A 54,606-nucleotide genomic window follows, 5' to 3' on the forward strand; every position below is an offset into this window, starting at 1 on the left:
ATCACCCCCTTATTAATGGTAGGCGGGGCGTTCCTCTGTTTTGAAGGTGTAGAAAAAGTTCTCCATACCCTGGAAGCGCGTAAGCACAAAGAGACCTCAGAAGAGCGTCAGCAGCGTCTGACATCTTTGGCAGCGCAGGATCCACTCACCTTTGAGAAAGATAAAATCAAAGGGGCGATACGAACCGACTTTATTTTATCTGCTGAGATTGTCGCGATTACGCTGGGGATTGTAGCGGATGCGCCATTGTTGAATCAGGTGTTGGTGTTATCTGGCATCGCGTTAGTGGTGACTGTGGGAGTCTACGGCCTGGTCGGGATTATCGTTAAGCTCGATGATATCGGATACTGGTTGGCTGAAAAGCGCAGTACGCTGGCCCAGTCGCTGGGTAAAGGATTGCTGGTCGTTGCTCCCTGGCTTATGAAAACACTTTCCGTGGTCGGCACGCTGGCGATGTTTTTGGTTGGCGGCGGAATTGTGGTGCACGGAATAACACCGCTGCATCATGCGATTGAACATTTTGCCCAACAGCAAAGTGCATTGATTGCGCTGATGCTTCCGACCCTGCTGAATCTGGTGCTCGGATTTATCATTGGCGCAATAGTGGTGCTGCTGGTGAAAACCGTCGCCAGAGTGCGCGGAGTTTCGCACTAATTGTCGCAGGGTTGATTACGCAAAACCCTTCTTTGTCGTCTAAGGTGTAAAGGTTTCTCTTGATACAGGAGGCAGGTATGGTCTTTTCTGTCAGTGAGGAAGTCACCTCCAAAGAGGGTGGCCCACGCATGATCGTTACCGGGTATGCCAGCGGAATGGTGGAGTGTCGCTGGTACGACGGCTTTGGCGTCAAACGGGAAGCATTCCGTGAAGATGAACTGGTGCCGGGCGAGCGAAGAAAGCTCTGCCAGGATGCCTGAACACCTAGGGTGCGCGTAACCGGGTGATCTTTCAATCATTAGTTATATTTATCATTTTAGTGAGAATTATTTACTTGTCAGGCAAAAAAATTGCAGATAAGGTTTGTTTCACATCAGATTTCCTGGTGTAACGAATTTTCAAGTGCTTCTTGCATAAGCAAGCTTGATCCCGACCCGATAAGGGCCGGGATTTTTTTCGCCCTCAGTCAGCGATTGATCTCCGACACGCTAAAATCATGGATATCAAGCTCGAACGCGTCGGCCAGTTCATGCCACGTGTGGTAATCACGTCCGTCGACGCTGACGCGTTCAGGGTCATCCTGACTGCGATGAATTTCACTCTCGCAGATTTCGTTGATTGCCTTCAGTAGCGCGTCCACATCGACGCTGACTTCACGTTTGGCCGTATCGCTGTACTCTTTCGCGGTTTTCATCCTCATACCTCTCAACCGTTAAGGATACCGGGGGAGCGCATCCAAACATCAGATACGCACAACTTAAGTATAGACCGTCGATAAAACCCGCAATCGCGCGAGCCGGGCGCTGCCAGAAAAAGGAAATTGTTCTACACTGGCACAAAGCCACAGGAGGAAAACTATGAAGGTGAATGATCGGGTCACAGTCAAAACGGACGGCGGTCCTCGTCGACCGGGCGTGGTACTGGCTATCGAAGAGTTTAGTGAAGGCACCATGTACCTGGTTTCGCTGGAAGACTACCCGCTCGGTATCTGGTTCTTTAATGAGTCAGGTCATCAGGATGGTATCTTCGTGGAAAAAGTAGAATAAGGTGAGTTTTGCTGCATAATCCTGACTGGTGGATTCGCCACCAGTCAGAACGTGTTAGCGCGTATTCACAAAGATACCATTGGTAACGTTATCGGTGAGTCTCACAACGTGATAGATAACTTGCTTATTATGCGTCTTTATCTTTCGTTTTATATTCCCCTTATGGGATGACACGGTCTTGGCTTTGATATTCATTTGGTCGGATATCTGTATTGTGCCCTGACCCTCCATCCACATGCGTAGCATGCTGGACTCGGTACGGCTCAATGATAATGTCGGCAGATTCACATCAATGACAAAATCTACTTCTTTTTTCAGAATATCGCCAAGGAGTTCATCCAGTGAATCTGGTTTAATCGACTTAGAACTAATCAATAAATTTTTTCTGACTAATAGATACTCATCAAAATGCACGTTGGCAATTGCCATAAACACAATAAATAATGTGCCAGGATGCTGATTAATGATTTGCTTTATTTGCTGGCTATTAGCAGGATCGTGGATAAAGCAGTCCTCATTAATAAACACCACAGCGGGCTGTTGAGAGACACAGGCGAGACTGAGCTCCTCAACGTTGGAAATGTTGTTGATTTCCCTTTTCTTCACCCCCCGACTTACCAGATATCCGGTCAACCCTAGCCGGGTGTAACTGCACAAATCCATAATAATCGTTGACATGGCATACCCTCACTCAATGCGTAACGATAATTCCCCTTACCTGATTATTTTCATCACAACTAAACGGAATAATAACGACCCAAGATGACGCTTTCGCTGTTTTTCAGGCGAAATTACTATCCCGTAAAGTTGCGTATAATTTGCCAGGAAACATCTTAAAGTAAAGTAAATGTTGCGTTATGTGAGTGAGTCAATAATAAATAAACCGCGACAGAGATATCCTGGTGGATGTTGTCGCTTTTTAAATTTAGGACAATCCTTAGTAAAACAGGATAAAAATTAAGGGTTATTATTTTCCGGGCATTTCGCTGACAATATCAGCCAACAAATTAAAAATTTCGCTGAATAATCGCTCGCAGAATGGCGCAATTAATGGCATCAGGGCCGCCATTAATGAAATACCCACGGCAAGGGTGAGTGGAAAACCGATAACGAAAATCGACAGTTGAGGAGCCATGCGATTCAACAGACCGAGTGCGAGGTTTAGGGTGAGTAGCAGCGTCATTATCGGCAGGGCCAACATTAGCCCGTTGAGGAAAATCAGGCTACCCGCCCGCGCCAGCGCGAGAAACGCATTGCTGTTCACCGGATTGCCGCCGATTGGCAAGGTATGAAATGTATCCACCAACAGCGAAATAAGCCACAAATGGCCGTTAAAAGTCAGGAATAACAGCATGGCGAGCATGTCGATCAGTCTCGCCAGTACCGGCATATTCAGACGGCTGCCGGGATCAAAGAAGGTTGCGAAGGAGAGACCCATTTGCAGACCAATTAATTCCCCGGCGGTACGTACTGCCGCGAAGGCAAACTGCATAGTGAAGCCCAGAGCGATGCCGATCAGGATTTGTTGCATTGCCTGCCATAGCGCCCCGATAGAAAAGATAGGGACGTCTACCGGGGGAATCGACGGAGCGATAACGACGGTTATCATTAACCCCAGCCCCAGTTTTACTCGTTTGGGGATCGCGCGCTCGCTGAGAATTGGAGCCGTTGAGATGAGCGCCAGGATGCGCAGCAAAGGCCAGAAGTAAAGATTCAGCCAGTGAAGCCACTCAACGCTGGTCACCTGCAGCATAATGTCATCTATCCGATGATGTAGGGGATATTGCTGAACAGCGTACGCACGTAGTCGAGCAGCAGGTTAAGCATCCACGGGCCGGCAACAATGATGGCAATAAAAACCGCGACAATTTTGGGAATGAAGGACAGCGTCATTTCGTTTATCTGGGTCGCCGCCTGCAAAATACTGATGATAAGACCTGTGACGAGGGCGACCAACAGCAAAGGCGCGGCAAGGGCCAGGGCGACTTTCATCGCCTCTGTGCCCATCATCATGACCGATTCAGGTGTCATTTCGCGCCTCTAACTGTAAAAGCTTTGAGCTAGCGAGCCGACAAGCAACTGCCAACCGTCTACCAACACAAACAGCATCAGCTTGAACGGTAGCGCGATCGTGGCCGGGGGGACCATCATCATCCCGAGCGCCATCAGCACGCTGGCGATGACCAGGTCGATAATCAGAAACGGAATAAAAATGGTAAACCCTATCTGGAATGCCGTTTTCAGCTCGCTGGTGACATAGGCTGGAAGCAAAATCCGCATCGGTACGGCTTCTGGTCCCTGTAGGGGACCGCTGTTTGCTAAGCGCGCGAAGAGTGCCAGATCGGCTTCACGGGTCTGGCGCAGCATAAACTCGCGCAGCGGCTGTGCGCCTTTCTCCATGGCTTCCTGCATAGAGATTTTCTCTTCGCTGAACGGCTGATATGCGTCAACGTAGATTTTGTCGATTACCGGCGACATGATGAAAAAGGTCAAAAATAGCGCCAGGCCCAGTAGCACCTGGTTCGGGGGGGCCGAAGGGGTTCCCAGCGCATTTCGTAACAGACCGAAAACGATGATGATGCGGGTGAAGCTGGTCATCATCAATAAAATGGCGGGCAGGAACGTCAGCGAGGTGATAAACACCAGCGTTTGCACGGGCAAAGACCAGCTTTGTCCGCCGCCAGGCAGCGGCTGGCTAACCAGACCCGGGAGCTGGGCGAGGGCTACTGGGCTGAAAAGCCATAAGCCTGCCAGCGTGATGGATAACAAACGGCGCATCAGGATCTCCCGGGACGCTTAAGCAAACTCTTCATCATGGCCTGGAAATCCGCGGGGGAGGCCGGTTTTTCTTCTGCATCAGCAGGCACCGGGGGCAGGGTGTGCAGCACGTTAATTTGCGAGGCCGTGACGCCCAGTACCAGGCGCGCATCTTCAACCTCAACAATCACCACGCGCTCACGTGGACCCAGAGAGGTACTTGCCGCAACTTTCAGTCCGCGCGTACCGGCGCTTTTTGGGGCAAACCCCATACGCTTAATCACCCAGGCTGCAGCCAGGATCAATACGATGATCCCAAGCAGCGCGCCGCTTACCTGAACCAGCGGTGAGCCGGGTACGGCGGCTGGCTGAGAAACTGTAGCCTGGGTATTCATGATTAACGGCTCAGACGGCGCATGCGTTCAGATGGGGTAATAATGTCGGTGATACGTACGCCGTATTTGTCTGCGACAACCACCACTTCACCCTGGGCAATCAGGTAACCGTTGATCAGGATATCCAGCGGCTCGCCCGCCAGACCATCCAACGCGACGACCGAACCCTGCGTCAGACGCAGCAGCTCTTTGATGGTCATGCGGGTTCGGCCCAATTCGACGGTCAGTTTGACCGGAATGTCCATGATCAGGTCGATGTCTTGCAAGGCACCGCTGACGTCGCCGCCACCTAACTGCTGGAATACCGCATCGGCCGCACTTTTGGTGGGCGTGGTTTTTTGCTCGTTTAACGCGTCAGCCCACAGATCGTCCAATGCACCAGTGTTCTCATCGGACGGATTATTCATATCACTCATTTGGGCTGTTCCTCATTCAGCGAATTCAAAATCGGGTTTATCAGATGTTCTACGCGTAACGCATACTGACCGTTCACCGTGCCATACTGGCTGGTCAGTACAGGCACGCCGTCCACATGAGCAATAATGCGGTCGGGTTTTTCAATCGGCAGTACATCGCCGGGTTTCAGTTTTAAAATCTGGGATAGCCGCAGCGGAATGTCAGCAAAGTTTGCCACCAGCTCCAGCTCAGAATGCTGAACCTGACGCACCAGATTATTGCGCCAGTTCTGATCTTCATTACGTGAGTTTTCCAGCGGCGGGTTCACCAGCAGCTCACGCAACGGTTCAATCATGCTGAATGGCAGACAGATGTTAAATTCACCGGTCAGGTTGCCAATTTCAACGTGGAATGGGGTATTGACCACGATGTCGTTAGGAGACGTGGTGATATTGGTAAATTTCACCTGCATCTCAGAACGAACGTATTCCACTTCCAGTGGATTGATGGCCTTCCACGCGTCGCTGTAGCTTTCCAGCGCCAGCTTCAGCATGCGGTTGATAACGCGCTGTTCGGTATGGGTAAATTCACGGCCTTCCACTTTCGTCGGGAAGCGGCCATCACCGCCGAACAGGTTATCGACGGCGATAAATACCAGACTCGGTGAGAACACCACCAGACCCGTACCGCGCAGCGGCTTCAGGTGGATTAAGTTCAGGTTGGTGGGAACCGGTAAGTTGCGCGCAAACTCGTGGTATGGCTGGATACGGATCGCACCCACGGTAATATCCGGGCTACGGCGCAACAGGTTAAATAACCCCATACGGAACTGGCGCGCGAAGCGTTCGTTAATGATCTCCAGCGCCTGTAAACGCTCACGTACCACGCGGCGCTGGGTGTTGGGATCGTAAGGACGAATATCGCTTTCTTTTGCGATACCGGAAATGGGTTCGTCTTTAGTTTCGCTATCGCCATTAAGCAATGCGTCGATTTCAGCCTGAGAAAGAATACTGTCGCCCATGTCTTTACCGCAGAATAAAAGCTGTATAAAGAACGTCGGTGACAACCTGTTTGGGTTGTCCAACAACGAGCGGAGTCGCGAGCGTCTCTTTGATGGCGGCAATGAGCTGTTGCTTACCTTCTTCGGTGGCGAGCGTAGCCGCGTTCTGACGAGAGAACAGCAGCAGCAAGCGGCTGCGCACTTCCGGCAGATATTCGTTAAGACGTGAACGCGTTGCCTCGTCTTTCATGCGCAGCGTGATACCGATATACAGTACACGGTCCGCATCACCCAGATTGACGGTAAAGGTATCCAGCGCAAAGAATACCGGGGCTGGCGGTGGAGCCGGTTCCGCTTTGACGCTGGCGGACGGCTGCTGCTGCATGCGCCAGTAGCTATAACCCGCAGTTGCGCAGGCGGCGAGGGTAATCAATACCAGCAGAGGGATCCAAATAGCGCGTTTACTTTTTTTGTTAATCGCGGAGTCAGTCATCAGATACGGGCTTCCTGTTTCGGTACAGCTTATGGGCTGATTATCCCGTGTCCTGTCCACGACAAAGCGTGGAAAAGACGCGGATAATCATGCTACCTCTGGCGTTAGGCGAAGATGTCTACTGCTCCATCACCGCGTGCTGCGGCTTGCAGTGAGGCTGGGGCTGCCAGTACGGCGTCATCTTCAGCGGCAAAAATGTCTTGTCCCTGAGCGCGACCCGCCTGCTGTTGCTGCCCGGAAGACTGCTGATTACCGGCAAAGCTTTCACTACTGATACTGCTTTGTCCAAGCTGGATACCGCTTTCAGCCAACTGCGTACGCAGCATCGGTAATGCAGCTTCCAGCGCTGCGCGCACGTGACTGTGTGGCGATACCATTTGCAACTGCGCGAGGTTGTCATCCAGCTTGAGGGAAATGTGCACCTGGCCCAGATCCTGTGGATGCAGACGCAGTTCTGCGCTTTGCTGGCCCTGGCGAGTAAACAGGGTGACGTGCTGGCTCAGTGATTGCTGCCATTCCTGGCTACCCAATGGCGCGCTTAACACAGGTGCGGCGGTCGGTAACGGCTGAGCGTGGGACTGCGGGCCACTTAACGGCGCCGTCGTCATGCCAATGCTGGTCGGCGAAGGGGAGCTTTCAATTTTCGCTCTGGTCGTCGCCGCTGCCGTCAACGGGGTTAATGTCGGATTGTTTGTCTGATCTACGCTGCTGGCAGGCGTTGCAATATCCGCTTTGCCTTTTTTGGCATCACCTGGCAGCAATTCGCCAGCATTATCGGCGATAGCGCTGTGTACCGAGCCTCGTGACAACGCCGAAAGCGTTGCATCAACGGGGGCTGGCGCGCTGTCGACGGCAGGCGTGGTCTGCGGTTGTCCTGGCAGCATGGCGAACAACGCGCTCAGGTTGGCGAGATCCTCATCGCTCATTGCGGTGTTTTTTTCATCCTGCTGAGCGACTTTGCCCAGAGTCGTCAGGGCATTAACTTTCAGTGAGGGCGTGAGGGCAGACAAAAGTTGCTGAGCGTCTGTCATGTCGACAAGAGAAGCATCAGTGTGCATCTCTTTTTGCGCCAGTAGTTCGGTCAACTTGAGCGACGGTGCTGAATCGCCATTTTTTTGCAATAACCCTTTTTGCAGTTTGCTACCGGCCGCCTGTAAGTCGGCAAACGACAGCGGGGCGTCTTTACCCTGCGCGTTGTCCGCACCTAATGCACCCGCCAGCAGCGCTAAAAAATCCTCGGGTGAATCAACCGCTTTGCCTGACTGAAGACCTGCGGCTACGTCGGTGTCGGTGGTAATCAGTTGGGGTAAAGTAATCATTCGGGTTTCCTCATAGCTGCGCGCTGAGCAAATTCATCCATTTTTTTCTGATCCAGGCGGTTTTCGGCCAGTAACGCCGCCGAGGTTTGTCTGTCCTGCAGAGTCTGCCACGCCTGTAAACGTTGTTTTTTGTCGCGCCAACTGTTCAATGCCTGGTCTACTTTCTGCGTCCACTGATTGAGCTGTTGGCGGTGTTGCTCAATCGCTTTTTCCAGCGTCTGAATAAATTGTTGGTAATTGATCCAGCGATTACTGGTAATACCCTGACCCATGTCACTGTTCAGATTGTTGCGGTACTCATGCTGATAATCGATCAGCATTTTCAACTGCTCTTCCGCCTGCTGACAGCCACGACGCATCTCTCCCAATAAGACAGCGGCGTCATCTACCTCTTTTTCAGCCAGGTCTTTCAGTGTGGCTAATGCACCATGTTGTGCCATGACCTATGCTCTCCTGCTTACTCACACACCAGGGAAAATCAGTTCTAACGCGTGCAGAGAATCTTCCCAGTCCGCTCGTTCAAAAATGCCTTGCTGTAAGAATGCTTCCAGTTGTGGCCATAGGGCGATGGCTTTATCCAGCATGGGATCGCTGCCTTTGGCATACGCCCCCACGCTGACCAGATCGCGGTTGCGCTGGAAGCTGGATAGCAGCTGTTTAAAGTTACGTACCCGCGCATAGTGTTGTTCACTAATGAGCGCGGTCATGGCGCGGCTGATCGAAGCTTCAATATCGATGGCCGGATAGTGACCCGCTTCGGCCAGATGACGGGACAGCACAATGTGGCCGTCCAGAATCGCGCGCGCGGAATCCGCAATGGGGTCCTGCTGGTCGTCACCTTCGGTCAGTACCGTGTAAAACGCGGTAACGGAACCGCCGCCGTGAATACCGTTCCCGGCACGTTCGACCAGCGCCGGTAATTTGGCGAATACTGAGGGGGGATAACCTTTCGTTGCCGGCGGCTCTCCGATCGCCAGCGCGATCTCACGTTGTGCCATCGCGTAGCGGGTGAGGGAATCCATAATCAGCAATACGTGCTGTCCACGATCGCGAAAATCTTCGGCGATACGCGTGGCATAGGCCGCGCCTTGCATACGTAACAGCGGCGAGACATCTGCGGGAGCAGCAATCACCACCGAGCGTGCACGACCGTCGGTACCGAGGATATTTTCAATAAAATCTTTAACTTCGCGGCCACGTTCGCCAATCAGACCTACGACGATAACATCGGCCTGGGTATAGCGCGCCATCATGCCGAGCAGAACGCTTTTACCGACACCGGAGCCAGCGAAAAGTCCCATACGCTGACCGCGACCGACGGTTAACAACGCGTTGATGGGGCGTACGCCGGTATCCAGGACGTGTTCAATCGCGGTGCGTTGTAGCGGGTTAAACGGCGGCGTAATCAGCGCCCCGGTTTCGGTGGTATCCGGGGCGGGCAGACCGTCGAGCGGTTTTCCGCTACCGTCAAGCACACGACCCAGCAATGCAGGGCCAAGCGGTAATTGCTTCCCGCTTTGCAGACCTTCTCCGGCAATGTTTTTTGCGTACACGCGTGCGCCGGGCAGAACGCCTTCAACCTCTTCGAGGGGCATCAGAAACAGACGCTGACCGTTAAAGCCCACGACTTCACTTTCGACCTCCTGGGTTTCGTTGCCGTCCTGGCGTTCAATAACGCAGGTGGCGCCCAGCGGCAACTGTAATCCCGTGGCCTCCAACACCAGCCCAGTGGCGCGGGTCAGGCGACCGTAACGGCGCACCGCAGGCAGCAGCGACATTTTCTCTTCGAAGCTGTCCAGCGTGTTGAGCCAGCGAGTCAGGCGAGTGGTCATTACACGACTCCCGGCGCTGCCAGACGGCAGAGTTCTTGCCAGCGCGTGGCGACGCTGGCATCCAGATCGCCTTCATCGGCAGAGACTTTACAGCCGCCGTGATGCAGCGTCGGATCGCCGCGCAGCCGCCAGCCGTGCAGGCTGAGGGTCGCACCGAGCATCTCCTCTACACGCTGGAGATCGTCCGGATGTACGCGTAGCTGCGGTTTACCGCTAAACAGCGGTTCTTGCTGTAACAGCTGTTGGATTTGTTTAATCAGCGCAGCGTTATCCACAATAGGCGTCTGGCCAATAACCTGACGCGCAGCTTCCAGCGCCATTTGCATCAGACGCGAGGCAATGACGCTGTCCAGCGCGTCCAGCGTATTCTGAAACTCGCTCACCAGTTGCTGCATGCGGGCATGGATCGGCGCATGCTGAGCGCGCGCCTGGTTCTGGCCTTGCTCCAGCCCCTGACTCAGGCCTTCCTGATAACCTTGTTCGTGGCCTTTTTGTCGACCTTCCGCCAGACCCGCGTTATAACCTTGCTCATGGGCCTGCAGTTGCAGCTGTGCGAGTTGCTGTTCAAGCTGTTGCTCTGCGGAAAGCTCTGGTTCTTCTGTTTCTTCTGACAGCGGGGTTTCGCTGTGGTCAGCCAGGACGAACTCCGCCATCGGTGGGGCGAGGTCGTCCGGGGTCCAGACTTTCCACGGCAGTTCGTTAGACATAGGTATCCTCGCCGCTGCCTATCACCATCTCGCCGGTTTCCGCCAGACGACGCACAATAAGCAGAATGGCTTTCTGTTCGTTTTCCACCTGCGACAAACGCACCGGACCGCGGTTGGCGAGGTCGTCGCGCAGAATATCGGCAGCACGTTGCGACATGTTGCGCAGGAACTTCTCGCGCAGCGGCTGTTCGGCACCTTTCAAGGCAATCAGCAACGATTCGGAATCCACTTCCTGCAGCAGGCGCTGGATACTGCGATCGTCGACATCCACCAGGTTCTCGAACAGGAACATCTCGTCGATAATTTTCTGCGCCAGCTCGCCGTCGAATTCGCGTACGGCGGTAATAACCGCTTCTTCCTGCTGGGTTTTCATCAGGTTGATAATTTCTGCCGCCGTTCTCACGCCGCCCATTTTGCTGCGCTTGAGGTTCTGGCCATCGAGCAGGCCGTTGAGAACCTCGGTCAGTTCTGCCAGCGCGGCAGGCTGTACGCCGCCAAAAGTGGCGATACGCAGCATCACGTCGTGACGTAAACGCTCGTCGAACAGTGCCAGAATATCGGCAGCCTGGCCCCGCTTGAGGTGCACCAGAATGGTGGCGATAATCTGCGGATGCTCGTCGCGGATAAGGTCGGCGGCGCTTTGCGGCTCCATAAAGTTAAGCGTTTCAATGCCGCTGGTGGTATCGCGGGTTTCCAGAATATCTTCCAGCAGACTGGAGGCACGTTCTTCGCCCAGCGCTTTCACCAGCACGGAGCGCAGATATTCGTTGGCGTTGATATTCAGCGCGGCAAACTGTTCGGCTTCTTGTTCAAATTCCGCCAGCACTTCCGTCAACTGCTTGTTGGAAATCTGGCGTACATTCGCCATCGCCGTACTGAGCGCCTGAACTTCGCGCGTGGAAAGGTGCTTAAACACCTCCGCCGCGCGATCTTCGCCAATGGTCATCAGCAGGATGACGCTTTTATCGGTACCGGTAAGATTACTCATGATCGTTGCTCATCCACTGGCGAATGACCAGCGCCACGACGCGCGGATCGTTATCTGACATTTCACGAATACGCTGACTCATGACTTCTGCTCCCAGACGCTGATTAGTACGACGCTGCTGGGTTTGTTCGTCTTTGCTGAGGCGAACTTCTACCGCTTCTTCGGTTTCCTGACGGACACGCGTTTGTTCTTGTACGGCTTTCGCTTCTTCGCTGCGACGGACCAACTGCGGACGAACGGCTTTCCGCCACAGGATCCACGCCACCAACAGAACCAGCAACCAACGACCTGCGGACATTAACTGATCAATAAAGAACGGCTGTTTCCAGAACGGTAGCTCGCCTATGGAATCGTCGGTCGCCGTGAAGGGAGAGTTCACCACGTTCAGGGTATCGCCACGCTTGTCGGAGAATCCCATCGCTTCGCGGGTTAGATCCTCAATCTGTTTCATCTGCTCGGTGGTTAACGGCAACGGTTTGCCGTCTGGTAACGTTTTGTAGTTGACCACGACAGCCACCGAGAGACGCTGCACATCGCCAACGTTCATTTTGGTATGGCGAATGGTGCGGTCAACTTCATAGTTGCTGGTTTCATTGCGCTGAGTATTGCGCGGGCCGGCATTATTACTGTTATTCGCCGTCTGTGCGTTTTGCGTATTTTGCGCGTTTTGCTGATTAGCGGGTGGGTTGGCGATTGGCGCAGTATTTGCCGGAGCGGGCTGATTTGACAACGCGCCCGGGACGCCGCCTGGTGCTCCGCTACCGACCTGCTCACTGACGTTCAACTGACGAGAACGCAGCACGGCCTGGGACTCATCACCGTTTGGACGGTACTGTTCTTCGGTTTGCTCTTTGTTGGCAAAATCCAGCTGCGCGGTGACCTGCGCATGTACGTTACCGTTGCCGACAATCGGCGACAGAATTGATTCGATACGGCGCTGAACGCGGCCTTCGACGTCGCTGGCGTATTTCAGCTGCGCATCGTTAAGATCGCGGCTACTGGTATTCGACTGGGTTAACAGATGACCCGCCTGGTCGACCAGCGTAACGTTGCCCGGCGGCAAGCCTGCAACAGCGCTGGAAACCAGATGCGTGACCGCACTGATCTGACCTTCATCCAGCGCGCGACCCGGTTCCAGGTTGACGGTGACGGAGGCTGAAGGCGCTTTTTGCTCACGCACAAACAGCGACGGTTTCGGCATAGCCAGATGCACGCGGGCGCGTTTTACCGGTCCCAACGTTTCAATCGTACGGGCTAATTCACCTTCCAGCGCGCGCTGGTAGTTGACCTGCTCGCTAAACTGGCTGATACCAAACTTTTCCTGATCCAGCAGTTCAAAACCCACCGCGCCGCCTTTGGGCAGACCTTGCTGCGCCAGGCGTAAACGCAGTTCGTGGACTTTATCGGCAGGAACTTCAATGGCGCCGCTTCCCTCAGTAAAACGGTAGGGAACGTTCATCTGCGTCAGTTGGGTGACGATCGCGCCACCATCCTGATCGGAAAGATTGCTGAACAGCGTGCGGTAGTCAGGTGCTTTGGCCCACAGGACCATCGCCACGATGATCGCGACGGCAGCAGCTCCCGCCACAATCAGAGGAATTCTGGGATTCGCGCGCAGGCGGTTTAACCACTCGAGAGGTTTAAGCTGGGTTGCAGTCGATGCTGTCGCACTCATCTCGCACCTCGTAGCTTATCGTGGACGGCGTTTTTTGCAAAGTGGAACAAGACTCACTCCCGGGTCAGCAAACTCGAAAAATTGACGGTCTCATTATTTGCGGTTTCGAATTTTTCTATGCGTTAAAAACCGTGGTTTTTTATCGTTATTTAACGCCTTTATCTTATTGACTAACTGGTAATCTCAACTACGTAAAAAATTATCCAGGGGATCAGAATGTCGGCAATACAGGGGATTGAAGGGGTCATCAGCCAGCTACAGACCACGGCGATGTCAGCAAAAATGCAGGATATGCAGCCACAACCGACCGTGAGCTTTGCCGGTCAACTGCATGCGGCGTTAGACAGGATCAGCGATGTACAAACCGCGTCCCGTGTGCAGGCTGAGAAATTTACCCTCGGTGAACCGGGTATTGCGCTGAACGATGTGATGACCGATATGCAAAAAGCGTCGGTATCGATGCAGATGGGGATCCAGGTGCGCAACAAACTGGTGTCGGCGTATCAGGAAGTGATGTCGATGCAGGTGTAGCAAGCCGAACATTCTCCCGCTGCGTCGGGCAACGGGAGAATCGCATTACTTCTGAATTAAATAACGAATCGTTGGACCATCCTGCTGAATATCCAGCACCGTATAGCCGTGATTACGCGCATCCAGTGGAATATTGTTGATTGACTGCGGGCAATCGCTCACCACTTCCAGAATCTCACCTTTCTTCAATTGCGGCATCGCTTCCAGTGTGGCGACAGCCGGATACGGACACGGCTCGCCGACCATATCGAGGCGATAATCAGGCACGATATTTTTCATACAGACTCCTTGGCAGGCGTCAGCCCAGCGCGACGGAAGAAGCGTTTTTCCCAGCCGATGATGAGCATCAGCGCGGTAAATAACAGCAGATAGGTTACCAGCAGGCCACCGAGCGGGCCGAAGGTGTTGAGCAGATTCACTTTGTCCCAATTGGTGGCAAGCGCGGGAGCAAAATCATCCCAGTAGTAGGCCAGAATGGTCGAGCCAATAACGTTGCCCAGACCCACCCACCAGTAATGCACCTGGCCTTCAACGGCGCGGTACATCCAGCCCGTTTCACACCCGCCCGCCAGAACAATGCCGAAGCCGAACAGCAAGCCGCCGATCACCGCATTCGGACCTGCCCACATGATTTTAGGCTCGACGCCCAGTTGTACGTAGCTAAAGATACCGATGGCGCTGACCGCCATCCCGAAGATGATCGCTTTCGCCATATGGGTGCGACCGGAAATCCACAGGTCGCGGAAGGCGGAGGTGAAGCAGATTTGCGCCCGTTCAATCAGCAGCCCGAACCCAACGCCGAACAGCATGGCCAAACCAAGTTTGGGCTTATCCATCGCAGTGAGTAGCGCCCAGCCGATCATGGCGATAAACACCAGCATGCCGAGGCGGAAACGGCGACGGGCCTGATCTGGCTTTTGCGTTAACGGAGAAGCGGCGGAGACTTTCTGCATTTTAACCGGAATACGAAACATCGGCAGCAGGGTAAAGCGTGCGCCAAACCATGAGCCAATAGCCGTTGCCAGGGCGAAAAACCAGGCGTGTAGCGAGAACTGTGGAATACCGGTGAAGAATGCGGCCAGGTTACAGCCCATTGCCAGCCGGGCGCCGAATCCGGCAATCATCCCGCCGACAATCGCCTGCATAATGCGCACCCGACTGCGCGGCATGCGTAATTTGACGTTGTTTGCCCACAATGCGGCAGCAAAACAGCCCCCGAACATACCGAGGATCATCATGCCGTCAATGCGGGTCAGGGGTGAGCCTTCGAGATGGATCAGCTTGTAGTATCCCCATTCTTCGGCGTGAACGCCAAACAGTTGCAGGATTTGACCACCCCAGCGAGTGAATTCGCCGGTAACGGCCCAGAAGGTTCCCGTAATGCCGAAATAGTAGGTAGAGAGAATACCCGCTGCGATGACCGCAGGGGCGGGGGCCCAAAATTTAATTAACCAGGCCTGTTTGAAGTGTTGCCATGACATGCGTTGTGCCTCTGAACTCAGAAGGTATGTAACAAGAAGTGTGGATACTACACCGATCAGAATTTTTGACTATGAGTAATAAGAGGTAACACCGTCTGGATCAATCTTTCTCAACCCTGCCGAAAGGCTGGCGACATCAGGCCTTTAATGCCACAATCCCATTTTCTTCGCATGCAGGATGAATGATGAAAAAATTAGCAATCGTTGCTGTATTTCTGGCGCTTACCGGATGCGCCGAAGTAGAAAATTATAACGACGTGGTGAAAACGCCAGCGCCAGCCGGTCTGGAAGGATACTGGCAGTCAAAAGGTCCGCAACGCAGTCTGGTGAGCCCGGAAGCGATTGCCAGCCTGGTGGTAACAAAAGAGGGCGACACGCTGGATTGTCGCCAGTGGCAGCGAGTGATCGCGCTGCCGGGGAAACTGACGATGATCTCTGGCGATCTCACCAACGTGACGGTGAAACGCGAGCTGTATGAGATTGAGCGTGAAGGCAATACGCTGGAATATGACGGTATGACGCTGCAGCGGGTCGACCGCCCGACGCAGGAATGTGCTGACGCGTTAAAGAAAACGCCGCTGGCCACGCCACTGCCATAAGCTATACGCCCCGGTAGCCAACGGCCACCGGGGTTGAATTTTATAACACGTCTTCAATCACCCACACGCTGACGCTACCGCCGTTACAATAAAACGTCGCTTCACCGTTTTCATCGGTGACTACGCTTTCTTCGCGATTTCCCAGATAGTCGCGCCAGGTTTTATTCCCGTAATTCGCACCGAGATTGATGGTCTTTTCCCCGTCATCGCCGTTAGACAAAACAACCACACAGCCGGGATCCTCGTCCGTTCCGCTGCGGCTAAAAGCGATACAGTTAGGGTGATCGAAAAAGAGCGTCTGTACCCCGTGCGCGAAGCGCTGGCGCGCGAGGATCAGTTCATCAAGCTGTTCAATGATCGGCATGTCGATAGGATAGGTTTCGCCATCTCCCCCGGTGTCTTCGTAATGCGCCCCGTAGAGGTCAGGATAAAACACTGACGGCACGCCGTTTTCGCGCAACAGGATCAGCGCATAGGCCAGCGGCTTAAACCACGGCTCGACAGGGGCTTCCAGCGCCTGCAAGGGCTGAGTGTCGTGATTGGCGACCAGCGTGACGGCATGAAACGGATCGGCTTCCACCAGGGTGTCGGTGAAAATCTGACTCATGTCGTAATCGCGTCCCTGACGAGAGGCCTCGTGGAATTTCATCTGCAAAGGGGCGTCGAATAGCATGGTTTTCCCCTCCACCTGATTAATGTAGGTTTGCAGCTTGTCGACTTCATGCGACCAGTATTCCGCGACGATAAACAGCGGCTTGGGGGCGACTTCCTGCACATGCTCAATCCACTCTTTATAAAACCATGCCGGAATATGTTTCACGGCATCTAACCGAAAGCCGTCACACTGGGTTTGCTCCATCACCCAACGCGCCCAGTATTTGATCTCTTCGGTGACCGCGTGATTGCGAAAATCGATGTTTTCGCCCATCAGATAATCAAAATTACCCAACTCATCATCAACCTGATCGTTCCAGCCTTCGCCGGTGTAGTCGTTCACGATTTTAAAAATGCCGTCTTCGGTTGGATTTTCGATATGGTCAATACCGCTGAAGCATTTAAAATCCCAAATGAATTGCGAGTACTGGCCTGCGCGGGCAGGGAAGGTGTAGCGCGTCCAGCCTTCGCATTCGACGATCTCATCGTCTATTTGCGTGCGATCCTCGGCGTTAACCCGCTGGACACGAATATTCTCTTTCTCATCTGCGCCCATTTTGTGGTTAACCACCACGTCGAGCAGTACGGCAATATCATTGTGTTTTAGCGCGTCTATCGCCGCCAGCAGCTGGTTTTTATCGCCATATTTGGTAGCGATGGTTCCCTTTTGGTCGAATTCGCCCAGATCAAACAGATCGTAGGAGTCGTAGCCAACGGAATAGCCGCCGGATGCGCCTTTATAAGCGGGAGGTAACCACACCATATTGATGCCGATGTCATTGAGTCCACCTGCGCGTTCGGCAAGTTCGGGCCAGAGTTGACCGCCCTCGGGGTAATACCAGTGAAAATACTGCAATAACGTGGGATTTTTCATCTTCCGTGCTCCAGAAGTCGTTTGGCCGACCTCTGGAGTATGGAAGATTATTCAGACGAGACGGGAAATTATTGTGGGGCAGTGGGGGCGTCGGGAACTAACAGCATGCCGGAAAGACGGCCATAAGCGTTATTTAGCGTCTTTTGGCGCGTCGACTGACCGATGAGATTGCTGAGTTCATCCAGACGCTGCTGCAACAATGTTTTGAGCAGTTGTTCGTTGTCCAGCGTCTGTTTAATGTACCCAGCCACTAAATCCTGAATACTTCGCGTAATGCCTGGTGGAGTTTGCTCTTCCATGACCACTTCAATACTTTGCAGATAGGTAACTTCCTGTTCCAGTAAAAGGTCCCATTCACCGCGCTGCGCCAGTTCCAGCAGCGAGTGACTGAGTAGCGCGATGCGCTGCCAACGGTTGATAAACTCCACGGCTGAGGTCATTAACGAGACTCCTGGGACGACGCGTTCGGTGAGATCTGTTTCCAGGCATCCGCAATGTTGCCGAGTAACCCTTCGACTTCTTCAATGGCTTGACAATCATTATTCAGATTAGCGTGCAGTAAGCGGCGAACCATATAGTCATACAATGAAGAGAGATGGGTGGCGAGTTCTCCCCCTTTTTCGTGGTCCAGGCCGGCTTTCAGGCCATTATCAATAATATTGATGGCTTTACTTAACGCTTCACCTTTGGCGACGATATCACCCTGCTGCATAAACAGGCGAGCGCGCACCAGGGCGCTGTTCGCACCATCAAACAACATTTCAATCAGCTGATGTGGATTGGCGCTCATTACGGCGCTTTCCACGCTGACCTGTGCATAGGCTTTGGTACCGCTCGCGGTATACATGCTTACCTCGTGTTATCAGGAATTATTCATCGCTGAAAATTGTTGACCCAAATACGTACTGGTGCTGTTCAGCTTACTCATCATGGAATCCAGTTGGGTAAACTGGGCTTTATAACGAGCAACGACTTCATCAATACTGTTGCTGACGGTCAGATACTGTTTAGTCAGCAGCTTTAGGTTGGCGTTAATATTGTCTTGCGCATTATCGATAATGCCGTCATCGGCCAGATAGCTTTTTACTTCGGTGGCAATCTTAGTGGTAATACCGGTCTCTTTGCCATCGCCAACCAGCAGTTCGCGAGTGGCAGCGGTATTATCTTTCAGTGCCTTAGCCAGCTTTTCTTCATCGATTTTTAACTTGCCGGTACCACCGTCCTGTGTAATGCCAATCTCAGACATGGTTTTAAACGGGGATTCGCTGCCGCTGTTAGCAAATGGCGCACGAATGCCGTTTTGAATGGTACGGAGAACGCTATCGCCCAGCAACGCGCCGTTATCGGCGCTGGCCGCTTCACCCGGTTCAACTTCTTTATATTTCGTCAGCGTGCCAAAGGTATCCACCAGTGAGTTATAGGCTTCTACCCAGGCCTTGATCGCCGTAGTGGCCTTTTCATCACTTTTTGTTACCGTGATAGACGCATCTTTTACTTCTTTGGTCAGCTGGAGCGTGATGCCCTGTGGAGCGTCAGTTACGGTATTGCTTTGACGTTCAATATCAATGCCGTTGACCGTCAATTGCGCATTTTGCGCCCCGACCAGCTGTTTCATTTTCCCGCTGCCGGCTTTGCTGTCATAGGACAGTAAATCGCTCAGTTTTGCGTCGTTGGACACCGAGATGGTCATTTCACTTTCAGTGCCGCTTTCTGCGGTTAACACCAACTGGTAGTCGTCTTCTTTAACCTTCACCAGACTTGCGGAAATACCGCTGTCGGCATCATTTATGGCATCGCGAATATCTTCCAGTGAGGTTTCGCCTTTGCCTAATTTGATTTCCAGTGGCTCTTTACGGCCCGGTTGCGAAATCGTAATCGTACGTTCATCGACGCTGGTATCGCCCAACTGCTCTTTAGTCGAGGTAATTTTCGCCGTAGTCGATAATGACTGTGCCTGCGCCAGTTGAGTGACGCTGACGGTGTATTTCCCTGGAGCAGCGCCCGCGGTGGTGCTGACTTTTAAATCTTCTGTGCTGCTGGTGGCAGTGGTGCTTTTAAACAGATCGGCATTGTTCAGTGCGGTATTCGCAGTCTGAAATTTTTCTAATGCACTTTTTAGCGTGCCATACGCGGTCAGACGCGAGGTGTTAGCGCTCTGCTGCTGAGTAATCGGCGTTAAACGCTTTTTCTCAGCAGTGGTTAAGTTTGTCAGCAATGTATCCAGCGGTAAGTTCGAACCAACGCCCAGTGATGTAAATGAAGGCATGCCTAATTCCTTGTGATTGCAAACAGTAGTTAACCGCTTTATCGGCAATCTGCGCGCAAAGTTTAATAATAGTTTTGCAAAAATAATGCGCGGAATAGTGGTGCATATCGAGGGTATTTCAGCGGCTAAGAAAAAAAACGACGGAAAGTAAAAATTTTCTAAAGTTCGAAATTAAGGTGCCGATACAAGGGTTACGGTGAGAAACCGTGGGCAACAGCCCAATAACATCAAGTTGTAATTGATAAGGAAAAGATCATGGCACAAGTCATCAATACTAACAGCCTGTCGCTGTTGACCCAGAATAACCTGAACAAATCTCAGTCTTCCCTGAGCTCCGCTATCGAGCGTCTGTCCTCTGGTCTGCGTATCAATAGCGCGAAAGATGATGCTGCTGGTCAGGCGATTGCTAACCGCTTCACTTCTAACATCAAGGGTCTGACTCAGGCGTCCCGTAACGCCAACGATGGTATCTCCATCGCGCAGACCACTGAAGGTTCTCTGTCTGAAATCAACAACAACCTGCAGCGTGTTCGTGAGCTGGCGGTTCAGTCCTCTACTGGTACCAACTCCCAGTCTGACCTAGACTCTATCCAGGCTGAAATCACTCAGCGTCTGAACGAAATCGACCGCGTATCCGGTCAGACCCAGTTCAACGGCGTGAAAGTACTGGCGAAAGACAACACCCTGACCATCCAGGTCGGTGCGAACGATGGTGAAACCATCGATATCAACCTGAAAGAAATCAACTCCAAAACGCTGGGTCTGGATAGCCTGAGCGTGCAGGATGCCTATACCACTAAACCAACTGCAGTTGGTACTGCTGCTACATATAAAGATGGTACAGATACCTTTGCTGCGATCTCTGGTGCTGATATTGACACCGCTACTGGTGGTACCGGTGCAACGGGTACAGCAACTGTCCAGTTTAATGAAAAAGATGGCAGTTATTACGTTAACGTAACCGGTTCATCTGCTGGTAACGGGATGTATAAAGCTACTGTTGCTGGTACTGCCGTTACTATTGGTGTTAAAGAAAATACAGTAACCCTGGCTGATACTAAAACAGTGACTAAGAACCAGGTTGTGGATGTCGCTGCTACTAAACCAGACACTACTGCAGCAGCAACAGCTTTAGTTGGTGCTGGCGTTGCAGGTGCTACCGCGGGTAATACCACGCTGGTTAAAATGTCTTTTGAAGACAAAAACGGCAAAGCAATTGATGGCGGTTATGCACTGGAAAACAACGGCAAATACTACGCTGCTGATTACGATGCTAAAACTGGTACTATCACCGCTAAAACAGTTGATTATACGGATGCTGCTGGTGTTTCTCAGAAGGCAGCGGTGCAGTTTGGTGGTGTGAACGGCAAAACTGAAGTTGCAACTGTTGCTGGTAAACAGTACCTGGCCTCCAGCGTTAAAGGTCACGACTTCAAATCTGGTGCAGCGCTGAACGAAGTGGCAGCAGCAAAAACCGATAGCCCGCTGGCGAAAATCGACGCGGCGCTGGCTCAGGTTGCTGACCTGCGTTCCGACTTGGGTGCGGTACAGAACCGTTTCAACTCTACCATCACCAACCTGGGTAACACCGTAAACAACCTGTCTGAAGCTCGTAGCCGTATCGAAGATGCTGACTACGCGACCGAAGTGTCCAACATGTCTCGTGCAAACATTCTGCAACAGGCGGGTACTTCTGTTCTGGCACAGGCTAACCAGACCACGCAGAACGTTCTGTCTCTGCTGCGTTAATTTACGCTTACTGCGCAAACCCCGCTCCGGCGGGGTTTTTTACATTCAGCTTTACCCGTAACCCCCAAATAACCCCTCATTTCACCCACTATTCACCCGATTAAAACCCCTGCAGAAACGGATAATCATGCCGATAACTCATTTAACGCAGGGCTGTTTATCGTGAATTCACTGTATACCGCTGAAGGTGTAATGGATAAACACTCGCTGTGGCAGCGTTATGTACCGTTGGTGCGTCACGAAGCATTGCGCCTTCAGGTGCGTTTGCCGGCGAGCGTAGAACTGGATGACCTGCTACAAGCGGGCGGCATCGGGTTATTGAATGCAGTCGACCGATATGACGCTTTGCAAGGAACGGCATTTACCACTTACGCAGTGCAGCGTATTCGTGGAGCGATGCTGGACGAACTACGTAGCCGGGATTGGGTGCCGCGTAGCGTTCGGCGCAATGCTCGCGAAGTGGCACAGGCGATGGGGCAACTGGAGCAGGAATTAGGGCGTAACGCGACGGAAACCGAAGTGGCGGAGCGTCTGGCTATTCCTGTGCAAGAGTATCGTCAGATGTTGCTTGATACCAATAATAGCCAACTCTTCTCCTACGACGAGTGGCGGGAAGAGCATGGCGATAGTATTGAGCTGGTGACGGAAGAGCATCAGCAGGAAAACCCGTTACAGCAGCTACTTGAGGGTAACCTCCGCCAGCGCGTGATGGACGCGATCGAAGCGTTGCCGGAACGCGAAAAGCTGGTGTTAACGCTGTACTACCAGGAAGAGCTGAATCTGAAAGAGATTGGCGCGGTACTGGAAGTGGGGGAGTCACGGGTTAGCCAGTTGCACAGTCAGGCCATCAAACGTCTACGCACCAAGCTGGGTAAGCTATAGGGGTACATTATTACCCCTGAACAATGCCGCATTACGAATTGACTACCAGGAGTTCTCATGACGGTGCAGCAATCAAAAAGACGGCCTCTAAGCCGCTACCTCAAAGATTTCAAACACAGCCAGACGCATTGCGCCCATTGCTTTAAGTTGCTCGACAGGATCACGCTGGTTCGCCGCGGGCAAATTGTGAATAAAATCGCCATCGCCCGACTGGACACGTTGCTGAATGAAGCAGAGTGGGAACAGGAGAAAAAAGAGTGGGTGGCGCTGTGTCGTTTTTGTGGTGATTTGCACTGCAAAGAGCAGAGCGACTTTTTTGACATTATCGGCTTCAAGCAATTTTTATTCGAGCAGACCGAAATGAGTCACGGCACGGTTCGCGAATACGTTGTGCGCTTGCGTCGCCTCGGGAATCATCTGACCGAACAAAATATCTCTCACGATCTGCTGCAGGAAGGGTTTCTCGACGAAAACCTTGCCCCGTGGCTGCCGGAAACCAGCACCAACAATTACCGCATCGCCTTGCGTAAGTATGAGCAGTTTAAAGCCCATACGCATATGGGACATATGCAGAAATCCTCCTGGACAGCCAGTTCTGATATATATTAAAAACGAATAAGGTGTAACAGAGTCGTGTTTGTGGATCACGGCAAACGCTTTACACTGTAGTCATAAATGATAGTCACTAATGACAATATTCGGGGTAACTATGAAATTAGCACTTCTGGGACGTCAGGCTCTGATGGGTGTAATGGCTGTTGCACTTGTCGCCGGAATGAGCGTGAAGACTTATGCAGATGAAGGTCTGTTAAATAAAGTTAAAGAGCGCGGCACGCTGCTGGTGGGCCTGGAAGGGACCTATCCCCCGTTTAGTTTTCAGGGCGATGACGGCAAGCTGACCGGTTTCGAAGTGGAGTTTGCCGAGGAGCTGGCCAAGCATCTCGGAGTGAAAGCCACGCTGAAGCCGACCAAATGGGACGGTATGCTGGCTTCTCTTGATTCCAAACGCATTGACGTGGTCATCAACCAGGTGACTATCTCTGATGATCGTAAGAAAAAATACGATTTCTCTACCCCGTATACGGTCTCTGGTATCCAGGCGCTGGTGAAGAAAGGCAATGAAGGCGTTATTAAGACTGCTGCCGATCTGAAAGGTAAAAAAGTCGGCGTGGGTCTGGGAACCAACTATGAAGAGTGGCTGCGCCAGAACGTGCAGGGCGTGGATATTCGTACCTATGATGATGACCCGACCAAATATCAGGATCTGCGTGTAGGTCGTATCGACGCCATCCTGGTTGACCGTCTGGCCGCGCTGGATCTGGTGAAAAAAACCAAGGATACGCTGGCCGTTACCGGTGAAGCATTCTCCCGCCAGGAGTCCGGCGTGGCGCTGCGTAAAGGCAATGAAGATCTGCTGAAAGCGGTGGATGCAGCCATTGCTGAAATGCAAAAAGACGGTTCACTGAAAGCTCTGTCTGAAAAATGGTTTGGAGCAGATGTGACGAAATAATCGTCATCTGATGAAAAAAGGCGCCTTTAACAGCGCCTTTTTTTATTTCATTGCGCCTGAACGTGCATAATAAAAGAACATCACAACAACGAATACCGGAGGCTGTATGCCGCTGCATAATTTAACGCGCTTTCCACGTCTGGAATTTATTGGCGCGCCAACGCCACTCGAATATCTTCCGCGCCTCTCAGATTACCTCGGGCGCGATATTTTCATTAAACGCGATGACGTCACGCCGATGGCTATGGGCGGCAATAAGCTGCGTAAGCTGGAGTTTCTGGCCGCAGACGCGCTGCGTGAAGGCGCGGATACGCTGATAACCGCGGGTGCGATTCAGTCTAACCATGTTCGCCAGACGGCGGCGGTCGCCGCTAAGCTTGGCTTGCACTGCGTGGCGCTGTTGGAAAATCCGATAGGCACCACTGCCGAAAACTATCTCACCAATGGCAACCGTCTGCTGTTGGACCTGTTTAATACGCAGATTGAAATGTGCGATGCGCTTACCGACCCTAATGCACAGCTGCAGGATCTGGCGACGCGGATTGAAGCGCAAGGGTTCCGCCCGTATGTGATCCCGGTTGGGGGTTCCAATGCACTGGGTGCGCTGGGCTATGTGGAAAGTGCGCTGGAAATTGCCCAACAGTGTGAAGGGGCCGTTTCGCTCTCTTCCGTAGTGGTGGCCTCGGGCAGTGCGGGAACCCATGCCGGACTGGCCGTGGGCCTGGAGCAATTGATGCCAGACGTCGAACTCATCGGCGTGACCGTCTCACGCAGCGTGGCGGATCAAAAGCCCAAAGTTGTTGCACTGCAGCAGGATATTGCCCGGGAGCTGGAACTGACGGCCTCAGCGGAAATCCTGTTATGGGACGATTATTATGCGCCGGGCTACGGTACGCCAAACGAAGAGGGCATGGAGGCGGTAAAACTGCTGGCGCGCCTGGAAGGCATTTTGTTGGATCCGGTGTATACCGGCAAGGCGATGGCGGGTCTGATTGATGGCATCAGCCAGAAGCGCTTCAAAGATGAAGGGCCAATTCTCTTTATTCATACTGGTGGGGCACCTGCGCTGTTTGCCTACCATCCTCACGTGTAACGACCAGGTAGAAAAACGCTAATGCATGAAAGTATCCAACTGGTGATTGATTCTCTGCCGTATCTGCTCAAGGGCGCAGTGTTTACGCTGCAACTGAGTATCGGTGGGATGTTCTTTGGCCTCGTGCTGGGGTTTATCCTGGCGCTGATGCGTCTGTCGCCGCTGCTGCCTGTGCGCTGGCTGGCGCGCTTTTATATCTCTATCTTTCGCGGAACGCCGTTGATTGCCCAGCTGTTCATGATCTATTACGGTCTGCCGCAGTTTGGTATTGAGCTTGATCCGATTCCGGCGGCGATGATTGGCTTGTCGCTTAATACGGCGGCCTACGCTGCGGAAACGCTGCGTGCGGCAATCTCCTCCATCGACAAAGGGCAGTGGGAAGCGGGTGCCAGTATTGGTATGACGCGGTGGCAAACCATGCGCCGGGCAATCCTGCCGCAGGCTGCGCGGGTTGCGCTCCCGCCGCTGAGTAACAGCTTTATCAGCCTGGTGAAAGACACCTCTCTGGCCGCGACTATTCAGGTACCGGAACTGTTCCGTCAGGCGCAGTTGATTACCTCGCGTACGCTGGAGGTATTCACGATGTATCTGGCAGCCTCGTTGATTTATTGGGTGATGGCGACGGTGCTTTCTGCACTGCAAAACTATTTTGAAGAGCAACTGAATCGCCAGGAGAGAGAGCCGAAATGAGTGCTATCGAAGTCAGAAACCTGGTCAAAAAATTCCATGGGCAAACGGTGCTGCATGGGATCGATCTTGACGTCAAACCCGGTGAAGTTGTGGCGATTATCGGGCCGAGCGGCTCGGGCAAAACTACGCTGCTGCGCAGCATTAATTTGCTGGAGCAACCGGAGGCGGGCACCATTAAGGTGGGTGAGATTACCATTGATACCGCGCGTTCGTTAACTCAGCAGAAAGGTCTGATTCGTCAGTTGCGCCAGCACGTGGGCTTTGTGTTCCAGAACTTTAATTTGTTCCCGCATCGCACGGTGCTGGAAAACATTATTGAAGGTCCGGTGATTGTTAAAGGCGAACCGAAAGCCGAAGCGACAGCCCGAGCGCGCGAACTGCTGGCGAAAGTCGGGTTAGCTGGTAAAGAAACCAGCTATCCGCGGCGTTTGTCCGGCGGGCAGCAGCAGCGCGTAGCGATTGCCCGGGCGTTGGCGATGCGCCCCGAGGTGATTCTGTTTGATGAGCCTACCTCCGCGCTTGATCCTGAACTGGTTGGTGAGGTACTTAATACCATCCGCCAACTGGCGCAGGAAAAACGCACCATGGTGATTGTGACGCATGAAATGAGCTTTGCGCGCGACGTTGCCGATCGGGCGATATTTATGGATCAAGGAAGGATAGTGGAGCAGGGGCCAGCTAAATCCTTATTCACGCATCCGCAGCAACCGCGAACCCGTCAGTTTCTTGAAAAGTTTCTGATGCAATAAATAGTGCATGCAGCACTCGTCGAAATTGTTTTTTGACGAGTGTTGTTCGCATAACTATTTATAATTATTGCTTTATTATTAACTCCCAATACTGTTACTTCCTGCCGTCGTTGAGTAATGCTCAAGTAATTGACCATTTGTCCGATAATTTGCATATATAAAATACATTTATGTGTTAGCTTGTTTCATATGTTTGGATGATTATCAATCTCAGGGGTATTACCACTTAGTATGCAGGGTCATGATTTCTTCACCTGGCGACGGAGCATGCTGTTACGCTTTCAGGAAATGGCGACGGCAGAGGATGTCTATAATGAATTACAACAACAGACGCAGCATTTAGAGTTCGATTTTTACGCGCTCTGTGTTCGTCATCCCGTACCTTTTACCCGACCTAAAACGTCGCTTCACACGACCTATCCCAAAGCATGGGTGGCGCATTATCAGTCCGAGAATTATTTCGCTATTGATCCGGTGCTGAAGCCTGAAAACTTCAGTCAGGGGCATTTACCCTGGAACGATACCTTATTTCGCGATGCACAGCCCCTGTGGGATGCCGCGCGCAATCACGGTTTACGTAAAGGGATGACGCAATGCTTAATGTTGCCTAATCGGGCGTTGGGTTTTTTATCGGTATCGCGTGCAAGTGTCCGTAATAGTCGCTTTGCAAACGATGAGGTAGAGCTCAGGATGCAACTGCTGGTGCGGGAAAGCTTGTCGGTACTGACGCGGCTGCAAGATGACATGGTCATGGCGCCAGAGATGCGCTTTAGCAAGCGGGAAAAAGAGATATTGAAATGGACGGCAGAGGGGAAAACCTCTTCAGAGATAGCGATTATTCTGTCGATTTCTGAAAATACCGTTAACTTTCACCAGAAAAATATGCAAAAGAAATTTAATGCACCCAACAAAACGCAGATCGCCTGTTATGCCGCGGCAACCGGGCTGATCTGAGTAAATTATCGTTCTGAGTGTCAGACGCAAACCCGGCTGAGAGCATCGCTGTCAGCCGGGTTCTTATTACTGGCGGTAGGCCTGTTTAATTTGCTTAACAGTGCTGGAAAATACCGCAGCCTGTGATTGATCTTCAATCAGCGCGATCTGTTTTTCCATTTTAAGAATCACGCGCCCTGCATCGGCTTGGCCCATTGCCTGCAGCATCAGCGTTAACATGGCTTTCAGGCAGGTGACTTCGTTGGCCAGTTCCTGGTTATTCTCAGCAGTGGAAAAGTCAGGCGTACTCATTTATTTTCCTCGTTATGTTTCAATGAAAAAGTGCGATGTCAAATCTTAAGGCGCCGGAGTATACCATAAGCGAGGCTAAAAATATCAGCGGTTGTTTTCTGCGCAAACATAAGTCGCGGACATTAAAATAAACAACATGTTGCACTGCATATATTTTCTCCATCTGTTGTTTATTTCGAGTATTTTACTCGTTAATTATTGTTACAACTTTAGCTGCCTATTTTGCATTCAACGGACGAATATGAATTTTTTGTCACTATTCTGAAACAGCTATGCAGATATAACCGTGGCAAAAGGTTGCCATAACAGAAAGTTTCCACTCGTCGTACCTTCTAATTTCCAAAAACGAGAGCAAAATCGAAAGACGGGTGTTTTTTACATTTCAAAGTTGAGATAAAACCCGTTAACATAGGACCGATTAACTATCGGTAGCGTTATCCCTATTCTGGAGATATTCCTTTGATCAACGTTTTTCTTGTTGATGACCACGAACTGGTGCGCGCAGGGATACGACGCATTCTTGAAGATATAAAAGGCATTAAAGTTGTCGGCGAGGCGTGCTGCGGTGAAGATGCGGTAAAATGGTGCCGCTCAAATTCCGTTGACGTTGTGCTGATGGACATGAATATGCCCGGTATTGGTGGCCTTGAGGCAACGCGTAAAATTGCGCGTTCAACGGCTGACATTAAAGTGATCATGCTGACTGTCCATACCGAAAACCCGTTACCTGCAAAAGTCATGCAGGCGGGAGCCGCGGGCTATCTCAGTAAGGGGGCTGCGCCCCAGGAGGTCGTGAGTGCGATTCGTTCGGTTTATTCTGGCCAACGTTATATTGCCTCCGATATCGCTCAGCAGATGGCGCTTAGCCAGATTGAGCCTGAGAAAACGGAAACCCCGTTTGCCAGTTTGTCTGAACGTGAGTTGCAGATTATGCTGATGATCACCAAAGGTCAGAAGGTCAATGAGATCTCAGAGCAACTGAATCTTAGTCCTAAAACGGTGAACAGCTATCGCTATCGAATGTTCAGTAAATTAAACATTCACGGCGATGTTGAGCTGACTCACCTGGCAATTCGCCATGGCCTGTGTAATGCGGAGACATTAACAAGCCAGTGACCGATCAGTTTGATGCCAAAGCGTTCCTGAAAACCGTGACCAGTCAGCCCGGCGTTTATCGTATGTATGATGACGCCGGGACGGTCATCTACGTCGGGAAAGCGAAAGACCTGAAAAAAAGGCTTTCCAGCTACTTCCGTAGCAACCTCGCATCGCGTAAGACCGAAGCACTGGTCGCGCAAATACAGCAGATTGATGTCACGGTAACGCACACCGAAACCGAGGCGTTATTGCTTGAGCACAACTACATCAAGCTGTATCAGCCGCGTTATAACGTTTTGCTGCGCGACGATAAATCCTATCCTTTTATTTTCCTCAGCGGTGATACCCATCCTCGCCTGGCAATGCATCGCGGGGCCAAGCATGCCAAAGGCGAGTACTTTGGACCGTTTCCTAACGGCTATGCCGTACGTGAAACGCTGGCGTTGCTGCAGAAAATCTTCCCTATTCGTCAGTGCGAAAATAGTGTTTATCGCAATCGCTCGCGGCCCTGTCTGCAATATCAGATTGGCCGCTGCCTCGGTCCGTGTGTGGCGGGCCTGGTGAGTGAGGAAGAGTATGCGCAGCAGGTTGATTACGTTCGTCTGTTCCTGTCCGGGAAAGACGATCAGGTATTAACGCAGCTGATCGCCCGGATGGAAAAAGCCAGCCAGAATCTCGAGTTTGAAGAGGCTGCCCGCATTCGTGACCAAATTCAGGCCGTACGCCGCGTGACCGAAAAACAGTTTGTCTCTAATACCGGAGACGATCTGGACGTCATCGGCGTGGCGTTTGACGCCGGCATGGCGTGTGTGCACGTGCTGTTTATTCGCCAGGGTAAAGTGTTAGGCAGTCGTAGCTATTTCCCGAAAGTCCCTGGTGGAACAGAACTCGGCGAGGTCGTTGAAACCTTTGTCGGACAGTTTTATCTGCAGGGAAGTCAGATGCGCACCTTACCCGGTGAGATCCTGCTCGATTTTAATCTTAGCGATAAAACCCTGCTGGCGGACTCTTTGTCTGAGCTGGCCGGGCGGAAGATCAACGTTCAGACGAAACCGCGAGGCGATCGCGCGCGGTATCTGAAGCTGGCGCGTACCAACGCGGCGGTGGCGTTAACCACAAAACTTTCCCAGCAGTCGACCATTACTCAACGCCTGACGGCGCTGGCATCAGTACTCAAGTTACCCGCAGTGAAACGCATGGAGTGCTTTGATATCAGCCACACGATGGGCGAGCAGACGGTAGCCTCCTGCGTGGTATTCGATGCCAATGGACCACTGCGCGCCGAGTATCGCCGCTATAACATCACGGGTATTACGCCGGGTGATGATTATGCTGCAATGAATCAGGTTCTCCGCCGGCGCTACGGTAAGGCGATTGAAGAAAGTAAGATTCCGGACGTCATATTGATCGACGGCGGGAAAGGTCAACTGGGGCAGGCGAAAGCCGTGTTTGCTGAGCTGGACGTTCCCTGGGACAAACAGCACCCGCTTTTGTTGGGTGTGGCAAAAGGGGCCGATCGTAAAGCAGGCCTGGAAACGCTGTTCTTTGAGCCGGAAGGTGAGGGCTTTAGCCTTCCGCCGGATTCGCCAGCTTTGCACGTTATCCAGCATATCCGCGATGAATCTCACGATCATGCGATTAGCGGGCACCGTAAAAAACGGGCGAAGGTGAAAAGTACCAGCACGCTGGAGACTATTGAAGGTGTCGGGCCGAAGCGTCGGCAGATGTTGTTGAAATATATGGGCGGTTTGCAAGGCCTTCGTAACGCGAGTATTGAAGAAATTGCAAAAGTGCCGGGTATTTCGCAAGCTCTGGCAGAAAAGATCTTCTACTCGTTGAAACATTAGGCCCTCTGTAGCAACATAGGGGTAATTTTACTGACAACAGATAGTTATCCGTCATATGCAATTTAATATCCCTACGTTGCTCACGCTGTTTCGCGTCATCCTGATCCCATTCTTTGTATTGGCTTTTTATCTGCCATTCACCTGGGCTCCCTTCGTTTGTGCGCTGATCTTCTGTATTGCGGCGGTCACCGACTGGTTTGACGGCTATCTGGCGCGTCGCTGGAACCAAAGCACGCGTTTTGGCGCCTTCCTCGATCCGGTCGCTGATAAGGTACTGGTGGCTATCGCGATGGTGCTGGTGACCGAGCACTATCACAGTTGGTGGGTAACGCTTCCTGCCGCCACGATGATCGCGCGTGAAATTATTATCTCTGCGCTGCGTGAGTGGATGGCTGAACTGGGTAAACGTAGCAGTGTGGCGGTGTCCTGGATCGGCAAAGTGAAAACCACTTCGCAAATGGCCGCGCTCGCATGGCTGCTGTGGCGTCCAAATATTTGGGTAGAGTACGCCGGGATCGCACTTTTCTTCGTCGCCGCGATACTGACGTTGTGGTCAATGTTCCAGTATTTGAGCGCTGCGTGGGGAGATTTGCTTGAACAGTGATCGTTTCGGCGCAAATTTCAGCAAACGATCGTCAGTGGTGAAAAATATCGTTGACTCATTGCGTCAGGTAAGTAGAATGCAACGCATCGAACGGCAGCACTGATTGCCAGACGATAACAAAATCAAGTGATTAACAAAGTTACTTGGTGATGCGGGAATAGCTCAGTTGGTAGAGCACGACCTTGCCAAGGTCGGGGTCGCGAGTTCGAGTCTCGTTTCCCGCTCCAAATTAAAGACATCGGCAATAGCGGATGTTGGCTGAAAAGCCAGAAGATTTCGGCGCGTTAGCAAAGCGGTTATGTAGCGGATTGCAAATCCGTCTAGTCCGGTTCGACTCCGGAACGCGCCTCCAATTTCTTCCCGAGCCCGGATGGTGGAATCGGTAGACACAAGGGATTTAAAATCCCTCGGCGTTCGCGCTGTGTGGGTTCAAGTCCCACTCCGGGTACCATGGGAAAGAAAAGAATAATCAAAGCAATAAGCAGTGTCGTGAAACCACCTACGGGTGGTTTTTTTGTGCCTGAAATTTCCTGCTTCTCGCGCAGCGAACCTTCAAGATCAGAAATCCCCTGGCTTTCATCCTTTGTGCATTAAAGGCATTTGGGGTGTAACGCAGCATATCACCCTGACAGGCGCAACACAGATACGCCAACGCTATTGCAACTCTTACCGGTCTATTTGCACCATCAGTATGCGGTGAACTAACTGGTTAGATGAAAACAAGTAGAGTCACTATCAGCGTGCAGCATGAGCTCTTAAGGCCTGTCAGCCAGTCGTTGAGATAGATTTTCTGATACATATGAAACTCTCCCTGTTTTGAAATTCTCTTTTATGATTCCAGAAGTCAGGAGGGGCGACTACAGGTCATGAGAGATAAACGTTCGCAGCCGAGGGGCCTCGAAGACCATTTATTCGACAAAACTCAACGCGTAATCCGGGGATGAGTACTTCTGAGTCACGGAGACTTAAGGCTGAAATGTGAAGCTGTACATCTTTGCGACCATCGGAGGGGGAGATAAGGCCTTTACCGCTCTTGCAGTCAAAGGCTTTGACAATTCCTGTCATTTTACGAGACAAAAAAATTCCTTAAAGCTAATAACGTGTTGCACTATACACATACCCCTGGATAATGCCAGAAATATTTTTCAGCAATCGTGAGATCTGGATAGCTAAAATAAACATTGATTATTATATACGCCCGTGCGTTAATGGTCGCGTCGGTTTGAAGAACAGACAAAATACAAAGTAGTTTACTAAAGCAGTTCTCATTTCAGGTGTTTTATATTTATCCCTTCTTTGAGTCTCCCCACTAAGCACTAAGTAGTTTCTGTAATAAAACCATGTTCGCCGGAAGGCCAAATTAAGGAATACAAAATGTCAAAAAAGATGAATGGTTTAGTAAAATGGTTTAATGCCGATAAGGGATTCGGTTTTATTTCTCCTGTTGACGGTAGTAAAGATTTATTTGTACATTTTTCTGCTATCCAGAGCGATAATTTCCGCACCTTGTTTGAAGGGCAAAAAGTCTCATACTCCATTGAGAATGGTACTAAAGGTCCGGTTGCTGGCAATGTAGTTATTACAGAGTAAATCCTTTTTTTGTCTGTATGCGATAACGAAGAAGGCTAAAGCCTGAGTAGACATACTGACAAAAGCAATGAATGTATTGTTGGGTCAGTAGAGATGAAATGTTACTGATCCGGCATTCAGGGCAATGGTCAGCATATTTCATCTCTCTTTTGCATGAGAAAGTATGCTGACCATTGTGAGTACGTGTAGGTTCGCTGCACGAAAAGTCTAACCACTTGCTTTGCACGACAACATACGCAAGAGGATAGCTTTTCCCAGATATCACCATATTTTTTATTTTTAAATATGAAAATACTAAACCCGCAGCCAGCGGGTTTTCTGTTATCTGTAGCTTGATAAATATTAAAATACAGAGGTGGTGATTCTGTTCCAGAAATAGAGTCTAAAACGGATTCAGGCTGCTTCTTTTTGGTTTGTCTGGAATACTTTATTGCAATGAGGACAGATTAAAAGAGAACCTTTTTGTACTCTTGAAAAACTGTGTTCAGATTGTTGGGTACAGTTTGGGCAGGTGCATTTGACAAGATAGTTGCGGCGTGATTTAGAGTCTTTACGTTCTGACATAGGCTTTTCCTTGAGTGGATGAACTTCAACCATACCCTAATTTGTCCAAAAAATCTTAACTTTATGATGTTTTGGATATGTAAATATAAAGAAAAGGTATCGCAAAGAGCCTGATGATAAGGGCGGCTTCCCAAATTTATTTCTGTAATCCTCAATCTCCCTGGCTGCGTGGTTCTAATGAAAATACGAACAGATTGCTCAGACAGTATTTTCCAAAAGGAGCTGGCTTATCGGTTCGCAGCCAGCAAAGAATTAACATTGTTGCATCCAGCGGTTGAACGCACAGCAAAAAGCGGACGTTTTTGAGCTCAGTAAAAAAGGCCGTTATATTTTGGCCTGATTGACGCGGGATGAAAGCTCCTGATGGCTCTCTTTTCGTTCGCTGTAGCGATCGGCAAGGTAATCGGTTTGCCCCTTGAGCAGCAGCGTGATTTTAAACAACTCCTCGGCGACATCGACGATACGATCATACCAGGACGAAGGTTTCATTCGCCCGCTCTCATCGAATTCTTGCCAGGCTTTGGCTACTGAGGACTGGTTAGGGATCGTGAACATCCTCATCCAGCGCCCAAGGATACGCATCTGGTTCACGGCGTTAAACGACTGCGACCCGCCGCAGACCTGCATCACCGCCAGTGTTTTTCCCTGTGAAGGGCGAACGGCCCCTTCGCTTAAGGGTATCCAGTCGATCTGTGCCTTCATCACCGCACTCATTGCCCCATGCCGTTCCGGGGAACTCCACACCATCCCATCACACCATCTGACCAGCTCGCGCAGCTCGGTGACTTTTGGGTGCGTATCTGGGGCATCATCCGGCAGGGGTAAACCTGAGGGGTTAAACAGTCTTACTTCCGCTCCCATCGCCGTCAGCAGGCGTCCCGCTTCTTCTGCGGCAAAACGACTGTAAGAACGCTCTCTTACCGAGCCATACAGGATCAGTATGCGTGGCGGCTCCTGGAGCTGCAGGCGTTCAGCAATCTGCTGATCGAAGCAATCAGCATTCAGTGCAGGAAAGTGTTCCATTTTTTACTCCTCCGGGAGGTTCTGTGATTTCAAATTCAACACATATGATTTATCATATATGTATTCTAAAGGGAACGGAGTAAAAAATGCTACAGCCTGTTCAGCTTTTTAAAATCCTGTCGGATGAAACCCGTCTCGCGATTGTTATGCTTCTCCGGGAATCCGGCGAACTGTGCGTATGCGATATATGCGCGGCGACCTCTGAATCACAGCCTAAAATTTCTCGCCACATGGCTATTCTGCGTGAAGCAGAGCTGGTGCTTGACCGCCGGGAAGGCAAATGGATTCACTACCGTCTGTCTCCCCACATGCCAGCGTGGGCCGCTGAGACGATCACGACGTCCTGGCAGTGTCTGAGGAAAGATGTGGGTGAATGGCTGAAAAAATCAGCCTGCACATCCTGTTGAGAGAATTTTTTACATACACATAATCATATATAAAGGAATCTAAAATGCTTTTGGCAGGGAGTATTTTTATACTGACGCTGGTCCTGGTCATCTGGCAGCCCAGAGGTCTCAGCATTGGCTGGAGCGCAAGTATCGGAGCCTTACTGGCACTGGGGACGGGGGTCATCCACATTGATGATATTCCCGTAGTCTGGAATATCGTCTGGAACGCAACAGCGGCATTCATAGCGGTGATTATCATCAGCCTGCTGCTTGATGAGTCCGGTTTCTTTGAATGGGCCGCGCTGCATGTCTCCCGCTGGGGTAACGGGCGTGGTCGCCTGCTGTTTACCTGGATAATACTGCTTGGCGCTGCTGTCGCTGCGCTGTTTGCTAACGACGGTGCAGCACTGATACTGACGCCGATTGTGATTGCGATGCTGCTCGCCCTGGGGTTCAGCCAGGCGACGACGCTGGCCTTTGTCATGGCTGCAGGATTTATCGCAGATACTGCCAGCCTGCCGCTGATTGTCTCTAACCTGGTCAATATTGTCTCGGCGGATTTCTTCGGCCTGGGCTTTACACAGTATGCCTCCGTGATGGTCCCTGTAAACCTGGCGGCCATTGCTGCCACGCTGGTCATGCTTCATCTCTTCTTCCGCCGCGACATCCCGGCCAGATATGACGTTTCACTGCTCAAGATGCCCGCCAGTGCGATTAAAGATCCGGCGACGTTCAGGGCGGGCTGGATTGTTCTGCTGTTCCTGTTGGTCGGTTTCTTTCTTCTGGAGCCGCTGGGGATCCCTGTAAGCGCGATAGCAGCAGTTGGGGCTGCGGTGCTGTTCGTGGTAGCCAAGCGTGGCCACGCCATTAATACCGGGAAAGTTCTGCGTGGGGCGCCCTGGCAGATCGTGATTTTCTCGCTGGGTATGTATATGGTCGTCTACGGCCTGCGTAATGCAGGACTCACCGAGTATCTTTCTGCTGTACTCAATATGCTGGCAGACAAAGGTTTATGGGCTGCCACGTTCGGTACCGGCTTCCTGACTGCCTTCCTGTCGTCTGTGATGAACAATATGCCGACGGTGCTGATTGGTGCATTGTCCATTGACGGGAGTGCTGCGACCGGCGTCGTCAAAGAGGCGATGATTTATGCCAATGTGATTGGCTGCGATTTAGGGCCTAAAATCACCCCGATAGGCAGTCTGGCAACTCTGCTGTGGCTTCATGTGTTGGCACAGAAAAATATGACCATCACCTGGGGATATTACTTCCGCACCGGCATTATCATGACTCTGCCCGTGCTGTTCGTCACTCTGGCCGCGCTGGCGTGGCGGCTCTCTGTCACTTTGTAATGAGATACTGATATGAGCAACATTACCATCTATCACAACCCGGCCTGTGGCACCTCACGTAACACGCTGGAAATGATCCGTAACAGCGGTAACGAACCAACTATTATTTATTATCTCGATACGCCCCCGACTCGTGATGAACTGACCAAACTGATTTCAGATATGGGCATTTCAGTACGCGCATTGCTGCGCAAGAACGTTGAACCTTATGAGCAATTGGGTCTTGATGAGGATAAGTTTTCTGATGAGCAGTTGATCGATTTTATGATTCAGCATCCGATCCTGATTAATCGACCGATTGTTGTGACGCCGCTTGGCACGCGTCTTTGTCGTCCCTCAGAAATTGTGCTGGATATTTTACCTGAAGCTCAGAAAGGCTCTTTTACCAAAGAGGATGGCGAAAAGGTCATTGACGAAAAAGGGAAACGGGTTAAGTAATCTTTCCGCTTAATATTATCGGGTGCCTGTTGACTTCATACCGGTGCCTGCTCTTCGCTGATAACCCTCGTTCACGACTGGAGAAGCTGATTTGCGGGGGTATCAAAACAGGTTCATTAGCCTGCCCACTTGCCAGAAGAGGCATTTGTCTCACTCCGAATGCATTTCGTTTATCAATTATTGAAATAAATATATACATAATAGTTTTTGATTAGCAGAACTTACCGATGCAGGTCAGTTGAGGCAATTTCATTTCCCTTAGGGTAAGAGTCAAAAACTATCATGAAACAAGAGCTTGTATTGACAGATGAAGACTTACTTGCACGAGGTAACGATCGTTACGTCTTTCAGCATCCACAGGATAGTAACCTGCTGATCAAAATCGTTATTTCAGATATTGCGAACTATAAAAGCAAGTTACGGGAAGTCTTCCGGGACCTTAAAGAATGCAAGCCTGGCCATCAAACAGACTCTCTTTATATGCAAAAGATCGAAGGTCTTGTTGAAACAAATAAAGGTCTAGGGCAGATCACTGTGAAGGAGTGCGATGAGCATGGCAACATTGCTCAAACTCTTTATCAGCTTGCTCTCAAAAAAGAACTCGATGACAGCAAATTGCAGAAGCTGAATGCTTTTTTAGCATGGTTTGTCAGCACCAAAGTCATTATTAACTCCCTGCATTGTAAAAACATTGTTTATGCCTGGGATAGCGAGCGTCAGGATTATCGCTTCAAAGTCATTGACGGGTTTGGTGACAAAACGTTTTTTCAACTCAGTAAGCTTTCGCAATCAGTTCGCGATAAGAATAAAATCAAATGTCTCAAGCGGATGCTTAACGATTTGAACGGTCTGCAACAAGCTTAACCACGCAGGTTAAAAATAATCGAATCACCAGTTTTCTGTTGCCGAATTTCCGATCCCGCATAACTGATTAACAAAGGTGTTTACGCAGAAGTAAGTTACATATTAACTTCTTGAAAAATATCCTGAACTGCTCGGCGTTCGTGCTGTGTGGGGGCAAATCCCACACCGGTACCATGGGAAAGAATAGAACAATCAAAGCAATAAGCAGTGTCGCGAAACCACCTACGGGTGGTTTTTTTGTGCCGGCTTTTGACGAACCATAGGTATTTTGCGTCAAGTAAGCCAGCCAGATACGTTAAGCCGTCCGCTACACACTCCCCATTGCCAATCAATCTATCGACGAATCGGTGCATTAAACATAAACCTTCCCCGGGCTGGGTTGTTGATAAAGCCATCCCGGGCGGGATTATAGTTGTGGTCCTGAAAACCATTCATCATGATGGGATCGCCTATGCCATCCTGAATCGCCAAATGTCTGTGGATTCGGTTACGTGCCCTGAATGTGAAAGCGAAATCATCCGCCTCGCTAATGATGATGACGCCATGTCCTGCAAGAAGTGCCGCGCTTAACTCTTGCTCTCTTGCGGCCTGGTTTTGTAACGCGCTGGCTGCGGCAGACGATGACGCCAGCAGCAATACGAGGACGGCGCATGAAAATACCGATGGCAGTTTCATGATTAATACCCATTAAAAGTATGGCTATTAAAGTATAGTCTTATACCTTCATCTCATCTGAATAGAAAATGAACAATTTAAGCCTGTTGCCTGTACAGAGTCTAAGGGGGCGGGAGAGGAGTGCCGCGCAATTAAGAACTATAATAAAAACAGTCGACAGCTGATGACTCCAGTTTGCAGATAGTACCGATACAAGGGGGCGGTTATGCGCGTCTCATTTTCTCCGCGAGTTGCGTTCACCGCTACGACATCTGGCTGGATAATTATCACGGACTCCCTGCCAAAGTGATCAGCTATGCGCCAGATGGGCAGCGATTAGAAACTGTTCTTCTGGATGCTATGGTTATCAACACCCGTTTCCCCGTCAATTTTTTCACGCCTTGAGGGAGCCTGCACTATGGCTGACTATCAGTTTTCCACAGTCTGGCGTGTTGAGGCTTCAATTCAGGAGGTATGGGATGTTTTTTCCCATCCGGATAGCTGGCCTGAATGGTGGGGAAGTCTGGAACGCATCGTTGAGATAAGGAAAGGGGATTTACGGGGTATTGGGGCGTTGCATCGTTATACCTGGAAAGGGGCGCTTCCTTATCGCTTAACCTTTGATATCAATGTGTTGAAAATACGGCCTTGCACACTGCTTGAAGGACAAGCCAGCGGCGCGGTGGAAGGGCGAGGGGTATGGTATTTTACTGCCAATGGTACAGCGACTATTGTCAGATATGACTGGAATGTGCGTACCACGATCCGTTGGATGAATTATCTCGCCCCGCTGGCAGCACCTGTATTTCGCTGGAATCACAACACGGTCATGCGCGAAGGGGCAAGAGGGTTAGCCCGCAAACTGGCAACGACTGTGTATATAGTCTGAACGTATCTCCGCTGCTGTACTTTTGTGGCTGTAAATGGCTTAATAGCGACCTTGCAGTTTCTCACTTCATTCACAGTTAACAGGTCTGTTATTGATGAATAATCTCCATCGACTCGCCTTTTTATGCCAGCCTCTGTCTGCTGTGATGATCGCGTACGGTTTCCCCTTTAGCCGTAGCTCAACTCTTACAACCTGGACAGACAGCAATGCAACGTCGTCAGTTTCTCAAAAATAGCGTTCTCCTTTCCGCCGCCGGATTAGTCGGCCCTGCAGTCATTAGCCAGACGGTACGTGCCGCTGAGCCATCCGTTGCGCCAGTGGCTCGTCGACGCTTTGTCTTATCTCAAACGTATAAACTTAATCCTCCTAAGGGATCGAGCGGCGTGGTGAAACTGTGGATCCCGCTACCGGTGGATACCGCGTTTCAACAAATGACGGCGCTTGCCTTTAGCGGAAACTATAAGCAGGCGTACGTCACCACCAATAATACCTATGGCGCGAAAACGCTGTTTGCCACCTGGGCAGACTCGCAGGGTGAATTGTTGGTTAACGTTGATATCGACATTGAAACCGCCGACTGGGAACCGCTGAAGCAGGACGCGCTGAAAAACTGGCAGGCACCTGAGCAGATTATTTATCCGCTGGATGTAAAACCGTATCTGTTGCCGACGGCACATACCCCAGTTGATGGACTGGTCCTGGAAACCGCGCGTAAAATCACCGGTAATGAGCAGGATCCGCTGAAAAAAGCGCGCCTGATTTACGAATGGGTCAGCAGCCATATGGAGCGTGACAATGACGTTATTGGCTGCGGCACGGGGGATGTGGCGGAGATATTAAAAAGCGGTAAGCTCAAAGGAAAATGCACCGACATGAGCTCCGTTTTTGTTGCTCTGGCGCGGGCCAGCGGTATTCCGGCGCGCGAACTGTTTGGCATCCGTCTGGGCAAGGCCAATAAGCTCGAACGTTACTCGAAAAGTGCTTTTGGCACAGCCGACAGTGCAGGCGTTGCCAACGTGAGCGGCGGTCAACACTGCCGCGCTGAGTTCTATCTGGCAGGTTACGGTTGGTTACCGTGCGATCCTGCTGACGTGACCAAAATGCGTCTGGCAGAGAAAAAAACGCATCAGGATGCCGATGTCCAGGCGGTTAACGCTTACCTGTTTGGTAACTGGGAAATGAACTGGGTTGGATTCAACTACGGGCGTGATTTCGAGTTGTATCCGGCAACGGAGCAGGGAGCCATGAATAACTTTGGTTATCCTTACGCTGAAGTCGATGGCGACCCGATCAATTTCTATGATCCTAAAGCGTTCTCCTACAGCTATGTCGCCACAGAACAACGCTAAAGGTGCGGGGATTACCCTGTTGACGGCTGCTGCGGCCGCCGTCACCGCTGGCTTATGCTGTGTTGGACCGCTACTTTACCTGCTGTTTGGTATTTCGGCGGCGAGCTTCGCCGTTTTCACCCGGTTTGAGTTTTTGCGAACTCCTCTGGTACTGCTGTCCCTGGGATTATTACTGCGTGTCTTCTGGCGGCTCTATTTTTCCAAACGGTTGTGGTGCTCCGGGTGGTTAACTCTGAAGCAAGCGCGCGTTCTCTACTGGTGCGCGCTGGCATTGATTTTGCCGGTGCTATTTTACCCAACGCTTGTTGCCTGGTTTTATGAGGTATTTGAATGAAGATCTTCGCGTTAGTTGCATGCTTGCTGTTGCCGCTGTGGGCTCAGGCGGCCAATCAAAAAGTGGTGCTGGATATACAAAATATGACCTGCTCGTTATGCGTTATTTCGGTCAATCAGGCGCTACGTGAAACCGACGGCGTGATTAAAGCAAAATCCTCTCTCAAAACCCGGCAGGCAGAAGCCATCGTGCCAGAAGGTTTCCCAACCGATACTCTACTTAACGCAGTAGCGAAAACGGGCTATACCGCAACGCTCAACCGTATTGAACAACAGTAAACCACCTGCGGGTGGTTTTATTGTGTTTTCCCGGTATGATGCCCGGCGGCTTAGTGTTCTCTTTTGTGCGTTAACTACCGGAATTCCCCTCTTTTCCTGTTAACCTGAACAGGCGGCTGCTGTAAGCCGCATATGCCCATTTATATCTGTTATCCCTCCAGCCATGTAGGATGATCACAGGCAAGATTTTTTGACTAAGGAAAAGCGTTATGAAAACGGGACCATTAAACGAGAGCGAACTGGAATGGCTGGATGATGTACTGACTAAGTACAATACAGATAAGGCTATTCTGGATGTGTCAGAACTGGATGGTTTACTGACGGCGGTACTGAGTTCACCGTATGAAATTGAACCGGAGCAGTGGCTGGTCGCTATTTGGGGCGGCGCGCAATATGTTCCTCGCTGGTCCTCCGAAAAAGAAATGACGCGTTTCATGAACCTGGCGTTTCAACATATGGCGGATACGGCCGATCGCCTGGATGAATATCCTGAGCAGTTTGAGCCGCTGTTTGGTTTGCGTGAAATTGACGAGCATGAACTGACCATCGTTGAAGAGTGGTGTTTTGGTTATATGCGCGGCGTCGCGCTGTCGGACTGGTCCGCGTTACCAGACTCGTTAAAATCGGCACTCGAGGCTATTGCGCTGCACGGTACGGAAGAAAACTTTGCGGTCGTTGAGAAAATGACGCCAGAAGCGTTCGAAGAGAGCGTGGATGCCATCCGCCTGGCGGCGCTGGATCTGCATGCTTACTGGATGGCGCATCCTCAGGAAACGCCGATTAAAGTACCGGTCAAAGTGGATGCCAAGGTAGGGCGCAATGACCCTTGTCCGTGCGGTAGCGGTAAAAAATATAAGCAGTGTTGTTTGCATTAAGAAAAAGGGGCATTAAGCCCCTTTTGTTTTAACCCACTTCCGGTAGTAATCCTGCTGCAATAGAAAACTGTACGGCTATTACCACAATGCCGCACAAAAATACCAGCGCCAGCGCCGGAGCACCCCCTGCCACGCGATATTTAGCCTGTGGATTCTGTTTTCTGCTCTGCCATGCCAGCATCGAGGGAATGAGCAGCGCCAGCACCGCCAGGGCAACGCCCGCATACCCCAGGGCCATGACGAAACCACGCGGATAGAACAGCGCGAATGCCAGCGGCGGCAGGAAGGTCACCACGCCGGTTTGCATTCTTCCTGCTACGGTATTGCGGCGCTGGAAGAGGTCGGCCAGGTAGTCAAATAATCCCAGTGCGACGCCGAGGAAAGAGGTTGCCAGCGCAAGGTCGGCAAACAGATGCACCGCCAGTTCGACGTGCGGCGAAGCCACGACTTCACGTAATGCTTGTAATAAACCGTTTAAACCAGCGTGGTTGGCTAACAGCCCCATGAACGTTGAGGAGTTAATACTTCCAAGCGTAGCCAGTTGCCAGAAGATATAGGCGACCAGCGGAATGGCGCTACCGGTGATAAACACCCAACGCAGTTTACGGATGTTACCGTTCATATAGCTGACGATACTGGGGACGCTGCCGTGAAAACCGAACGAAGTGAAGATAACCGGGATAGCAGACAGTGCCAGCCCCTGCTGAAGCGGCAACGTAAGCAGGTTTACTTTATGGATATGCGGCATTAACAGGGCCAGCATCACCACCAGGAAGATTATCTTGGCACTGAACAACAGACGGTTGAACAGATCGACCAAAGATGTGCCAACGCAAACCACGCCACCGGCAACAAAGGTGAACAGCAGTACGCCTGTTGTCGGGGAGAGCGTTGTCCCGGTCCAGTCGCTGATGCTGGAAGCCAGCAACTCACCAGCGCCACTGATATACGCCGCCGTCAGCGCGTACATTAAAAACATCATGCTAAAGCCCGTTACCCATTGTCCGTAGCGACCAAGATAACGTTTTGCCAGCGTACCCAACCCGGTGTCTGCCGGTACGTGTTGATACACTTCAAGCAGCAACAGCGCGGTGTAGCACATTAGCGCCCAAAGACTCACTAACAATACCAGCGTGACGCTAAACCCCACGCCTGCCGCGGCCAGCGGCATTGCCAACATACCGGCACCAATCGTGGTTCCCGCCACGATAAAAATACTACCCAGGGTTCTGTTTTTCACGCTTTCCTCTGTCCCAGAGATAATCAACGGTTATATCTGCGGCGCAGGTTAAGGCAAAACGCTATTTTCGTCAAATCACCGTTACAATGAATGTACATTAATCTTTACGATGTTTGGCGCGTTAAGATGTATTACAAATGATATTTATCTGCGGGTAAACCTGCGTTAGCGCAAAGCAAGGCCGTGCCGTTCACATTAGGCTACGGACTTTATTGAGGAGGTAGTATGGAATCTATTCACGGTCACGAAGTGCTCAACATGATGATTGAATCTGGCGAGCAGTATTCAAATGCCAGCCTTGAAGCGGCGATTACGGCACGGTTTGGCGAGCAGGCTCGTTTTCACACCTGTTCTGCGGCGGATATGTCGGCAGCTGAGCTGGTGGCGTTTTTAGCGGCGAAGGGAAAGTTTATTGCAAAAGAAGACGGCTTCTCTACGCACGAAAGCAAGATCTGCCGTCACTGATTTTAGCGGGTAATGATGGCGGGTTACCTTCATTACCCCACAACATTAATTCTGTGTATCAAGCGTAGCCAGTTCTTTATCGATGAAATAAAGACCTTCGCCACTTTTCCCTGCCAGCGATAACTTATCAATGACAGATTTAAATAATTTTTCTTCTTCATGCTGCTCGGCAACATACCATTGCAGGAAATTAAACGTCGGATAATCCTGGTGGGTCATTGCCGCGTGTGCCAGTTCATTAATTTTCTGGGTGATCAACTGCTCGTGTTCGTAAGTAACACGGAACAGTTCGTCCAGAGACGCATATTCAGCAAAGGGGGAAGGGACGGTGTTAATACACGGCAAGCTGCCGGTATCGGTCAGGTAGTCAAACAGACGCTGCATATGCGTCATCTCTTCCTGGGCGTGACGGCGCAGGAACGCGGCGGCGCCTTCAAAGCTGTGATAGCTGCACCACGCGCTCATTTGTTGGTAGAGCAGAGATGAATATAATTCAAGGTTCATTTGCTCATTCAGTTGGTCGATCATTTCTGTTTTCAGCATGGTTGTGCTCCACAAACGTTATTATATATTAGCGTGGCGTCACTATAATTTGTTATTTAATTATTTGCAAAAGGTAAAATAATAAATTTATTTATTAAAAATGCGAATGGGAATAAAACGCATTAACGCTATTAAGCGGGGAATATAAATAATGAAAAGGCAGAAGACCAGCAATAATGTGCTGGTCGAAAATATTAATAATTGAAGGCAGGCGATTGGGATACCGCAACGCCGTGACACTGCCAGGCGAGCGTGATTTTGGTATTTAAGCACAGAGAACCGGCATATACGCTACAGGTTGATACCGGCTGACCAAACGCCATTGCGTTGGCATAACCCAGGCGCTGACACTCTTTGGTGGCTGTGCCTTGGGTCACGTAATCATCGGTACGCGCCGTTTGTAGCATGGCCTGGTTGTAGGTCAGGCGAACGACGCCGGTGATGGCACTGGCTTCGCTGACCTGCGCCTGTTTAGTAATAGTGCATCCTGTCAGCACGAGCGGCAAAAGGGCAAGGATAAAGGTCTTCATGTGATCGCTCTGAAAGTTCGGAGATAGGCTATCATGGCATATGTGGTGGCGCATCAATGGCTTGAATAGCCCGAAGATCACCTGCGATTAATCGCAACGACGTCATTTTATTGAGGCTATTCTGAGCTGTCTCAGAAAAAATGTGAGCACCACATTATTTTATAAAACAAAATTTCATTAAATTTGAAAGTGAGTTTGCAAAATAGTAATGTGGCCTGAATGTTATGACTTTCAGCGGGCCTCCGCAGCGCATTCAGGAGATTACAGAATGAAAATTGCATTGATGATGGAAAACAGCCAGGCAAGCAAAAATGCCATCATTCATAACGAGCTTAAAGCCGTTGCGGATGAGAAAGGTTTTCCAGTGTATAACGTCGGGATGAGCGACGAAAATGACCATCATCTGACCTACATCCATTTAGGGATTATGGCCAGCATCCTGCTCAATTCCAAAGCCGTGGATTTTGTGGTTACGGGGTGCGGTACGGGCCAGGGGGCAATGATGTCACTGAATATACATCCGGGCGTGGTGTGCGGTTACTGTCTCGATCCGGCAGACGCATTCTTGTTCTCTCAGATCAACAACGGGAATGCGCTTTCTCTGGCATTCGCCAAAGGTTTTGGCTGGGGTGCTGAGCTGAATGTACGCTATATGTTTGAAAAAGCATTCACTGGTCGTAACGGCGAAGGGTATCCACCAGAGCGTAAAGAGCCGCAGGTGCGTAACGCGGGTATTCTGAACCAGGTGAAAGCGGCGGTGGTAAAAGAAAACTATCTGGACACTCTGCGCGCTATCGATCCTGAACTGGTAAAAACCGCCGTATCTGGTCCGCGCTTCCAGCAGTGCTTCTTTGAAAACTGCCAGGACAAAGCGATCGAAGCGTTTGTACGCGAGATAGTTGGCTAAATCCTGTTGGCCCGGCGGTGTTCGTCTGCCGGGCTATTTGTTCTTGCTAGATACTGCGCTTCCAGCATCATGGGTAAGCCGCAGCGTATCAACCATACCTACCAGACAAATAATCGCAATTGCGACAAAGGCCAGCCGGAAACTGATCCCCGGAATATTGCCTAACGCCAGCCATTCACTCACCTCTTCGCCGATACGGATCCCGATAGCGGCCAATGAAATGCCCAAGCCTACCGCTAATTGTGTTGCCGTACTGAACAGCGTATTGGCGTAGCTCATTTGTGGTCCGGGGACGTCCGCAAAGGCAAGCGTGCTGATGCCGGTAAACTGAATTGAGCGGAACACGCCGCCCAGATACAACACCAACAAAATAACCCACACCGGGGTCTGCGGCGTAATTAATGCGCAGGCCAACAGCGCCAGGACGTTTAACGCACCGTTGATTAACAGCAGTTTCTTAAAGCCCAGCCAGCGTATCAACGGCGTGGTGGCAGGTTTTATCGTCAGATTGCCCACAAACACCGCCAGAACCAGCGAACCCGCGTGAAAAGCGTTCATGCCAAAACCGACCTGGAACATTAACGGCAGCAGAAATGGTACAGCGCTAATAGATGCACGAAATAGTGACCCGCCGTACAGGGTGACGCGAAAAGTAGGGACGCTCATGGCATCAAGACGAATCATCGGACAGGTAGTGCGACGAAAATGATGCAGGGCAAACAGAAAGGTCACGGTTCCTAGCGCCAGCAGCCCGGCGGTTAGCCAGCCCTGCGGCTGCTGGGTTCCCAGTAACTCCATGGCATACACCAGGCTAACCATCGCAACAGAGGTCGCGATAAAACCCGCTATATCAAATGGACGGCGCTCGTCGTCATGAATATCCGGGATAAAACGTAGCGCCAGCACGATCGCCAAAACTCCCAGCGGTACGTTAATAAAGAAGATCCAACGCCAGTTAGCATAGCTGGTAATGAATCCTCCAAGCGGTGGTCCGATGATAGGCGCGACTAACGCGGGCCAGGTCAGGGTCGCAATGGCGGTGATCAACTGATGTTTAGGCGTGGTGCGCAGTACCGCGAGACGGCCAACAGGAACCATTAGCGCGCCACCCACACCCTGTAAAATTCGCATTGCTACAAAGCTCTCAAGGCTTTCGGACAAACCGCATAAAACCGAAGCGAGAGTAAAAATCGCCAGCGCCAGGGTAAACACTTTTCGGGCACCGAAGCGATCTGCAATCCAGCCGCTGGCGGGGATAAGCACCGCGAGGGTGATCAAGTAGGCGCTGATACCAATGTTCAGGTCTACCGCCTGTACGCCAAAGCTTTTGGCCATGTCGGGTAGGGCTGTGGCAATCACCGTGCCGTCAATAAATTCCATAAAGAAAGCCCCGGCAACAAGTAATGCTGCCGGGGAAAGACCGCGTTGGTTCTCAACCGCTAACTGTTCACTCATGTTGTGCTTGCCATCTCAAAAGAAACTGACTGGACCTTTTTTATTTTCAGCGCATTTGTAATGTGTGCGCGGCTATCGTTTCGATCGCTGAATAGGTACTATGACGACCTTTCTATAAGGAGCTCACTATGTCCCAAACATTGAATGCCGATCAGGAACTGCTCTCGGACGTTGTTGCCTGTCAGCTGGTTATCAAGCAAATTCTGGATGTTCTTGATGTTATTGCCCCGGTAGAAGTTCGGGAAAAAATGTCCAGCCAACTGAAAAACATCGATTTTTCCAGCCATCCTGCAGGGGCCGATCCGGTCACTATGCGCGCAATACAAAAAGCGGTTGCCTTGATCGAGTTGAAAATCACGCCGCAGAATGAATCCCACTAAAATAAACCGTTGTTTCAGATTTTAGAAAGGTTTTTTTGCGCCTCGCAGAATGGGAGGCGCGTGCCAGGGAAAATCAGAGGTTGACCGGATAAGGTGCGCTGCATCGCTATCCGGCATTAACGCGATGAAAACTGAAGATTAGTGATGCTGGTAGTTAACGACGTTGAGCAAGTGCTTATCGGTTTGCGCCATGCACAACCCCGCGCGTTTGGCGCTGCGGACTTCATCAAGAATCGTCTGTAACAGCACGCCATCCTGCTGCTGCTCTTTTTCCAGGTCGTGAAGAAAATCAATGGTTGGCGCATCGTTTAATGCTTCAGCTTCATTGGTTAAACGCGAGAGTTTACTCGAACGCTGTTGATATTCATCCAACGTTTTCTGAAACAATTCTTCAAGGGAACTCAGTTCATCACCCGGCACATCCATGGCCTTGACGATGGGATTAGCCCCGGCACTTTTCATAAAATTGAACATACGCATCATTTGAGTCACGTTACCTTGCGCCTGCGTGCGTAGAAACGTGGCTGTACCTGTCAGGCTATGCTCGTAGCACCATTCGCTGAGATGCAGGTAAAGATTCGAGGCGTAGAACTCGAGATTCATTTGTGTATTGAGTTTATGAACAATTCCAACTGCAGCCATATCAATATCCTTATTTCCAGAAAGGGGGATGTACGTTACTCACGCCAGTACAGCGGGCTGTCGCTGCACTTCACCTCTACGTACAATTAAAACTGTTAGCAGAATAAATCCGTTCCGCCGGTCCTTTAGTGATCACGAATTATATTCGCTCCGATCGAGATTCAGCATAACGCTTGCCCTGGTATAAGAAAATCCTTAAATCTGCGTATTTATGTTTTTTTACATATTGTCATAACAGTATTCATGCTTCTGCTGTTTTGGCATATAGATGACATGAATGTAAGGGGTTGAAATTTATGTCATTAAATGGTTTTCATGATAATGAAATGGTGTTTCATATCACAAAATTAAATTCCACAATAAGGTATTGTCTGGCATCTGATGATTATCTGCCCAAGTTGAAAGGCAATTTCACGATCGGGATGGATTAGTACAAATTATCTGATGGCTAATTTTTTGCGCCAGATCAGTTTTAATCAAATTGAGAAATTTAACAGTCTGCACTGGTCATCATTAATTGTTTCGTTTATGTGGATTAAGCAAGGAGTTACATATGAAGAAGGTTGCGGTGCTGCTGGCACCCGGTTTTGAAGAGGCGGAGGCGATTGTTACCCTTGATATTCTGCGTCGCCTGAATATCGAAGTCGAAACCCTGGCCTGCGCAGAGTCACGTGCGGTGGTGAGTTATCATGACGTACCGATGGTGATGGATAGCACGCTGGCCGCGCGCCAGACGTATCTCTACGATGCCGTCGTATTGCCAGGCGGACCGCAGGGCAGCGTTAATCTTGCCGCCAGTGAGGCGGTCATCCAGTTTGTATCTCGTCATGATCAGGCAGGAATGCTCATTTGCCCGGTATGTTCTGCGGCCGCGCGCGTGTTGGGCGGCAACGGTCTGCTGAAGGGGCGTCGCTATGTTTGCTCAGGAGAACTGTGGCAAAACGTCACGGACGGGGAATATATCGATGCGCCGGTTGTTGAAGATGGCAATCTGATTAGCGGCAAAGGGTTAGGGCATATTTTCGATTTTGCGTTGACGCTTGCGGCGCGCCTGCTGGGAGATGACATTCCGGTTCGCGATCACGCTGACCACATTTATTACCGATGGTAATCATGTTCCCGAATGCTTCGGTATTCGGGAACAAGGATTCGTTGGCTGATGTTATGGATTAATTTGCTATCCCTCTTTTTTCCCGTCGACAAAACCGCGTTTTTTTATGTCATTTCCCGCTGAATTTATGTACGCAATTACTGTAATTCTGTGGTGTGATGCCGCTCTCTTATGGAGAATCAATTTCCCGCTAAAACTACTCTCAGCACTGGCATTGATCTTATCACTAAAAGGTAATGCCTTGTTTTACGTCCGAATTACAAAAAATCGTCTGATTTTACCCTACATAAAAGAACGTTAAAGCTGGAGTTAACCATGCACAAATTCACTAAAGCGCTGGCTGCCATCGGTCTGGCTGCCATTATGTCACAATCCGCTATCGCTGAATCCATGAAGCTCGGTTTCCTGGTCAAACAACCGGAAGAACCGTGGTTCCAGACTGAATGGAAATTTGCCGATAAAGCCGGTAAAGACCTTGGCTTTGAGGTGATTAAAATTGCCGTCCCGGATGGCGAGAAGACCCTTAACGCCATCGACAGCCTGGCTGCAAGTGGCGCAAAAGGGTTTGTGATTTGTACGCCGGACCCCAAACTCGGGCCTGCCATTATGGCCAAGGCGCGTGGCTACGATATGAAAGTCATTGCCGTCGATGACCAGTTTGCTAACGCCAAAGGTAAGCCGATGGATACCGTGCCGCTGGTGATGATGGCTGCAACCAAAATTGGTGAGCGCCAGGGCCAGGAGCTGTATAAGGAGATGCAAAAGCGCGGTTGGGATGTGAAATCCACAGCCGTAATGGCCATTACCGCGAATGAACTCGATACCGCGCGTCGCCGTACATCGGGTTCAATGGAAGCGCTTAAAGCCGCAGGCTTCCCGGAAAAACAGATCTACCAGGTCCCCACTAAATCGAATGACATCCCCGGGGCATTCGATGCCGCTAACTCCATGCTGGTTCAGCACCCTGAAGTCAAACACTGGCTGATTGTCGGCATGAACGACAACACCGTGCTGGGCGGCGTACGTGCGACCGAAGGGCAGGGCTTCAAAGCGCCAAATGTGATTGGTATCGGCATCAACGGCGTTGATGCCGTGAGCGAACTCTCCAAAGGCGAAGCGACCGGGTTCTACGGTTCACTCCTGCCAAGCCCGGACGTTCACGGCTACAAATCAAGTGAGATGCTCTACAACTGGGTAACGAAAGGTGCAGAGCCACCGGCGTTTACTGAAGTGACGGATGTGGTGCTGATTACCCGCGATAACTTTAAAGAAGAACTGGCGAAGAAAGGCTTAGGCGGTAAGTAACACAAATGCCGGATGCGACGCCACGCGTCTTATCCGGCCTACAAATTGCGTACTCAGTAGGCCGGATAAGGCAAAGCCGCTATCCGGCATAAAGATCTGACTCACGGAGACGTTATGCAACAGTCTACCCCGTATCTCTCATTTCGCGGCATTGGCAAAACGTTCCCCGGCGTTAAAGCGCTCACGGATATCAGTTTCGACTGCTATGCCGGTCAGGTGCATGCGCTGATGGGCGAAAATGGCGCCGGGAAATCAACACTATTAAAAATTCTCAGCGGCAACTATGCGCCAACGACGGGATCTTTGGCGATCCGTGGACAAGAGGTTTCGTTTGCGGACACCAATGCCGCGCTGAACGCCGGTGTTGCCATTATTTACCAGGAGCTGCATCTCGTCCCGGAAATGACCGTTGCCGAGAATATTTATTTAGGGCAGATGCCGCACAAAGGCGGAATTGTGAACCGCTCGCTGCTGAACTATGAAGCGGGTCTCCAGCTCAAGCATCTGGGCATGGATATCGATCCCGATACGCCGTTGAAATACCTCTCCATTGGTCAATGGCAGATGGTGGAGATCGCGAAAGCGCTGGCGCGCAACGCCAAAATTATCGCGTTTGATGAACCGACCAGCTCCCTTTCAGCGCGCGAGATTGAGAATCTGTTTCGCGTCATCCGTGAGCTACGCAACGAAGGGCGCATCATCCTGTACGTTTCGCACCGTATGGAGGAGATCTTTGCCCTTAGCGATGCCATCACCGTGTTTAAAGATGGTCATTACGTCAAAACGTTCACGGATATGCAGCAGGTCGATCACGACGCGCTGGTGCAGGCGATGGTCGGGCGCGACCTCGGTGATATTTATGGCTGGAAATCCAGACCTTATGGTGCAGAGCGCCTGCGTTTGCATGACGTCAAAGCCCCAGGCGTGCGTACCCCGATCAGTTTATCGGTGCGCAGTGGTGAAATTGTTGGATTGTTTGGACTGGTGGGCGCCGGACGTAGCGAATTAATGAAAGGTCTGTTTGGCGGCACGCGTATCACGGCAGGCCAGGTGTTTATCGATGAACAGCCTATTGATATCCGTAAACCGAGCCACGCCATTGAAGCGGGGATGATGCTGTGCCCGGAAGATCGCAAGGCTGAAGGGATCATTCCGGTCCATTCGGTGCGTAACAACATCAACATCAGTGCCCGTCGTAAACATGTTCTGGGCGGATGCGTGATCAACAACGGCTGGGAAGAGACCAATGCCGATCACCATATTCGCTCACTCAATATTAAAACGCCGGGCGCGGAACAACTGATTATGAACCTCTCCGGCGGTAATCAACAGAAGGCTATTCTCGGCCGTTGGTTATCGGAAGAGATGAAAGTGATTTTGCTGGACGAACCTACACGCGGTATTGATGTGGGCGCCAAGCATGAAATTTATAACGTGATTTATGCCCTCGCAGCGCGCGGCGTGGCCGTGCTGTTTGCTTCCAGCGATCTGCCTGAAGTGCTCGGTGTCGCCGACCGTATCGTGGTGATGAGAGAAGGCGAAATTGCCGGTGAGTTACTTCATGAACAGGCGGATGAGCGCCAGGCGTTAAGCCTTGCTATGCCAAAAGTTAGCCAGGCTGTAGCCTGAATAAGGAGAGAATGATGTCTTCCGTTTCAACATCGGGTTCAGGTGCTGCAAAGTCGGCGCTAAATCTTGGTCGCATTTGGGATCAATACGGGATGCTGGTCGTGTTCGCCGCGCTGTTCCTGGTTTGTTCCCTCTTTGTGCCTAACTTTGCCTCTTTCATCAACATGAAGGGGCTGGGGCTGGCGGTATCGATGTCGGGTATGGTCGCGTGTGGGATGCTGTTTTGCCTGGCATCCGGTGACTTCGACCTGTCCGTTGCCTCCGTGATTGCCTGCGCCGGGGTCACTACAGCCGTGGTCATTAATATGACCGAAAGCCTGTGGATTGGCGTGGCTGCCGGGCTACTGCTCGGTATTCTATGTGGTCTGGTGAATGGGTTCGTGATTGCGCGGCTGAAAATTAACGCCCTGATCACGACCCTTGCGACGATGCAGATTGTGCGTGGTCTGGCCTACATTATTTCCGACGGTAAGGCGGTAGGGATTGAAGACGAGCGCTTCTTCACTCTCGGCTACGCCAACTGGTTTGGTCTGCCGGCACCTATCTGGATCACGGTCGTCTGTTTCATCGTTTTTGGCTTACTGCTCAATAAAACCACGTTTGGTCGTAACACGCTGGCCATTGGGGGGAATGAAGAGGCGGCACGTCTGGCTGGGGTTCCGGTCGTTCGTACCAAAATTATTATCTTTATTCTGTCCGGGCTGGTATCCGCCATCGCCGGGATTATCCTCGCATCACGTATGACCAGCGGCCAGCCAATGACCTCAATCGGCTATGAGCTGATCGTGATTTCCGCGTGCGTGTTAGGGGGCGTTTCGCTTAAAGGCGGCATCGGAAAAATCTCATATGTGGTAGCCGGGGTGTTGATTCTGGGAACGGTTGAGAATGCAATGAACCTGCTGAACATCTCTCCGTTCGCACAGTATGTCGTACGTGGTCTGATCCTGCTGGCGGCGGTGATCTTCGACCGTTACAAGCAAAAAGCGAAGCGTACTGTTTGATGATTTAAACCCCAACTTTTTAGTCTAGCTTTAGCTCATCGCCAGCCGCTACCCGGCTGGCGATTGTTTTTCCAAATGGCGAGCATGGTCACACTGTCTATACTTATATCCGTCATACATCATATATACGGCGCGATCCGCGCGGCGTACAGACCATGATGAGGAGGATAACCGGGTGACAGCATCACTGATCTTACCCCCTGAACAATCTGCAAGCTGTGCTTATTTTTTTGATCTCGATGGGACACTGGCTGAGATCAAACCTTATCCAGACCAGGTCGTTGTCCCTCAGACAATCCTGCAGTTATTACATCAGTTGGCGACGCATAATGCGGGTGCGCTGGCATTGATTTCAGGGCGCTCGATGGTTGAGCTTGACGCGCTTACCACTCCCTTTCGTTTTCCGCTCGCCGGAGTGCATGGGGCAGAGCGCCGTGACATCAATGGCCAAACTCATATAGTGCGCCTGGCTGCGGCAATAGAGCGCGAAGCAGGAGAGCTATTAAGTACCGCCTTGGCGACGATGCCGGGTACAACGCTTGAAGCAAAAGGGATGGCGTTCGCACTGCACTATCGCCAGGCCCCGGAACATGAAGCGGCGCTAATTAATCTGGCTGAGCGCATCACGCACAGATGGCCGCAGTTGGCTTTACAGCACGGAAAATGCGTTGTGGAGATAAAACCAAAGGGTACGAACAAAGGCGACGCAATTGCCGCATTTATGCAGGAAGCACCTTTTGCCGGACGGATCCCCGTTTTTTTTGGTGACGATCTGACGGACGAAACAGGATTTGGCGTGGTTAATCGCGCAGGGGGCATTTCCGTGAAGGTGGGGAATGGAGCGACGCAGGCGACATGGCGTCTGGATGGCGTGAGTGATGTCTGGCACTGGCTGGAACAAATTAACTCTTCGCAGCAAGAATCGAAAGCAACGAATAACAGAAGAGGTGGCTATGAGTCGTTTAGTCGTAGTATCTAATCGTATCGCCTCACCCGATGACAAAGGGAGCGCAGGTGGGCTTGCCGTCGGTGTGCTGGGCGCGTTGAAGGCTGCTGGTGGCCTGTGGTTTGGCTGGAGTGGCGACACGGGTAATGAGGACAAACCATTAAAAAAAGTCACGCGTGGCAATATTACCTGGGCTTCGTTTAATTTGAGTGAACAGGATTACGAAGAGTATTACTGCCAGTTTTCTAATGCGGTTTTATGGCCTGCATTTCATTATCGCCTCGATTTGGTGCAGTTTCAGCGTCCTGCATGGGAGGGCTATCAGCGGGTGAATGCCTTGCTGGTAGATAAACTGCTGCCGCTGCTCAGCGATGACGACATAATCTGGGTTCATGATTACCATCTGTTGCCGTTTGCCAGCGAGCTGCGTAAACGCGGCGTGAATAACCGTATCGGTTTTTTCCTGCACATCCCTTTTCCGACGCCGGAAATCTTTAATGCCTTACCCCCACATCAGATGCTACTTGAGCAGATGTGTGATTTTGATTTACTCGGTTTCCAGACCGAGAACGATCGTCAGGCTTTTCTGGATTGTCTGGCAGCCCAGACTCAGGTAACCACTCAGAGCGAGCAGCACCACCGAGCATGGGGAAAAGCGTTTCGTACCCAGGTCTATCCCATCGGTATTGAGCCGGATGAGATCGCCCGCCAGGCTTCAG

The 54,606-nt window shown here is 51.1% G+C and carries 66 protein-coding genes, 3 tRNA genes and 2 pseudogenes (1 of these 71 only partly in view); 40 read left to right on the forward strand and 31 right to left on the reverse strand.

Annotated elements, in window-relative coordinates:
* Together KQJ19_RS00005 and KQJ19_RS00010 are read left to right on the forward strand one after the other, a co-directional pair.
* The coding region (locus KQJ19_RS00005; RefSeq protein ID WP_216403202.1) for a DUF808 family protein at positions 1–654 on the forward strand (654 nt) is incomplete at its 5' end.
* Between the two features lie 77 nt (positions 655–731).
* The gene (locus KQJ19_RS00010; RefSeq protein WP_016153498.1) at positions 732–914 is read left to right on the forward strand and encodes a DUF2158 domain-containing protein; all 183 of its coding nucleotides are present in this window, start codon (positions 732–734) and stop codon (positions 912–914) included.
* Between the two features lie 206 nt (positions 915–1,120).
* Here the strand turns inward: KQJ19_RS00010 and yodD are convergent, their stop codons facing one another.
* Positions 1,121–1,348 carry a YodD family peroxide/acid resistance protein gene (gene yodD / locus KQJ19_RS00015; RefSeq protein ID WP_003030417.1) on the reverse strand — a complete coding sequence of 76 codons (228 nt, stop codon included), beginning with the start codon at positions 1,346–1,348 and terminating at the stop codon, positions 1,121–1,123.
* A 163-nt stretch (positions 1,349–1,511) separates the two neighbouring features.
* Here yodD and dsrB point away from each other — a divergent pair, with 163 nt between their 5' ends.
* On the forward strand, positions 1,512–1,700 hold the full coding sequence (gene dsrB, locus KQJ19_RS00020; protein ID WP_003030419.1) for a protein DsrB: 189 nt from the start codon (positions 1,512–1,514) through the stop codon (positions 1,698–1,700).
* A gap of 54 nt (positions 1,701–1,754) precedes the next feature.
* On the opposite strand, the gene rcsA is transcribed toward dsrB, so the two are convergent.
* The 14 genes from rcsA to fliF all read right to left on the reverse strand — a co-directional run bounded on the left by rcsA (position 1,755) and on the right by fliF (position 13,262).
* Entirely contained in the window at positions 1,755–2,378 is a 624-nt protein-coding gene (rcsA, locus tag KQJ19_RS00025) for a transcriptional regulator RcsA (RefSeq protein ID WP_016153497.1), read from the reverse strand.
* Positions 2,379–2,667: 289 nt separating this feature from the next.
* A complete protein-coding gene (gene fliR / locus KQJ19_RS00030) occupies positions 2,668–3,453 on the reverse strand; it encodes a flagellar biosynthetic protein FliR (protein ID WP_019077076.1) in 786 nt (261 codons plus the stop codon).
* Between the two features lie 8 nt (positions 3,454–3,461).
* Positions 3,462–3,731, reverse strand: coding sequence for a flagellar biosynthesis protein FliQ (fliQ, locus tag KQJ19_RS00035; RefSeq protein WP_003030425.1), 270 nt, complete (start codon positions 3,729–3,731; stop codon positions 3,462–3,464).
* Positions 3,732–3,740: 9 nt separating this feature from the next.
* The gene (fliP, locus tag KQJ19_RS00040; RefSeq protein ID WP_006684053.1) at positions 3,741–4,478 is read right to left on the reverse strand and encodes a flagellar type III secretion system pore protein FliP; all 738 of its coding nucleotides are present in this window, start codon (positions 4,476–4,478) and stop codon (positions 3,741–3,743) included.
* Positions 4,478–4,855 (reverse strand): flagellar biosynthetic protein FliO, encoded by a 378-nt coding sequence (fliO, locus tag KQJ19_RS00045; protein ID WP_103766440.1) that lies wholly within the window; start codon positions 4,853–4,855, stop codon positions 4,478–4,480. The genes fliP and fliO overlap by 1 nt, the downstream gene beginning before the upstream one ends.
* Positions 4,855–5,268 carry a flagellar motor switch protein FliN gene (gene fliN, locus KQJ19_RS00050; protein WP_003030433.1) on the reverse strand — a complete coding sequence of 138 codons (414 nt, stop codon included), beginning with the start codon at positions 5,266–5,268 and terminating at the stop codon, positions 4,855–4,857. Before fliN ends, fliO begins: the two co-directional genes overlap by 1 nt.
* Positions 5,265–6,269, reverse strand: coding sequence for a flagellar motor switch protein FliM (gene fliM, locus KQJ19_RS00055; RefSeq protein WP_003030434.1), 1,005 nt, complete (start codon positions 6,267–6,269; stop codon positions 5,265–5,267). The genes fliN and fliM overlap by 4 nt, the downstream gene beginning before the upstream one ends.
* A gap of 4 nt (positions 6,270–6,273) precedes the next feature.
* Entirely contained in the window at positions 6,274–6,741 is a 468-nt protein-coding gene (fliL, locus tag KQJ19_RS00060) for a flagellar basal body-associated protein FliL (RefSeq protein ID WP_016153493.1), read from the reverse strand.
* Between the two features lie 104 nt (positions 6,742–6,845).
* Positions 6,846–8,060, reverse strand: a complete 1,215-nt coding sequence (gene fliK, locus KQJ19_RS00065) for a flagellar hook length control protein FliK (protein WP_216403203.1) — start codon at positions 8,058–8,060, stop codon at positions 6,846–6,848.
* Complete coding sequence (gene fliJ / locus KQJ19_RS00070) at positions 8,057–8,500, reverse strand: flagellar export protein FliJ (protein ID WP_016153491.1); 444 nt, start codon at positions 8,498–8,500, stop codon at positions 8,057–8,059. Before fliJ ends, fliK begins: the two co-directional genes overlap by 4 nt.
* Before the next feature lie 21 nt (positions 8,501–8,521).
* Positions 8,522–9,892, reverse strand: coding sequence for a flagellar protein export ATPase FliI (gene fliI / locus KQJ19_RS00075; protein ID WP_016153490.1), 1,371 nt, complete (start codon positions 9,890–9,892; stop codon positions 8,522–8,524).
* On the reverse strand, positions 9,892–10,599 hold the full coding sequence (gene fliH, locus KQJ19_RS00080; RefSeq protein WP_046274966.1) for a flagellar assembly protein FliH: 708 nt from the start codon (positions 10,597–10,599) through the stop codon (positions 9,892–9,894). The genes fliI and fliH overlap by 1 nt, the downstream gene beginning before the upstream one ends.
* Positions 10,592–11,587, reverse strand: a complete 996-nt coding sequence (gene fliG, locus KQJ19_RS00085; RefSeq protein WP_016153488.1) for a flagellar motor switch protein FliG — start codon at positions 11,585–11,587, stop codon at positions 10,592–10,594. Before fliG ends, fliH begins: the two co-directional genes overlap by 8 nt.
* Positions 11,580–13,262 carry a flagellar basal-body MS-ring/collar protein FliF gene (fliF, locus tag KQJ19_RS00090; protein WP_153690261.1) on the reverse strand — a complete coding sequence of 561 codons (1,683 nt, stop codon included), beginning with the start codon at positions 13,260–13,262 and terminating at the stop codon, positions 11,580–11,582. Before fliF ends, fliG begins: the two co-directional genes overlap by 8 nt.
* A 216-nt stretch (positions 13,263–13,478) precedes the next feature.
* Between fliF and fliE the strand changes: the two genes are divergently transcribed.
* Positions 13,479–13,793 carry a flagellar hook-basal body complex protein FliE gene (gene fliE / locus KQJ19_RS00095; protein WP_016153486.1) on the forward strand — a complete coding sequence of 105 codons (315 nt, stop codon included), beginning with the start codon at positions 13,479–13,481 and terminating at the stop codon, positions 13,791–13,793.
* Between the two features lie 45 nt (positions 13,794–13,838).
* Here fliE and yedF read toward each other — a convergent pair whose 3' ends face one another.
* Positions 13,839–14,072 carry a sulfurtransferase-like selenium metabolism protein YedF gene (yedF, locus tag KQJ19_RS00100; RefSeq protein ID WP_000790504.1) on the reverse strand — a complete coding sequence of 78 codons (234 nt, stop codon included), beginning with the start codon at positions 14,070–14,072 and terminating at the stop codon, positions 13,839–13,841.
* Positions 14,069–15,331, reverse strand: a complete 1,263-nt coding sequence (yedE, locus tag KQJ19_RS00105; RefSeq protein WP_323667576.1) for a selenium metabolism membrane protein YedE/FdhT — start codon at positions 15,329–15,331, stop codon at positions 14,069–14,071. The genes yedF and yedE overlap by 4 nt, the downstream gene beginning before the upstream one ends.
* Positions 15,332–15,459: 128 nt before the next feature.
* Between yedE and yedD the strand changes: the two genes are divergently transcribed.
* Complete coding sequence (gene yedD / locus KQJ19_RS00110; protein WP_016153484.1) at positions 15,460–15,873, forward strand: lipoprotein YedD; 414 nt, start codon at positions 15,460–15,462, stop codon at positions 15,871–15,873.
* A 40-nt stretch (positions 15,874–15,913) separates the two neighbouring features.
* Here the strand turns inward: yedD and amyA are convergent, their stop codons facing one another.
* The 4 genes from amyA to fliD all read right to left on the reverse strand — a co-directional run bounded on the left by amyA (position 15,914) and on the right by fliD (position 19,667).
* A complete protein-coding gene (amyA, locus tag KQJ19_RS00115) occupies positions 15,914–17,401 on the reverse strand; it encodes an alpha-amylase (RefSeq protein WP_016156839.1) in 1,488 nt (495 codons plus the stop codon).
* Between the two features lie 68 nt (positions 17,402–17,469).
* Entirely contained in the window at positions 17,470–17,841 is a 372-nt protein-coding gene (gene fliT / locus KQJ19_RS00120) for a flagella biosynthesis regulatory protein FliT (protein ID WP_003030458.1), read from the reverse strand.
* A complete protein-coding gene (gene fliS, locus KQJ19_RS00125; protein ID WP_043016778.1) occupies positions 17,841–18,248 on the reverse strand; it encodes a flagellar export chaperone FliS in 408 nt (135 codons plus the stop codon). Before fliS ends, fliT begins: the two co-directional genes overlap by 1 nt.
* A 15-nt stretch (positions 18,249–18,263) precedes the next feature.
* Positions 18,264–19,667: a flagellar filament capping protein FliD gene (fliD, locus tag KQJ19_RS00130; RefSeq protein ID WP_043016777.1), complete on the reverse strand. Its 1,404-nt coding sequence runs from the start codon at positions 19,665–19,667 to the stop codon at positions 18,264–18,266.
* A gap of 255 nt (positions 19,668–19,922) precedes the next feature.
* Here fliD and KQJ19_RS24210 point away from each other — a divergent pair, with 255 nt between their 5' ends.
* The 8 genes from KQJ19_RS24210 (at position 19,923) to sdiA (ending at position 27,294) form a co-directional block, all read left to right on the forward strand.
* On the forward strand, positions 19,923–21,416 hold the full coding sequence (locus tag KQJ19_RS24210) for a FliC/FljB family flagellin (RefSeq protein WP_200107938.1): 1,494 nt from the start codon (positions 19,923–19,925) through the stop codon (positions 21,414–21,416).
* A gap of 162 nt (positions 21,417–21,578) precedes the next feature.
* Positions 21,579–22,298, forward strand: coding sequence for an RNA polymerase sigma factor FliA (fliA, locus tag KQJ19_RS00140; RefSeq protein WP_016153479.1), 720 nt, complete (start codon positions 21,579–21,581; stop codon positions 22,296–22,298).
* A 57-nt stretch (positions 22,299–22,355) separates the two neighbouring features.
* On the forward strand, positions 22,356–22,907 hold the full coding sequence (gene fliZ / locus KQJ19_RS00145; protein ID WP_016153478.1) for a flagella biosynthesis regulatory protein FliZ: 552 nt from the start codon (positions 22,356–22,358) through the stop codon (positions 22,905–22,907).
* Positions 22,908–23,007: 100 nt separating this feature from the next.
* Positions 23,008–23,808, forward strand: coding sequence for a cystine ABC transporter substrate-binding protein (gene tcyJ, locus KQJ19_RS00150; protein WP_016156835.1), 801 nt, complete (start codon positions 23,008–23,010; stop codon positions 23,806–23,808).
* A gap of 106 nt (positions 23,809–23,914) precedes the next feature.
* The gene (gene dcyD, locus KQJ19_RS00155) at positions 23,915–24,901 is read left to right on the forward strand and encodes a D-cysteine desulfhydrase (protein ID WP_047358000.1); all 987 of its coding nucleotides are present in this window, start codon (positions 23,915–23,917) and stop codon (positions 24,899–24,901) included.
* A gap of 21 nt (positions 24,902–24,922) precedes the next feature.
* Positions 24,923–25,591: a cystine ABC transporter permease gene (tcyL, locus tag KQJ19_RS00160; RefSeq protein WP_003030474.1), complete on the forward strand. Its 669-nt coding sequence runs from the start codon at positions 24,923–24,925 to the stop codon at positions 25,589–25,591.
* On the forward strand, positions 25,588–26,340 hold the full coding sequence (gene tcyN / locus KQJ19_RS00165; protein WP_003030477.1) for an L-cystine ABC transporter ATP-binding protein TcyN: 753 nt from the start codon (positions 25,588–25,590) through the stop codon (positions 26,338–26,340). The genes tcyL and tcyN overlap by 4 nt, the downstream gene beginning before the upstream one ends.
* Positions 26,341–26,571: 231 nt before the next feature.
* Complete coding sequence (gene sdiA, locus KQJ19_RS00170; protein ID WP_016156833.1) at positions 26,572–27,294, forward strand: transcriptional regulator SdiA; 723 nt, start codon at positions 26,572–26,574, stop codon at positions 27,292–27,294.
* 66 nt (positions 27,295–27,360) lie between these two features.
* Here sdiA and KQJ19_RS00175 read toward each other — a convergent pair whose 3' ends face one another.
* On the reverse strand, positions 27,361–27,585 hold the full coding sequence (locus KQJ19_RS00175) for a DUF2594 family protein (protein WP_016153474.1): 225 nt from the start codon (positions 27,583–27,585) through the stop codon (positions 27,361–27,363).
* Between the two features lie 459 nt (positions 27,586–28,044).
* Between KQJ19_RS00175 and uvrY the strand changes: the two genes are divergently transcribed.
* From uvrY to KQJ19_RS00205, 6 genes are all read left to right on the forward strand, one after another.
* Positions 28,045–28,701 carry a UvrY/SirA/GacA family response regulator transcription factor gene (gene uvrY / locus KQJ19_RS00180; RefSeq protein WP_006684079.1) on the forward strand — a complete coding sequence of 219 codons (657 nt, stop codon included), beginning with the start codon at positions 28,045–28,047 and terminating at the stop codon, positions 28,699–28,701.
* The gene (gene uvrC, locus KQJ19_RS00185) at positions 28,698–30,530 is read left to right on the forward strand and encodes an excinuclease ABC subunit UvrC (RefSeq protein ID WP_016153473.1); all 1,833 of its coding nucleotides are present in this window, start codon (positions 28,698–28,700) and stop codon (positions 30,528–30,530) included. Before uvrY ends, uvrC begins: the two co-directional genes overlap by 4 nt.
* Before the next feature lie 55 nt (positions 30,531–30,585).
* Positions 30,586–31,134 (forward strand): CDP-diacylglycerol--glycerol-3-phosphate 3-phosphatidyltransferase, encoded by a 549-nt coding sequence (pgsA, locus tag KQJ19_RS00190; protein ID WP_016153472.1) that lies wholly within the window; start codon positions 30,586–30,588, stop codon positions 31,132–31,134.
* A gap of 151 nt (positions 31,135–31,285) precedes the next feature.
* A tRNA-Gly gene (locus KQJ19_RS00195) sits at positions 31,286–31,361 on the forward strand.
* Between the two features lie 51 nt (positions 31,362–31,412).
* Positions 31,413–31,486, forward strand: a tRNA-Cys gene (locus KQJ19_RS00200).
* A 12-nt stretch (positions 31,487–31,498) separates the two neighbouring features.
* Positions 31,499–31,585, forward strand: a tRNA-Leu gene (locus KQJ19_RS00205).
* Positions 31,586–31,998: 413 nt separating this feature from the next.
* Here KQJ19_RS00205 and cspH read toward each other — a convergent pair.
* On the reverse strand, positions 31,999–32,211 hold the full coding sequence (cspH, locus tag KQJ19_RS00210; protein WP_049040548.1) for a cold shock-like protein CspH: 213 nt from the start codon (positions 32,209–32,211) through the stop codon (positions 31,999–32,001).
* A 297-nt stretch (positions 32,212–32,508) separates the two neighbouring features.
* Here cspH and cspA point away from each other — a divergent pair, with 297 nt between their 5' ends.
* Complete coding sequence (gene cspA / locus KQJ19_RS00215; protein ID WP_016153470.1) at positions 32,509–32,724, forward strand: RNA chaperone/antiterminator CspA; 216 nt, start codon at positions 32,509–32,511, stop codon at positions 32,722–32,724.
* Positions 32,725–33,117: 393 nt separating this feature from the next.
* Here cspA and KQJ19_RS00220 read toward each other — a convergent pair whose 3' ends face one another.
* Positions 33,118–33,288 carry a YnfU family zinc-binding protein gene (locus KQJ19_RS00220; protein WP_162835200.1) on the reverse strand — a complete coding sequence of 57 codons (171 nt, stop codon included), beginning with the start codon at positions 33,286–33,288 and terminating at the stop codon, positions 33,118–33,120.
* Between the two features lie 131 nt (positions 33,289–33,419).
* On the opposite strand from KQJ19_RS00220, the pseudogene KQJ19_RS00225 reads away from it, so the two are divergent.
* Positions 33,420–33,554 (forward strand): annotated as a pseudogene (locus tag KQJ19_RS00225) (IS30 family transposase); the annotation flags it as partial.
* 58 nt (positions 33,555–33,612) lie between these two features.
* On the opposite strand, the gene arsH reads toward KQJ19_RS00225, so the two are convergent.
* Complete coding sequence (gene arsH / locus KQJ19_RS00230) at positions 33,613–34,311, reverse strand: arsenical resistance protein ArsH (protein ID WP_181547470.1); 699 nt, start codon at positions 34,309–34,311, stop codon at positions 33,613–33,615.
* A gap of 86 nt (positions 34,312–34,397) precedes the next feature.
* On the opposite strand from arsH, the gene KQJ19_RS00235 reads away from it, so the two are divergent.
* The 4 genes from KQJ19_RS00235 to KQJ19_RS00250 all read left to right on the forward strand — a co-directional run bounded on the left by KQJ19_RS00235 (position 34,398) and on the right by KQJ19_RS00250 (position 37,354).
* Complete coding sequence (locus tag KQJ19_RS00235) at positions 34,398–34,718, forward strand: transcriptional regulator (protein WP_016153468.1); 321 nt, start codon at positions 34,398–34,400, stop codon at positions 34,716–34,718.
* A 44-nt stretch (positions 34,719–34,762) separates the two neighbouring features.
* The gene (locus tag KQJ19_RS00240) at positions 34,763–36,052 is read left to right on the forward strand and encodes an arsenic transporter (protein WP_181636563.1); all 1,290 of its coding nucleotides are present in this window, start codon (positions 34,763–34,765) and stop codon (positions 36,050–36,052) included.
* A gap of 12 nt (positions 36,053–36,064) precedes the next feature.
* Positions 36,065–36,490 (forward strand): glutaredoxin-dependent arsenate reductase, encoded by a 426-nt coding sequence (gene arsC / locus KQJ19_RS00245; protein WP_141875343.1) that lies wholly within the window; start codon positions 36,065–36,067, stop codon positions 36,488–36,490.
* Between the two features lie 282 nt (positions 36,491–36,772).
* Positions 36,773–37,354, forward strand: coding sequence for a YrbL family protein (locus KQJ19_RS00250; protein ID WP_047502094.1), 582 nt, complete (start codon positions 36,773–36,775; stop codon positions 37,352–37,354).
* A 333-nt stretch (positions 37,355–37,687) separates the two neighbouring features.
* Here the strand turns inward: KQJ19_RS00250 and KQJ19_RS00255 are convergent, their stop codons facing one another.
* The gene (locus KQJ19_RS00255) at positions 37,688–38,029 is read right to left on the reverse strand and encodes a hypothetical protein (RefSeq protein WP_216403205.1); all 342 of its coding nucleotides are present in this window, start codon (positions 38,027–38,029) and stop codon (positions 37,688–37,690) included.
* A 234-nt stretch (positions 38,030–38,263) separates the two neighbouring features.
* Between KQJ19_RS00255 and KQJ19_RS24225 the strand changes: the two are divergent.
* From KQJ19_RS24225 to KQJ19_RS00280, 6 genes and pseudogenes are all read left to right on the forward strand, one after another.
* A pseudogene (locus KQJ19_RS24225) lies at positions 38,264–38,413 on the forward strand (DUF1571 domain-containing protein); the annotation flags it as partial.
* A gap of 13 nt (positions 38,414–38,426) precedes the next feature.
* Entirely contained in the window at positions 38,427–38,897 is a 471-nt protein-coding gene (locus KQJ19_RS00260) for an SRPBCC family protein (RefSeq protein ID WP_049283075.1), read from the forward strand.
* Between the two features lie 206 nt (positions 38,898–39,103).
* Complete coding sequence (locus KQJ19_RS00265; RefSeq protein ID WP_181221629.1) at positions 39,104–40,246, forward strand: transglutaminase domain-containing protein; 1,143 nt, start codon at positions 39,104–39,106, stop codon at positions 40,244–40,246.
* Positions 40,224–40,580 carry a mercuric transporter MerT family protein gene (locus KQJ19_RS00270; protein ID WP_047416569.1) on the forward strand — a complete coding sequence of 119 codons (357 nt, stop codon included), beginning with the start codon at positions 40,224–40,226 and terminating at the stop codon, positions 40,578–40,580. The genes KQJ19_RS00265 and KQJ19_RS00270 overlap by 23 nt, the downstream gene beginning before the upstream one ends.
* Complete coding sequence (locus tag KQJ19_RS00275; protein ID WP_016153460.1) at positions 40,577–40,858, forward strand: heavy metal-associated domain-containing protein; 282 nt, start codon at positions 40,577–40,579, stop codon at positions 40,856–40,858. The genes KQJ19_RS00270 and KQJ19_RS00275 overlap by 4 nt, the downstream gene beginning before the upstream one ends.
* A 209-nt stretch (positions 40,859–41,067) precedes the next feature.
* Positions 41,068–41,733 (forward strand): YecA family protein, encoded by a 666-nt coding sequence (locus tag KQJ19_RS00280; protein WP_216403206.1) that lies wholly within the window; start codon positions 41,068–41,070, stop codon positions 41,731–41,733.
* A gap of 28 nt (positions 41,734–41,761) precedes the next feature.
* Here the strand turns inward: KQJ19_RS00280 and tyrP are convergent, their stop codons facing one another.
* Positions 41,762–42,973 carry a tyrosine transporter TyrP gene (gene tyrP / locus KQJ19_RS00285; RefSeq protein WP_019077056.1) on the reverse strand — a complete coding sequence of 404 codons (1,212 nt, stop codon included), beginning with the start codon at positions 42,971–42,973 and terminating at the stop codon, positions 41,762–41,764.
* A 225-nt stretch (positions 42,974–43,198) separates the two neighbouring features.
* Here tyrP and KQJ19_RS00290 point away from each other — a divergent pair, with 225 nt between their 5' ends.
* Positions 43,199–43,438, forward strand: coding sequence for a YecH family metal-binding protein (locus tag KQJ19_RS00290; protein WP_016153457.1), 240 nt, complete (start codon positions 43,199–43,201; stop codon positions 43,436–43,438).
* A gap of 45 nt (positions 43,439–43,483) precedes the next feature.
* Here the strand turns inward: KQJ19_RS00290 and ftnA are convergent, their stop codons facing one another.
* Together ftnA and KQJ19_RS00300 are read right to left on the reverse strand one after the other, a co-directional pair.
* Positions 43,484–43,981 (reverse strand): non-heme ferritin, encoded by a 498-nt coding sequence (gene ftnA / locus KQJ19_RS00295; protein WP_016153456.1) that lies wholly within the window; start codon positions 43,979–43,981, stop codon positions 43,484–43,486.
* Between the two features lie 194 nt (positions 43,982–44,175).
* Positions 44,176–44,511: a YecR-like lipofamily protein gene (locus KQJ19_RS00300; protein WP_016153455.1), complete on the reverse strand. Its 336-nt coding sequence runs from the start codon at positions 44,509–44,511 to the stop codon at positions 44,176–44,178.
* Positions 44,512–44,779: 268 nt separating this feature from the next.
* Between KQJ19_RS00300 and KQJ19_RS00305 the strand changes: the two genes are divergently transcribed.
* A complete protein-coding gene (locus tag KQJ19_RS00305; RefSeq protein ID WP_016153454.1) occupies positions 44,780–45,418 on the forward strand; it encodes an RpiB/LacA/LacB family sugar-phosphate isomerase in 639 nt (212 codons plus the stop codon).
* A gap of 33 nt (positions 45,419–45,451) precedes the next feature.
* Here KQJ19_RS00305 and KQJ19_RS00310 read toward each other — a convergent pair whose 3' ends face one another.
* Positions 45,452–46,873, reverse strand: a complete 1,422-nt coding sequence (locus KQJ19_RS00310) for an MFS transporter (protein WP_216403207.1) — start codon at positions 46,871–46,873, stop codon at positions 45,452–45,454.
* A gap of 128 nt (positions 46,874–47,001) precedes the next feature.
* On the opposite strand from KQJ19_RS00310, the gene KQJ19_RS00315 reads away from it, so the two are divergent.
* On the forward strand, positions 47,002–47,253 hold the full coding sequence (locus KQJ19_RS00315) for a DUF2766 family protein (RefSeq protein WP_216403209.1): 252 nt from the start codon (positions 47,002–47,004) through the stop codon (positions 47,251–47,253).
* Positions 47,254–47,391: 138 nt separating this feature from the next.
* Here the strand turns inward: KQJ19_RS00315 and KQJ19_RS00320 are convergent, their stop codons facing one another.
* Complete coding sequence (locus KQJ19_RS00320; protein WP_016153451.1) at positions 47,392–47,895, reverse strand: non-heme ferritin-like protein; 504 nt, start codon at positions 47,893–47,895, stop codon at positions 47,392–47,394.
* 553 nt (positions 47,896–48,448) lie between these two features.
* On the opposite strand from KQJ19_RS00320, the gene KQJ19_RS00325 reads away from it, so the two are divergent.
* The 6 genes from KQJ19_RS00325 to otsA all read left to right on the forward strand — a co-directional run.
* On the forward strand, positions 48,449–49,006 hold the full coding sequence (locus KQJ19_RS00325; protein WP_200107927.1) for a DJ-1/PfpI family protein: 558 nt from the start codon (positions 48,449–48,451) through the stop codon (positions 49,004–49,006).
* A gap of 315 nt (positions 49,007–49,321) precedes the next feature.
* Entirely contained in the window at positions 49,322–50,311 is a 990-nt protein-coding gene (locus tag KQJ19_RS00330) for an arabinose ABC transporter substrate-binding protein (protein WP_003034602.1), read from the forward strand.
* 114 nt (positions 50,312–50,425) lie between these two features.
* On the forward strand, positions 50,426–51,940 hold the full coding sequence (gene araG / locus KQJ19_RS00335; RefSeq protein ID WP_016156817.1) for an arabinose ABC transporter ATP-binding protein AraG: 1,515 nt from the start codon (positions 50,426–50,428) through the stop codon (positions 51,938–51,940).
* Between the two features lie 14 nt (positions 51,941–51,954).
* A complete protein-coding gene (gene araH, locus KQJ19_RS00340) occupies positions 51,955–52,941 on the forward strand; it encodes an L-arabinose ABC transporter permease AraH (RefSeq protein ID WP_047502108.1) in 987 nt (328 codons plus the stop codon).
* Positions 52,942–53,116: 175 nt separating this feature from the next.
* Entirely contained in the window at positions 53,117–53,920 is an 804-nt protein-coding gene (otsB, locus tag KQJ19_RS00345) for a trehalose-phosphatase (RefSeq protein ID WP_080858826.1), read from the forward strand.
* A protein-coding gene (gene otsA / locus KQJ19_RS00350; protein WP_216403211.1) for an alpha,alpha-trehalose-phosphate synthase crosses the window boundary here: on the forward strand, positions 53,895–54,606 show its 5' portion. The gene runs 710 nt beyond the window's last position; only the first 712 of its 1,422 coding nucleotides appear in the window; it begins with the start codon at positions 53,895–53,897; its stop codon lies beyond the right edge, outside the window. The genes otsB and otsA overlap by 26 nt, the downstream gene beginning before the upstream one ends.

Source organism: Citrobacter sp. S46_ASV_140 (assembly GCF_018919545.1).
Taxonomy (GTDB): Bacteria; Pseudomonadota; Gammaproteobacteria; order Enterobacterales; family Enterobacteriaceae; genus Citrobacter; species Citrobacter braakii.

Bases quoted from the DNA above. Each gene is read 5' to 3' on its own strand.
- KQJ19_RS00010 (WP_016153498.1), top strand. From the start codon at position 732: ATGGTCTTTTCTGTCAGTGAGGAAGTCACCTCCAAAGAGGGTGGCCCA.
- yodD (WP_003030417.1), bottom strand. From the start codon at position 1,348: ATGAAAACCGCGAAAGAGTACAGCGATACGGCCAAACGTGAAGTCAGC.
- dsrB (WP_003030419.1), top strand. From the start codon at position 1,512: ATGAAGGTGAATGATCGGGTCACAGTCAAAACGGACGGCGGTCCTCGT.
- rcsA (WP_016153497.1), bottom strand. From the start codon at position 2,378: ATGTCAACGATTATTATGGATTTGTGCAGTTACACCCGGCTAGGGTTG.
- fliR (WP_019077076.1), bottom strand. From the start codon at position 3,453: ATGCTGCAGGTGACCAGCGTTGAGTGGCTTCACTGGCTGAATCTTTAC.
- fliQ (WP_003030425.1), bottom strand. From the start codon at position 3,731: ATGACACCTGAATCGGTCATGATGATGGGCACAGAGGCGATGAAAGTC.
- fliP (WP_006684053.1), bottom strand. From the start codon at position 4,478: ATGCGCCGTTTGTTATCCATCACGCTGGCAGGCTTATGGCTTTTCAGC.
- fliN (WP_003030433.1), bottom strand. From the start codon at position 5,268: ATGAGTGATATGAATAATCCGTCCGATGAGAACACTGGTGCATTGGAC.
- fliM (WP_003030434.1), bottom strand. From the start codon at position 6,269: ATGGGCGACAGTATTCTTTCTCAGGCTGAAATCGACGCATTGCTTAAT.
- fliL (WP_016153493.1), bottom strand. From the start codon at position 6,741: ATGACTGACTCCGCGATTAACAAAAAAAGTAAACGCGCTATTTGGATC.
- fliK (WP_216403203.1), bottom strand. From the start codon at position 8,060: ATGATTACTTTACCCCAACTGATTACCACCGACACCGACGTAGCCGCA.
- fliJ (WP_016153491.1), bottom strand. From the start codon at position 8,500: ATGGCACAACATGGTGCATTAGCCACACTGAAAGACCTGGCTGAAAAA.
- fliI (WP_016153490.1), bottom strand. From the start codon at position 9,892: ATGACCACTCGCCTGACTCGCTGGCTCAACACGCTGGACAGCTTCGAA.
- fliH (WP_046274966.1), bottom strand. From the start codon at position 10,599: ATGTCTAACGAACTGCCGTGGAAAGTCTGGACCCCGGACGACCTCGCC.
- fliG (WP_016153488.1), bottom strand. From the start codon at position 11,587: ATGAGTAATCTTACCGGTACCGATAAAAGCGTCATCCTGCTGATGACC.
- fliF (WP_153690261.1), bottom strand. From the start codon at position 13,262: ATGAGTGCGACAGCATCGACTGCAACCCAGCTTAAACCTCTCGAGTGG.
- fliE (WP_016153486.1), top strand. From the start codon at position 13,479: ATGTCGGCAATACAGGGGATTGAAGGGGTCATCAGCCAGCTACAGACC.
- yedF (WP_000790504.1), bottom strand. From the start codon at position 14,072: ATGAAAAATATCGTGCCTGATTATCGCCTCGATATGGTCGGCGAGCCG.
- yedD (WP_016153484.1), top strand. From the start codon at position 15,460: ATGAAAAAATTAGCAATCGTTGCTGTATTTCTGGCGCTTACCGGATGC.
- amyA (WP_016156839.1), bottom strand. From the start codon at position 17,401: ATGAAAAATCCCACGTTATTGCAGTATTTTCACTGGTATTACCCCGAG.
- fliT (WP_003030458.1), bottom strand. From the start codon at position 17,841: ATGACCTCAGCCGTGGAGTTTATCAACCGTTGGCAGCGCATCGCGCTA.
- fliS (WP_043016778.1), bottom strand. From the start codon at position 18,248: ATGTATACCGCGAGCGGTACCAAAGCCTATGCACAGGTCAGCGTGGAA.
- fliD (WP_043016777.1), bottom strand. From the start codon at position 19,667: ATGCCTTCATTTACATCACTGGGCGTTGGTTCGAACTTACCGCTGGAT.
- KQJ19_RS24210 (WP_200107938.1), top strand. From the start codon at position 19,923: ATGGCACAAGTCATCAATACTAACAGCCTGTCGCTGTTGACCCAGAAT.
- fliZ (WP_016153478.1), top strand. From the start codon at position 22,356: ATGACGGTGCAGCAATCAAAAAGACGGCCTCTAAGCCGCTACCTCAAA.
- tcyJ (WP_016156835.1), top strand. From the start codon at position 23,008: ATGAAATTAGCACTTCTGGGACGTCAGGCTCTGATGGGTGTAATGGCT.
- dcyD (WP_047358000.1), top strand. From the start codon at position 23,915: ATGCCGCTGCATAATTTAACGCGCTTTCCACGTCTGGAATTTATTGGC.
- tcyL (WP_003030474.1), top strand. From the start codon at position 24,923: ATGCATGAAAGTATCCAACTGGTGATTGATTCTCTGCCGTATCTGCTC.
- tcyN (WP_003030477.1), top strand. From the start codon at position 25,588: ATGAGTGCTATCGAAGTCAGAAACCTGGTCAAAAAATTCCATGGGCAA.
- sdiA (WP_016156833.1), top strand. From the start codon at position 26,572: ATGCAGGGTCATGATTTCTTCACCTGGCGACGGAGCATGCTGTTACGC.
- KQJ19_RS00175 (WP_016153474.1), bottom strand. From the start codon at position 27,585: ATGAGTACGCCTGACTTTTCCACTGCTGAGAATAACCAGGAACTGGCC.
- pgsA (WP_016153472.1), top strand. From the start codon at position 30,586: ATGCAATTTAATATCCCTACGTTGCTCACGCTGTTTCGCGTCATCCTG.
- cspA (WP_016153470.1), top strand. From the start codon at position 32,509: ATGTCAAAAAAGATGAATGGTTTAGTAAAATGGTTTAATGCCGATAAG.
- KQJ19_RS00220 (WP_162835200.1), bottom strand. From the start codon at position 33,288: ATGTCAGAACGTAAAGACTCTAAATCACGCCGCAACTATCTTGTCAAA.
- arsH (WP_181547470.1), bottom strand. From the start codon at position 34,311: ATGGAACACTTTCCTGCACTGAATGCTGATTGCTTCGATCAGCAGATT.
- KQJ19_RS00235 (WP_016153468.1), top strand. From the start codon at position 34,398: ATGCTACAGCCTGTTCAGCTTTTTAAAATCCTGTCGGATGAAACCCGT.
- KQJ19_RS00240 (WP_181636563.1), top strand. From the start codon at position 34,763: ATGCTTTTGGCAGGGAGTATTTTTATACTGACGCTGGTCCTGGTCATC.
- arsC (WP_141875343.1), top strand. From the start codon at position 36,065: ATGAGCAACATTACCATCTATCACAACCCGGCCTGTGGCACCTCACGT.
- KQJ19_RS00250 (WP_047502094.1), top strand. From the start codon at position 36,773: ATGAAACAAGAGCTTGTATTGACAGATGAAGACTTACTTGCACGAGGT.
- KQJ19_RS00255 (WP_216403205.1), bottom strand. From the start codon at position 38,029: ATGAAACTGCCATCGGTATTTTCATGCGCCGTCCTCGTATTGCTGCTG.
- KQJ19_RS00260 (WP_049283075.1), top strand. From the start codon at position 38,427: ATGGCTGACTATCAGTTTTCCACAGTCTGGCGTGTTGAGGCTTCAATT.
- KQJ19_RS00265 (WP_181221629.1), top strand. From the start codon at position 39,104: ATGCAACGTCGTCAGTTTCTCAAAAATAGCGTTCTCCTTTCCGCCGCC.
- KQJ19_RS00270 (WP_047416569.1), top strand. From the start codon at position 40,224: ATGTCGCCACAGAACAACGCTAAAGGTGCGGGGATTACCCTGTTGACG.
- KQJ19_RS00275 (WP_016153460.1), top strand. From the start codon at position 40,577: ATGAAGATCTTCGCGTTAGTTGCATGCTTGCTGTTGCCGCTGTGGGCT.
- KQJ19_RS00280 (WP_216403206.1), top strand. From the start codon at position 41,068: ATGAAAACGGGACCATTAAACGAGAGCGAACTGGAATGGCTGGATGAT.
- KQJ19_RS00290 (WP_016153457.1), top strand. From the start codon at position 43,199: ATGGAATCTATTCACGGTCACGAAGTGCTCAACATGATGATTGAATCT.
- ftnA (WP_016153456.1), bottom strand. From the start codon at position 43,981: ATGCTGAAAACAGAAATGATCGACCAACTGAATGAGCAAATGAACCTT.
- KQJ19_RS00300 (WP_016153455.1), bottom strand. From the start codon at position 44,511: ATGAAGACCTTTATCCTTGCCCTTTTGCCGCTCGTGCTGACAGGATGC.
- KQJ19_RS00305 (WP_016153454.1), top strand. From the start codon at position 44,780: ATGAAAATTGCATTGATGATGGAAAACAGCCAGGCAAGCAAAAATGCC.
- KQJ19_RS00310 (WP_216403207.1), bottom strand. From the start codon at position 46,873: ATGAGTGAACAGTTAGCGGTTGAGAACCAACGCGGTCTTTCCCCGGCA.
- KQJ19_RS00315 (WP_216403209.1), top strand. From the start codon at position 47,002: ATGTCCCAAACATTGAATGCCGATCAGGAACTGCTCTCGGACGTTGTT.
- KQJ19_RS00320 (WP_016153451.1), bottom strand. From the start codon at position 47,895: ATGGCTGCAGTTGGAATTGTTCATAAACTCAATACACAAATGAATCTC.
- KQJ19_RS00325 (WP_200107927.1), top strand. From the start codon at position 48,449: ATGAAGAAGGTTGCGGTGCTGCTGGCACCCGGTTTTGAAGAGGCGGAG.
- KQJ19_RS00330 (WP_003034602.1), top strand. From the start codon at position 49,322: ATGCACAAATTCACTAAAGCGCTGGCTGCCATCGGTCTGGCTGCCATT.
- araG (WP_016156817.1), top strand. From the start codon at position 50,426: ATGCAACAGTCTACCCCGTATCTCTCATTTCGCGGCATTGGCAAAACG.
- araH (WP_047502108.1), top strand. From the start codon at position 51,955: ATGTCTTCCGTTTCAACATCGGGTTCAGGTGCTGCAAAGTCGGCGCTA.